Below are 57,671 nucleotides of genomic sequence, written 5' to 3' on the forward strand. Positions count from 1 at the left end.
ATCTCATCTTTGGCCTCGGCGCGGGTTATTGGGTGGTGCAGCAAATTCAAGCCAAGCGGAAACTGCAATTCAGCGGCGGTCCACCGACCGTCAGCGCCAGCAAGCGTGCGCTGGAGCATAAAGTCTCGCTGCAAAAGAAAAAGAACGCCGGTGGAGCACCTGCACAGGCGCGGCGCATCGCCGTGACCGGCCTCGCTGCCAGCATCACTCTGCCGGAGATGCCCAGCATGCCAAACAGCAGCACGCAGATCGTCGCCGGGCGCATGAGTGGCATGGGCGGCGCGGGATTCGGCACGGGACTGGGCTTTGGCAATGGTAGCGGCATGGGCGTCGGTGGCATGGGCAAGGGCGGACTCGGTTTGACCATGTTTGGTGCACGAGGAGGTGCTGGTTTAGTCGGCACCTTCTATGATCTGAAGCGCGACAAGGACGGCCAACCCACCGGCGTGAAGCAAAATCGCGATCTTTACACCAAAGTGCTAAAAGACTTCGCCTCCGGTGCCACCTGGAAGATGCCCGCAAGCGTGAAGTGCTACACCGGCAAATCACGCCTCGTCGCCAAAGCCTTCCTGTTTCCCGCCATTGCGGATACGGAGGCGGGCAAGGCGTTTGAAGAATCAGAAACGGGCCCCGGCATGTGGATCGCGCATTACACCGGCACGGTGAAGGTGCCGGTGAGTGGCAAATACCGCTTCGTCGGCTGGGGGGACAATCTCATGGCCGTGCGCTTCGGCTCCAAGATCGTGCTCGACGCCAGCGACATCGGCTACCTCGCCACCAAGGGCAACCGCAGCGCACGCGGCAGCGTCGCCTTCCCGCGCAAAGGCACCACTCCGCTCCTCAACGGTGACTGGATCGACATGAAGCTCGGCGATATGATCAAAATGGATGTGCTCCTCGGCGACGAAGGCGGCATCTACTGCGCCGGCCTGCTGCTCGAAAAAGAGGGCGATGCGGCCAAACCCGGCAAAGGTAACATCCCCGAGTTGCCACTCTTCCTCGTCGCCCCGCTCAGCGCTGCCGAAAATAAACTCTTTGACGATCACGTGCCCGACAGCTCACTCAAAGGCCCCATTTTCAACACCCTCGGCTCCAGCACCAGCCCGCTGGACATGCTGAAACGGTGACCGCAGTCTTAGAACATCCAATCGCGCATGAACCCGCCGACCGACATTCACACCTGGCTCGCAGAGCACGATTTGAGCGATCTCGTGCCGCATTTCGAGGCGAACGCCATCACGCCGGACCTGCTGCTCACGCTCAATGCGGAGGAATTGCGTGAAATGGGCATCACCGCGCTCGGACACCGGAAAAAGCTGCTCGCGGCGATTGAAGCGATGAAAGCGCCGGTGGTGACTGCCGCGCCAAAACCTGCCGTCGCAGCCAAAATACCCGTACCGAGCGCTGTAGCGCCCAAACCACCTCCCGCGCCGACCGCGCCATCGGATCTGTCGGATCTGTCGGATCAGACAGCTCCGACTGATTCACCCAAATCCAAGCGCAAAGCCTGGTCCGCTGGCTTTCTCGGCGTCTCCATTGCGCTGCATCTCGTCTTTGGCCTTGGCGCAGGTTATTGGGTGGTGCAGCAGATTCAGGCAAAGCGGAAACTCCAGTTCAGCGGCGGTCCGCCGACGGTCAGTGCCAGCAAGCGTGCGCTGGAACACAAAGTCTCGCTGCAAAAGAAAAAGAACGCGGGTGGCGCACCTGCACAGGCACGGCGCATCGCCGTCACCGGCCTCGCGGCCAGCATCACGCTGCCGGAGATGCCTAGCATGCCAAACAGCAGCACGCAGATCGTCGCCGGGCGCATGAGTGGCATGGGCGGCGCGGGATTCGGCACCGGCATGGGTTTTGGCAATGGCAGCGGCATGGGAGTGGGCGGCATGGGCAAAGGCGGACTCGGCTTGACCATGTTCGGTGCGCGCAATGGCGGCGGCCTGCGCGGCACCTTTTATGATTTGAAGCAGACGAGCAAGAAAGAGCCTTCCGGTGTCACGGCGCAAACTTACAACGGCATCGTGCGTTCCTGGGTGGCAGGCGGCTTGAAGGAGTCCTTCATCGACAAATACTTCCAAGCGCCGGAAAAACTCTATGCCACGCAGTTCATGCTGCCGCAAATGGATGCCACGGAGGCCCCGAAGGCCTATGGAGTGGAAAAAGATGTGAAGCCCGCGCAGTGGGTCGCCCACTACAACGGCAAGGTCTCTCCGCCCACGAGTGGCACCTATCAATTCGTCGGCACGGCGGATGACACGCTCGTGGTGAACTTCAACGGCAAGCTCGTGCTCGATGGCTCTTGGTTCCCCGTCTCCGCCTTGCAGCCGACTGGCATCGAGCCACGCGGAAATTACGGCGGTCATCCGCGCAAAGGCTACGTCAAAGGCACGCCCTTCAAAGCCACCGCCGGACAATGGTATGACATCGATGTCGTTATCGGCGAGCAACCTGGCGGCAAATTCTTCGCCTGCCTGTGCGTCATGGAAGCGGGCAAGACCGCGATGCCGCTCTTCCGCCTCTCCGCCGGCAAGCTCCCCAAGAGCAACGACCCGCCGCCCTTCGACGAAAATGGCCCCATTTGGAAAGCGATCAGCTCCAGCACGTCGATGAGTCCGCTGGACATGCTGAAGCGAAGCACGCCGTAGCCTTGACGGCGCAAGCTCTCTCTGCTTTCCTCTGCGTTGTCATGACCACGCCCCGCCAGGCCCTCCTTCTGCTTTCCCTGCGACTTACGCAAGGGTAGGCGGCCCGTGTTTCCTCGTCATGCAGTCCTTGCCGTCACGTCACGGCAGCTTTTCAATTCAGGAACGCCCTGATCAATCTCATCTTCGTCATCTCATGTTAAAAAATCCTTCTGCTAAATACCAGCGCTTCGATCCCGTTTCGTTGCCGAATCGTCGCTGGCCGTCCCAAACCATCTCCAAAGCCCCGATCTGGTGCAGTGTCGATCTGCGCGATGGCAATCAAGCGCTCGCCGTGCCGATGAACGTCTCGCAGAAGCTCGACATGTTCGATGCGCTGGTGAAATGCGGCTTTAAGGAGATCGAGGTCGGCTTTCCCTCCGCCTCGAACACCGAGTTCGCCTTCAATCGCCGTCTCATCGAAGAAAAGCGCATCCCTGACGATGTGACGATCCAGTGTCTGGTCCAAGCGCGTGAGGATTTGATCGAGAAGACCGTCGAATCGCTCATCGGCGCGAAGAAGGTCGTCATCCACATGTATAATTCGACTTCACCTGCGCAGCGGAAGTATGTGTTTGGCAAAACGATGGAGGAAATCATCGCCGTGGCTGTCAAAGGCGCGCAAATGATCAAAGACCGCCTGCACCGCCTCACCGAGGGCGGCACGCAGGTCACGTTGCAATACTCGCCCGAGAGCTTCAGCGCCACCGAGGTCGAGTTCGCCAAGGAGATCAGCGAGGCCGTCATGGACGTGTGGCAGCCCACGCCACAGCACAAAATGATCCTCAACCTGCCTGACACCGTCGAGGTGGCCATGCCCAACGTGTATGCGGATCAGATTGAGTGGATCTGCACCAACATCAAAAACCGTGACAGCCTCATCGTCAGCCTGCACACGCACAATGACCGCGGCACCGGCACCGCCGCCACGGAGCTGGGCTTGCTCGCGGGCGCAGATCGCGTGGAAGGCACCTTGTTTGGCAATGGCGAACGCACTGGCAATCTCGACATCGTGCAGGTTGCCATGAACTTGTACATGCACGGCATCGCGCCTGAACTGGACTTCAGCGACATGAACGGCCTCATCCGCATGTACGAGCGCACCACCGGCATGACCGTGGCTCCCCGTCATCCTTACAGCGGAGAACTCGTCTTCACCGCGTTCAGCGGCAGCCATCAGGATGCCATCAAGAAGGGCTTCGCCGGTTACGATCAGCACAAAACCATCTGGGATGTGCCATACCTGACGATCGACCCGAAGGACATTGGCCGCGAATACCACGAGGTCATCCGCGTGAACTCGCAGAGCGGCAAAGGCGGCGTCGCCTACCTGCTCGAAAGCGAGTTCGGTATCGAGTTGCCGAAGGACATGCAGCGCGAGTTCGGCCCCATCGCCAACGACATCGTTGATAAGCTCGGTCGCGAGGTCAGTGGCGCGGAATTGAAGGACATGTTCTGGCAGGAATACATCCAGCGCGAGACGCCCTACGCCCTGCATCACTTCCACGCCGACGGTGTGGACGGCGTCTTCACCTGCCGCTGCAGTTTGGTCATCAACGGCAAAGAACGCGGCATCACCGGCACTGGCAACGGCCCCATCGCCGCCTTCGCCGATGCGCTCATCAAAGACGCCGGTGCCCCGAGCTTCGAAGTCACCACCTACCGCGAGCAAAGCCTCAGCAGTGGCACTGAAGCCAGCGCCCTCGCCTTCATCCAGATCAAAACCAGCGATGGCAAGACGATCTGGGGAGCAGGCGTCGATACGAACATCGAACTAGCCTCGATCAAAGCCGTACTCAGTGCGGTGAACCGGGCTTCAAACTAACACGTCAACGATTCCTTCATGTCCCTCCAAATCCCCGACTACCCCTTCCAAGCCTACATCTTTGATTGCGACGGCACACTCGTTGATTCGATGCCGCTGCACTACATCGCCTGGGTGGAGGCGTTGAAGCGGTATGATGCGCCGTTCGTCTTCACCGAGGACGACTTCTACGGCAGCGCCGGCATGAAGGAGCAGGATGTGGTCAGGCAGCTCAATACGCGTCATGGCTCCAGCCTCGATCCCGTCGGCGTGGATGAGTTGAAGATGGAAATCTTCGCCAAACGCATTCCAGAGCTCCAGCTCGTAGGCCCGGTGGCTGAGTTTGCCAGATCCATCCATGGTCGCTTTCCGATGGCGGTGGCGTCCGGCAGCGCTGAACCCACCGTGCGTGCGAGTTTGCAGGCGACCGGACTCATCGACCTGTTCCCCATCATCATCACTCCGGAACGTGTGAAACATGGCAAGCCTGCGCCGGACATGTTCCTGCTCGCCGCCGAACTGATGGGAGTGCCTCCCGGCGAATGTCTCGTGCTGGAAGACGGCAACAGTGGCCTCGAAGCCGCCAAGGCCGCAGGCATGCAGGCGGTGTTTATTCCGCGCAGCTTGAGGTAAGTAGTCCCGAGCTTTAGCTCGTTCTGGATAAAGCGCCGCGGCCTCCCAAGCCCCAGAACGAGCTAAAGCTCTCGACTACTTTGCTTCGCGCTTCAGCGCGAATCTCGACAGCACTTCGTCGGCGGTGAGTCCCGATTCAGCCCCAACGCCGAGCACAAAGCCGTCGCGTAACCCAGCCTTCTCAGGGTTCAACGCGATGTAGCGCCGGAAGTGGTTCAACTGTGCTTCGCTGCGCAGGATGTGATCGAACGGCTCATGCTGCCAAAGCTGGCCGGAGCGCCCGCACGCAAGGTTGATCTCCCGGGCGCTGCCGCCCTTCCAGCGTTGGATAATTTCGCCAAGCAGGGTTCCCTCGATTGGCTCGACCAAGGCGTGGAAGTGATTGGGCATGATGACCCAGGCGTCGAGATAATAATCACTCCCGTGTCCTGCTGTAAGCTTGCTGACGAGCATTGCGGCAAGGTCTGCTTTCGCTAGAACGCATTCACCGTGACCTGCATCCAGCAGTTCATGAAAGCGTGCGGTAAATTCGCGATGATAGGCATGGCGCTGGTCCTCCGGGAGTTGATCAAGCTGTCGTGCGGATGAGATGCCATGGGCGGCAAGCCAGGAGTCTCGCAGCTCACGCCATTCATCCAGAACATGCGTGGGCAGAGAGTCGGCGAGACGTGCGGTGATGAAATAAGTCGTGCCCCATTGCCGCCAGTGCGGGAGTTTCAGTCGATGGTTATGAACCTCCTTGCCTGGATCAAATGGTATGAAGGGCATGACGAAAGTAGTTCCGAGCTTTCATCCTTCGCAGTCTTGCTACGGAGAACGGATCAGCTCGTTCTGGATGTGGCGGGACTGAACAGAGTCGAGCTGAAGCTCTGGACTACTTTCCAGCACGTCACGAAGCCCTTGGCGAAGTCCTGCGGCCTTGCCTCGACCCAGGCGGTGATGTCCTCCGGCTTGAACCAGTCGCCGGTGGCGATTTCCTCGGGCAGGCAGCGGATGGGGCCATCGTGTCTCGCTAGATGCAGTTCGACGAACTCGTGATCGGTGTTGTCGCCCGCAGGAATGGTGGCGGCGACTTCGGTGGTCCCGACCTCGATGCCGATTTCCTCGTGGGTTTCGCGGATGGCGGCACTGGCATAGCTTTCACCGGCATCGAGGTGACCAGCGGCGCTGCTGTCCCACTTCAAGGGCGACACGTCTTTGAGATGCGAGCGCTGTTGGAGGTAAATATGACCGCGTTTGTTGATGACGAAGATGTGAACCGCACGATGCAGCAGTTTGCGCTTGTGCACCTCGCCACGCGTGAGCTGGCCGGTGACTTCATTGCGTTCGTTGACCACGTCGAACATCTCGCTGGCCTTCTGCCCGGCGTCCGCTTCATGGCGCTGCTCATACCAGCGGGCGATGTGAATCCACTGTGTAAGCGAGAGCGCCTCCGCACGCACCGTCGGTGAGACGTTGAGCGCTTGAATCAACGCCTCCCAGCCGCCGGGAGCTTCGGGAAGCAAGTTTTTGAGTTGTTTGCGACGCTGCGAGAAACCCATGCGCACGAGGCGGTCGAATAGCACATGATCAAACACCGGCAGTGTTGCCGGATCGCGTGGCGTGAGACGGATGACGGCGGAATCGACTCTCGGCTTCGGCACAAACACCTCCGGCGGCACAATGCGCAGCAGTTCGACATTCCAGTCCTTCTGCACCAGCAGGCTGAGCGCTCCGTAGGCATCGTCTTCGCAGGTGGCAGCGAGACGATCACACACTTCCTTTTGCAGCATAAACACGGCACAGCCAACCGGCGACGGCGGAGTGAGCCAGTGCTTCAAGATCTCGCTGCCGACCGAGTACGGCAGATTGCCCACGATGCGCAGCGGGCCGTGCTTGAACCACGAGCGCAGATTGATGCGCGTGGCGTCGTTGTGGATGACTTCGACATCTTTGCGGCCTTCAAACTGGCCTTGCAGCTCGGGAGCAAGCTGGGAGTCCTTTTCGATGAGCACGAGATGCTTTGGCCGGCCGACGAGATGCTTGGTCAATGCCCCCATGCCTGGACCGATCTCGACCACAAAGTCAGCGCCATCCGGCTGCACCTGATCGGCGATCCAGCGGGCCACCTCCTCATCCTGGAGGAAGTTCTGCCCCATGCTCTTGCGCGGAGTGAAGTGCGGGCGTGGGGCAGGGGATTCGGAGCGTCGTTGATCGCGGTATCTCATTGCCGCATCATTCACGCATTCGGTGATCCATCAAACACTCATCCCGGTGAGGCACCACTTGACCCCCGGCATGATCGACGCACTCTGACGCGTGCTCCGAACCTCCCTCAAATCCAAGCTCCACCGCGCCGCCGTCACCGATGCCAACATCAACTACGAAGGCAGCATCACCATTCCCACCGACCTCATGGAACTGGCCGACCTCTGGGACGGCGAAAAAGTGCTGGTGACCTCGATCACCAACGGTGCGCGCCTCGAAACCTACGTCATCCCCGGCCCACGTGGTTCTGGCCAGATCGTCATCAACGGTGCTGCCGCCCATCTCATCAACACCGGCCACCGCGTCACCATCATGGCTTGGGGTGAGAGCGAGCATCCGATCATTCCGAAACGCCTGCTGCTCAACGAGCGTAACGAGGTGGTGAACGAGACGGTGCTGTGATTCTTGGACGGCCACGCCGTCACAAGAATACCACGATGGGAAACATTCGGCTGTTCATGGGGAGCCTGGATTCCGTATGATTCAGCCATGAAACACCTCGTTCTCGGCCTGCTTTCTTTGCCCTTCGCCCTTGGTTCTGCGCTGCTCGCGCAGGCAGATGGGATCAGAACGAAGACGACCTACGCCAAGGCCTACGGTGAGACAAAGAATGCCGTGACCGTGGATGCGGCGAAGGATCTGCCTCGCTATCCCGCCGTGGAGCCGAAGGATGCCATCGGCACTTGGCAGGTGAAGAAGGGCTTCAAGCTGCAACTCGCTGCGCATGAGCCGCAGGTGCGCGATCCCATCGCGATCTGCTTCGATGAGAGCGGACGCATGTTTGTGTGCGAAATGAACGACTACAGCGAGATGCGCGAGGTGACGCCGCACATGGGCCGGATTTCCATGCTTCAGGACAAGGACGGCGACGGCTACTTCGAGACGAGCCAGGTCTTCGCCGATGACCTGCCGTGGCCGACAGGACTGGTCTGGGCGAATGGCGGCCTGTATGTCGGTGCGACACCGGACATCTGGCGATTTGAGGACAAGGACGGCGATGGCAAGGCCGAGGTGCGGGAGAAGGTCTTCACCGGCTTCGGCACCGGTTTGAAAATGCTCAACGTGCAGGGCTTGATGAACAGTTTCATGTGGGGGCAGGACAATCGCATTCATGTTCTCGCCGGTGGTGGCAATCGTGGTGTGGTGCGTAGGGTGGGCGTCCCGCCTGCCACAAGTGCCTCAGGCATCCTGCCTGATGAATCAAAGGCGGGCAAAATGCCCGCAACACAGGGGGCAGGCAGAATGCCTGACCTACAGGATGGCATTGAGCTCGGCGGCAAAGATTTCTGGTTTGATCCGCTCACGCATGAGTTCGGCCTCGAAGGCGGCGGCGCGCAATACGGCATGAGCTTCGACAACTACGGCCGCAAATTCGGCTGCTCGAACTCTGACCACCTCCAATACTGGGTTTACGACGATAAATATGCCAACCGCAATCCCTACTACCAGATGCCGCCTGCGCGTCAGAGCATCGCGGCAGACGGCGGAGCAGCGGAGGTGTTTCGCATCAGCCCGGACGAGCCCTGGCGCATCATCCGCACGCGTTGGCGTATTGCGGGTGTTGTCAAAGGCGCCGTCGAGGGCGGCGGACGCGTCAGCGGCTACTTCACCGGTGCCACGGGCACCACGATCTATCGCGGCGATGCCTACGGTCCCGAGTTCGTGAACAACAGCTTCACCGGCGACGCCGGTGGCCAGCTCGTGCATCGCAAAATCATCAAACCGAGCGCCGACGGCATCAGCCTCGTCGGCGAACGCCCCGCGGACGAGCACGGCTTCGAATTCGCCGCCTCCAAAGACACCTGGGTGCGCGTGGTGAACTTCGCCAACGCCCCCGACGGCTGTCTGCACATCTGCGACATGTATCGCGAAGTCATCGAGCACCCGTGGAGCATCCCCGACGAGATCAAAAAACACATTGACCTCAACAGCGGCAATGATCGTGGCCGCATCTACCGCATTGTGCCGGACAAAGGAGCGGAGCGCATCGGCCAAAAGGTCAATCTCGCCAACGCGAGCACCGAAGAACTCGTGAAGCTCCTCGGCCATCCCAACGGCTGGCACCGCGACACCGCGCAGCGCTTGCTTTATGAGCGCCAGGACAAAGCGGCGGTGCCGCTGCTGGAAAAGGTAGTCACAAGCACAAGTGGATGGGATCCTCTGGCAAAGCTCCACGCACTTAGTGCACTGGCTGGTTTTGGTCCTGTGGGGGAAGCTCCCATGATTTCTGCACTCACAAGTTACGGCCTCATGGAGCGTGCATGGAGTCTTGTCGAGGCACATCTGGCACAGAAACCCAGTCATGCGTTAAGTGAAGCCCTCAGATCAGCATGCACGGTCGAATCTCCACGCGAGGCTTTTCATGTGATGCTTCATGCACCGCAGTTGTTTGCATGCATTCCTTCGGATTGGAGAGGATTTGATGATGCGACGAATGATTTGAACAACATTGGCCGCACTCTGATCGCGGCGTCACAAACTTGGAGTCACAATGCTTGGGTGACAAACGCTTGGTTTGCCAGTGATCCCGAACTCGCATGGCTAATGCTTGCCCCCCTGCTCGATGTCATTAGTCCAGAAAACCCAAACTTGGCTAGAATTCTCGAGTTGAGCCTCGCTTCGAGTACTAGCCGACCAAAGCTATGCCCTAGTGTGGCCCGTTTGTCTCAAGGAGAAATTATCGGTTGGGTGGCCGGGCATCCTAGAGCCGAACTGCTTGTAGCTGTCGCAAGGGGCCTTCGCAAAGCCGGCACCAGTATCGAGAAAGCTGATACCGATCACAAATTCGCCGTCGTCTTCACTAAGGCCGCCGAGACTGCCCTCGCTAACAAAGCCTCCGAGTCTGCCCGGCTCGAAGCCATCGAGCTTCTCGGCCTCGCGTCATCCGAGCAAGCGACCGAGACGCTGCACGCCTGTATCGCGAATGGTCAGCCGGATGCGATTCAGGCGGCTGCTCTAAAGCAGCTTGTCGGCTCGAAGGCACAGGGCACGACGAAGACTTTACTGGTGGCATGGCCGACACTCGGTCCAAAGGCAAGAGCCGCCGCGATGGATGCTTTGCTTTCGCGTGACGAGTCTGCCATCGCTTTGCTCGAAGCGAACGTGATGAAGCCTGCCGACTTTTCCGCAGCGCAGGTGCAGGCGCTGACCAAACACAAATCAGAAAAGGTGGCGGCGGCAGCGAAAACGGCGCTGGCTTCGGTCATTCCGCCCTCACGCGAGGAAATGACAGCGAAGTTCAAACCTGCCATCGCGGCGAAGGGGGATGCCAAAAAAGGACAGGTTCAATACATGACCCGCTGTGTGGCTTGTCACAAGGCTGGGACACTCGGAATGGCAGTGGGACCGGATTTGATCACAGTGAAGACGAAGGGCCGCGAGGCGTTGCTGACGGCGATTTTGGAGCCGCACAAGGAGGTGGCGTCGCAGTTCATCGCCTACACGGTGAACACGAAGGACGGGCAGACGCTGGCAGGCATCATCACGAATGACACGGCCTCCAGCATGACCATTCGGATGATGGGCGGCATCGAAAAGACGCTGCAACGTTCGGAGATCAAAGGCAGCAGTTCCACCGGGCAGAGTCTGATGCCGGAGGGCCTCGAAACCGGCATGACCGTGCAGGACATGGCAGATCTGATCAGCTATATCGAGAGCCTCTGAGCCTAGCTGGCAAACAACCTCTGTTTTCCTTTGCAGCACCCGCGCTTCGCGCTCCTTTGCACCACCATGAAAACCACCCCCGTCACTTTTGAAGACCTGCAGTCTTCGGTCATCGCTGTTCCGCCGCTCTGCCGGAACAAGGATCTGTCCCTGGCCAAGTCGCAGAACAGCCGGTTGATCAAACACATGTACAAGGGTGGCATCCGCACGCTGCTCTATGGCGGCAATGCGAACCTCTACAACGTGGCGCTGAGCGAGTATCACTCGCTGCTGAAGATGCTCGTGGATATCTCGCCCGAGGACATGTGGATCGTGCCTTCCGTCGGCCCGATGTATGGCACCGCCATGGATCAGGCGAAAATCCTCAGCGAATACGCCTTCCCGACCGCGATGCTGCTGCCCACGCTGTTCCCGTCGAAGCCTGCCGGTGTTGCCACGGCCATCCGCCACTTCGTGGAGAAGTCCGGCATGAAAGCCGTGCTCTACATCAAGGACGGTGCCTACATCACGCCCGAACTCGCCGCCGAACTCGTCAACGACGGTCTGATCTCCTGGATCAAATACGCCATCGTCGAGCCGGATCCGTTGAAGGACCCTTATCTCAAGAAACTCATCAAGCTGGTGGACCCCAAGCTCATCGTCAGCGGCATCGGTGAGCAGCCTTCCATCATCCATCTGCGTGACTTTGGGGTCACCGGCTTCACCGCCGGTTGCGTGTGTATTGCTCCTTCGCGCTCCACCGCATTGTTGAAGGCGATTCTGAAGAAAAACTGGGACGCCGCCGAAGCGATCCGCGAAGAATTCGTTGCACTCGAAGACCTGCGCAACGCGCACAGCCCGATCCTCGTGCTGCATCACGCTGTTGAACTCGCTGGTGTGGCTCAAACCGGCCCCGTGTTGCCGCTGTTGACCGAACTCCCGGCCAGTCTGCTGCCGAAGATCGAGAAAGCCGCCAAGGCACTGCTCGCCAAGAACGGCTGAGCCAGTCTTGACCTCTTGACGGTCCCTTGACCACCTCTTGACATCTCCCGTGAAACTCACGGCTTGAATCTCCGTATCCACCTCATGTCCTCCCGCCGCCACTTCCTCCAATCCCTCTCCAGTACCGCTCTTCTCGCCGCAACGGGCAGCATCAACGCTCAAGAAGCCGCCAAACCAGCACGCAAGCTGCGCAAGGCTATCATGGGCGGCACGCTTGGTATCAAGGGCACGCTGATTGAAAAATACACCGCCGCCAAAACGGCTGGCTATGAAGGTGTGGAGCCTGCGGGTGGCATGAACCAGCAGGAAGTGCTCGACGCCCTCGGTAAATCGGGTCTGCAAGCCGCCAGCGTGTGCTGCCACACGCATTGGAAGCAGACGCTCACGCACAACGACCCGGCGGTTCGCGAACAGGGCCTGCAAGGCGTGCTGCAAACCCTGCGCGATGCCAAAGCTTATGGTACCGACTCGATTCTCGTCGTGCCCGGCGTCTGCAATGAAGAGGTGCCGTATGACCTTGCCTGGGAGCGCTCGATTGCCGAAATCAAAAAGGCCGTGCCGCTGGCGAAGGAACTCGGCGTGAAGATTTCCATCGAGAACGTCTGGAACAATTTCATCCTCAGCCCGCTCGAAGCCGTGCGTTACCTCGATGAAGTTGGCGATCCCATCGTCGGCTGGCATTTCGACATCGGCAACGTGCTGCGCTACGGCTGGCCGGAGCAGTGGATCAAGGTGCTCGGCAAGCGCATCAACCGCATCCACGTCAAAGAATACAGCACCAAGAAAATGAAGGACGAAGGCGTCTGGAAGGGTTTCGACTGCGATCTCACCGAAGGCGACAACAACTGGCCCGCCATCATGCAGGCCCTCGACGCCGCCAGCTACACCGGCTGGGCCATCAGCGAACAGCGAGGCGGCATCAACCCCGGCGGTCTCAAGACCCTCACCGAGCGCATGGACAAAATCTTCGCGCTGTAATCAACGCATTCGACATTCGTCATTCGGATTTCGTCATTTCTAAGATGCCCTCCGCCCTCGCCCTCTTCGCTCATCCTGACGACATCGAGTTCGTCGCCGCCGGAACCATGCTGCTGCTCAAAGAGCGCGGCTGGGACATCCACTACATGAACATGTGTACGGGCAACGGCGGCTCCGTGCAGATGGACGGCCCGACGACGACGAAAAAACGCCTCGAAGAGGGCAGGGAAGCCGCCCGCATCCTCGGTGCCACGTTTTATCCGCCGATCAGTGACGATCTGGAGCTGACCTACGACGTGAAATACCTGCGCCAGGTCGCCGCTGTCGTGCGCATGGCGCAGCCGAGTATCGTGCTCACACATGCGCCGGCGGATTACATGGAGGATCACATGGCCGCCTCACGCCTCGCCGTCACCGCCGCTTTCGCGCACTGCATCCCGAACTTCCAGACTGATCCGCACCTGCCGTCCTACGCGCATGACGTGACTGTTTATCACGCCATGCCGCACGGTTTGTGCGATCCGCTGCGTCAGAAGCTCATGGCCGGGTCCTACGTGAACACGAGCAGCGTTCACACCCGCAAACGCGAGTCGCTCGCCGCGCATGAAAGCCAGAAGCACTGGCTCGATGTCAGCCAGGGCATGGATTCCTATCTCATCAGCATGGACGCGGCATCCCGTGCCATCGGCAAACTCTCCGGCCGCTTTGAATTCGCCGAAGGCTGGCGCCGGCATCTGCACCTCGGCTTTAGCGCGAAGGAGATCGACCCGCTCAAGGATGCGCTCGGGGAGCTGTGCCTGATCAACGAGGTGTATGAGGAAGCGAAGGCCACGCCTGTTTGAGTGGCATTGAGTGCTCAGTGCTCAGTGCTCAGTGCTCAGTGCTCAGTGCTCAGTTTTTGCAGATGCAGTCGCCACTTGCCAACTGAGCACTGAGCACTGAGCACTGAGCACTTAACCTCCCGCATGCCCGCCCCGCTCACTTATCTCCTCATCGACGGCCACAGCGTCATCCACGCGTGGCCGGAGCTGCTGCGAGAGCACCGGGTCGCCTCACGCCGCCATCTCGCCCGCATTGAGCTGTTGAAACGTCTGCGCAATCTCCAGGACATGAGCGGCATGCAGGTCGTTGTCGTCTTTGACGGCGCGAAGCAAGGAACGAACGAGGAGCGTGAAAAAGACGGCCTCCAGATCATCTACGCCGACCCCGGCACCACAGCGGACACGATTATCGAGCGCCTCGTCGCCAGATACGCCAAGGAGCGCCCCATGCGCGTTGTTTCAGCCGATGGCATGGTGCGTGAAACGATTCTGTCACTTGGAGCCGAGTGGATCAGCCCCGAAATCCTCCGCAGCCATTGCGACAGTGCCGAAACGAACATGCGCGCCCGCCTTGCCTGATGCCGAATCACGTTTAAACATCTACCCATGAGCCTGCTCAAATCCCTCCTGTTCCTGACACTCGGTCTTTCCTCCGCACTGGCGCAAGCCCCCGCCGCCGCCGACCGCTCCAAAATTTCCGATGAAGTGAAAAAGCTGCTCACCGAGGCACGCGATATGCGCATTCAGCACCGCTACACCGATGCGCTCGATAAACTCGACGCTGCCGAAAAACTCGCCCCCACCCTCGCCGACATCTACGCCTTGCGTGGTGACATCTACCTGGCTCCACGTCGTCGCGATTTCGATCTCGCCCTGCCGCAGTTTCAAAAGGCCGCCGAACTCGAGCCGCAAAGCCCGTTGCCCAAGTTCAACCTCGCCGAGTACTATTTCGTGAAGCACGAGTTCGACACCGCGCTGCAAGCCTTCACCAAGCTGACGACCGATTACCCGAAGCTGCCGATGGTCATTCGCCATCTGGTGCATTACAAACGGGCGCTGTGTGAACTCAAGCTCGGCCATCGGACTGCGGCGGAGCAGATCATCGCCGACAGCTTCACCTTCATGGACGACACGCCCGCCTACTACTTCAGTAAGTCGGCGCTGGCCTTTGAGTCAGGCAACACCGCCAAGGCCAATGAATGGGTGCAGCGCGGTGTGGCTGTCTTCAAAGGCCCGGCCTGCGAGCCGTATTACGATGCCTTCAAGGAACTGCGCTGGGTGCCCGACATGGATCTCAACGCGCCGAAAGACCAGCCGAAGCAGCCGTGAAATGGCGCATCGCAGCCGATACCGGCGGCACCTTTACGGATTGCCATGCCCTGGACCCGCAGGGCCGCGAGTCTCGCTGCAAAGTTCTCTCCACCGGCCATCTGCGGGCCAAATGCATCCTCCCTCTCCCCGCCGAGGACGTTGCATCGTTTGAAATTCACCTTCGGGGAGAGGGTCGGGGTGAGGGGCCAGCCTTCAGCCTCGTCGGCCTCCCACCGCTTCCCTCGGACTTCCTCATTGGCTTCCTCATCAAAGCCATCGGCGATTCCGAGCAGCGCTGCATCATCCACGCTGACCCGCTGACTCTCGACGGTCCCATGCCATCCAGTTGGCAAACCGGCACGCTGCTCGAACTCACCACCGGTGAAGAAGCTCCCGTCCTCGGTGCCCGCATCCTCACCAACACCCCGCCCGGCCACGACTTCCCGGCGCTGAGCCTGCGCCTCGCCACCACACGCGCCACCAACGCGTTGCTGGAACGTAAAGGCGGCCGCGTCGCGCTTTTCATCACGCGTGGCTTTGGCGATCTTCTTCAAATCGGTGACCAGCGCCGCAGTAATCTCTTTGCGTTGCGCCACGAGCCGCGCCCCATCTTCCACGAGTGCGTCTGCGAAGTCCCCGAGCGTCTCAGCGTCTGCGGTGAAATTATCGCAGCTCTCGATGAAGCCGCCGTGATGGCTGAAGCCAGGCGCTGCATCGCTCTTGGCTTCACCACCGCCGCCGTTTCGCTACTGCACGCCCACGCCCATCCGCAGCACGAGTTGCGCGTCGGCGAAATCCTGCGGCAATGCGGCTTCACACAGGTTGTACTCTCGCATCAAACCGCCGCGTTTGCCAAGTTGCTGCCGCGCACACAGAGCACCGTGGCTGATGCCTATCTGCACGGCCCGGTGCATGAGTTCCTGAGCGCCCTCCGCACCGTCGCTGACGACATGCAGATCATGACCAGTGCTGGCGGCCTCGAAACCGCCGATGCCATCCGCCCCAAGGACATGCTGCTCAGCGGGCCCGCCGCTGGAGCCATCGGCGCGGCGAACGCCGCCCGCCGCCTCGGCATCACCAAAATCATCACCCTCGACATGGGCGGCACCAGCACCGATGTGGCGCGCATCGACACACGGCCCGGTTATCGCTTCACGCAGGAAGTCGCCGGCATGAAGCTGCTCGCGCCGTGCATCGACATCGAAACTGTCGCCGCAGGCGGCGGCTCGATCTGTTGCTGGACGCATCACGGCCTCGCCGTTGGGCCGCAGAGCGCCGGGTCCAATCCCGGCCCTGCTTGCTATGGCAAAGGCGGCCCGCTCACCATCACGGACGTGAACCTGCTGCTCGGTCGCTTCGATCCTGCCCGTGCACCGATCCCGCTGAACATTGAAGCCGCACGCCAGCGTTTGCGCGAACTGCACGTGCAAACTGATGGTGGTATGAGCGAATCCGAACTCCTCCATGCGCTGCTCCGCCTCGCCGTCGAGCACATGACCGATGCGATCCGCCGCATTTCCATCGGCGAAGGCTATGATCCCGCCAACCACGCACTGCTCGCGTTTGGTGGTGCCGGACCGCAGCATGCCTGTGCTGTCGCGGCCCAACTCGGGATGAAGATCATCCTTGTTCCTGAACATGCTGGCATCCTCAGCGCCGTCGGTTTGCAGGAAGCCGTGCCAGAGCGGATCATCGAGAAAGAATACCGTGTTCCGTTGCATGCATTTTTGTCGGACACGTCTGACTTGTCTGACAAGTCAGGCCACACCACCCAGATCGCCGAACTCCGGCTTCAGGGGCAGGACACACCGCTTCAAATCGAGTTCAGCGCTCCAAACGACCTCCCACGGCTCTATCGCGAGTCCTACCAGCGCTTGTTCGGCTACACACCGCCAGCGAACCGCGAAATCGAACTCGTCAGCATACGCCGCATCCTCAAGGAGGAGGGGGGGCCAGCCTCCTCATCGCCCCAACGGGGCGAAAGAAAGTGCCTCAATCCACCACCAGCCCTCATCCAGGACGCTTTCAGCACCATCGTCGTCGAACCCGGCTGGCTCGTCGATCACATCGAAGGCTTCGGCCACATGCTGAGTCATCCAACGCCGCAATCTGGTCCCGCCACGCTCGAGCGCGATCTCCTTCGTCATCGCTTTCATTCCATCGTCAGCGACATGGGCGCGCTGCTCTGCCGCACGGCCATCTCCACCAACATTCGTGAGCGACTCGACTTTTCATGCGCGCTGCTCGATCCGCACGGCCGTCTGCTTTCCAGCGCACCGCACATCCCGGTGCATCTCGGCGCGCTCGGCGTCTGCGTGCGTGAAGTCGCCAAGGCCATCCCGATGCAGCCGGGGGACACCATCATCACCAATCATCCGGCCTTCGGTGGCTCGCATCTGCCCGATGTCACGCTCATCACGCCCGTGCATGATCAAACTGGCCAGCTCCTCGGTTACATCGCCAATCGCGCCCACCATGCCGAGATCGGCGGCATCACGCCCGGTTCGATGCCCGCCAATGCCACGCGCCTCATCGAAGAAGGCGTCGTCATCGCCCCGCAGCACCTGATTCGCGCCGAGAAATCCTGCTTTGACGAAATCAGCGCACTGCTCACCGGTGCGCAGCATCCCACACGCAATCTCGCTGACAATCTCGCCGACCTGCACGCCCAGCTCGCCGCCAACCTGCACGGCGTTGAGCGCCTGCGTGCGCTCGCGACTGATGCGTTGCCAGACGTGATGCAAAGCATCCTGGATCACTCGGCGCAGGTCATGCGCGCCCACATCGACCGCCTGCCTGCTGCCGTCGCCGCACGCGAAGAACTCGACGATGGCAGTGTGATCGCCGTGGAGATACGCAAACAAGCCGACAAGCTGATCCTCGACTTCACCGGCACCGCCGCCGTGCATCCGCGCAATCTCAACGCCACCCCTGCCATCGTGCGCAGCGCCGTGTTGTATGTGATGCGGCTGCTGTTGCAGGAAGATCTGCCGCTCAACGAGGGGCTGCTCGATCCCGTCGAGGTCATCCTTCCCATCTCTCTCCTCAATCCCATCTTCACGGGCGATCCATCCAATGATCCCGCTGTCGTCGGGGGCAATGTCGAAGTCAGCCAGCGCCTCGTCGATACGCTCATCAAAGCGCTCGGCCTTCAAGCCTGCAGCCAGGGTACGATGAACAACTTCCTCTTCGGTGGTGGTCGATTTGGCTATTACGAAACAATTGCGGGCGGGTCGGGCGCTGGAGACGGCTACGCTGGCGCACATGCGCTGCACACGCACATGACCAACACCGCCATCACCGATCCTGAAATCATCGAACAACGTTATCCCGTGCGGCTGCATCGTTTCGCGATACGCCATGGCTCCGGCGGGGCCGGAGAATGGCAGGGCGGCGATGGCGTGATCCGAGAGTTTGAATTTCTGGAGCCGCTGACGGTGAGTTTGCTCACGCAGCATCGTGTGCAGGCTCCATTCGGCATGAACGGCGGCTCCGCCGGTCAAACAGGGCGTCAAACTCTCGTGCGTGAGGGGCAAAGCACGAAGCTCGCTGGCTGCACAACGTTCGAAGCGCAGGCCGGAGATCGTGTGATCCTCGAAACACCCGGCGGCGGCGGTTGGGGAATGGCTACGGCTTCTTCGCGGGCACTGTGAGCCACGGCTGCGTGTCGGACATGATCAGCAAATCGCCGCGTGGTTCGACAAATGGGACTGCATAACTTGCCACCACGGTTTGCACGGCATCCGGTGCGCTGGTCACGATTTCGACCGCGAACGGGGCCTGGCTGACGGCGGCATCCGCCGCCGCTTTGAGCGTGAGCTTCACGTCGCCGCCTTTCGCTGGCACCTCGACAGCAGCCGCCGTGATTCCAGCAGGCAGTTTCACCGCCGTGGCTTGGATCTTGCCGGTGAATTTGCCATCGGTCTTCACATTGAGCTTCACTTCGACCGATTTGCCTGCCTCCACGCGATATGCGTGGGTATCGAGCGTGGCGGTGATCTTGGGCGTGAAGGGCTTCACCGTGAGTTCATACCAGTGATCTGCGCTGCCATGCTGGAAGCGATCGGCGACCACCAGCTTGAACTCACCGTCCTTCGGTGCCTTCCAGCGCAGTGCGGGGTCAACATGGTCCTTCGCGCCGTCATCCGCCTGCTGCAGTGATTTCCCATCCGCGTCCTCAATGCGCAGCGTTGCATCGAGCGGGCTGTCCAACGCGCTGGCTTTCACATCGATCTGCCAGTCGTCGCCTTTCTTCGCAGTGAAGCCGTAGCGATCCTCCTCGCCCGCTTTGCTGATGCTGCCGGAGATCGTGGCAGGCAGTGTGAGCGTCTTCGGTTCGTTCACGGGGGCGGTTTTTTTTGCTTCGTCCGTTACCATGAGCCGGTACCCATGGTTTGCGCTGCCCTTGAGCGCCACATCGGCGGCTGGAGGATGCGCAAATGCAAAAACCTGCACGAACAGCGTGCCATCAGCGGCGGGCGTGTAGTCGATGCGCGGGTCCAGATTGTGCGTGTCATGTCCGGCGGCGAGTTCGACGCCGCGTTCGTTCAGCAGCCGCAGCGCCGGGTCCATGGGAGATCCAAGTGCATAGCCGTGCAGGTCGAGCGTGATGTGTTTGCCCTGCTGCACGCGGAGCGCATGCGTATCGACATCGCCCGCCTTTTCCAGCACGCCGTTGATGGTCACATTCATCTTCGGCTCGGCAGTCTTGGCATCAGCCAGGGCGTCGTTCGGCTCTGTTTCGACGCTCTCCTCGAACTTGCCGACCTCGATGATGCGCGGCGGCGTGGCACCGTCGTCGGTGTAAAGCCGTACGAGGTACGGCCCCGGCAGAGCGTCCTTGGCGATGCTGAGGAAGTACTTCTTCGGCTGATCACCGGCGAGCACCACGATCTTGGGGTCACTCGACCAGGCTTGTGGCGAATTCTTCTCCAGTCCGGCACCGGCCACCTTCACTTCGACACGGCTGCCCACGCTGCCACCGGCAGGGAAAATGCTCTCAAAGCCGGGCGGGGCCGCATGCGCAGCAAGCCCGAACATGAGCACGAGCCAACTCACACGCGCATGCATCACGCAAACAGCTCACGGATTGGCCGACCGCCGTTGATGAGCTGCACGGGCCGTCCGGTGTTGGTGTGCAGGACTTGATGCGGATCAATGCCCAGCTTCGTGTACAGCGTGTTGGCGAAGTCTTCCGGCGAGTAGATGTTGTCGCTGGCGTAGTAGCCCTTGGGATCGGTGGCACCGATGATGCCGCCGCGTGGCACTCCCGCACCAGCGAAGAGGATGTTCATCGCGCCCGGCCAGTGATCACGACCCGAGTCCTTGTTGATCTTCGGCGTGCGGCCAAATTCTCCGAGCGCAATGACCAGCGTGCTCTCCAGCAGGCCACGGCGGTCGAGATCGGTGATCAGCCCGGCCATGCCCTGGTCGAACTTCTGCATGAACTCGCCTTTGCAGGTCTTGAACAGCTCGCGGTGATGATCCCAGCCGCCGTAGTTCACGGTAACAAACGGGACGCCCACTTCGACGAGACGCCGCGCCAGCAGCATGCGCTGGCCCACATCGTTGCGGCCATAAAGGTCACGCGTCTTGTCATCCTCGCGTGAGATGTCGAACGCCTCCTGCGCCGGCTTCGAGGCGATCAAATCGACTGCCTGGCCGTAGAAAGTGTCGAAACTCACCGCCGGATCTTCCGCCACGGCATCATTCAGCCGCTTCATGCGATCCAGCGAGTGGCGCAACTCACGACGGGCCAGACCACGGGCATCGGAAATGTCCGTTGGCAGCACCACATCGCGTACTTTGAAGCCTTTGGAGTTCGGATCGCCACCGGCGACGAACGGCGCATGCTCCGCGCCGAGGAAATTCGGCCCACCGCTGCGGGTGATGCTCGGCAGCGTCATGTAGGCGGGCAGACCATTCTGCACGCCGCGTTTGTAGCTCACCACGCTGCCAAACGATGGATGGAAGGTCACGAACGCGCCGCAGCCCACCGGCACCGGCGTCGGCGCACCGGTCATCATGTAATGATTGCCGCCGCCGTGGTTCGGATCCTTGTGGGTCACGCTGCGCAGCACGGTGAACTTGTCCGCCGCCTTGGCCAGATGCGGCACGCACTCGCTGAATCGCACGCCCGGCACGCTGGTCGGGATCGTGCCGAACTCACCGCGAATCTCGCTCGGCGCATCCGGCTTCGGGTCAAACATCTCGTAGTGTGACGGCCCGCCATCCAGCCATACCAGGATGCAGTTCACCGGCCGTGCCAGCGAAGGCTGTGGAGCCGTCGCGGCCATCGCTCGTGCTCGCAGCAGATCGGTGAAGCCCAGCCCACCGCCTGCAGCCGTGAGACCGAGCTTCAAAAAATCGCGGCGCAGGTGGCCGGCACAGTTGTGAGTGAGACGAGACATTCGTTGGGGGGAAAGACCTGCAAATTACGAGCGTGGGAGAGGGTTCTTGCGTGGGGCGCGAGATTGGAAGGCATCTTGCCAAATTCCCAGCCTGCCTTTACTCTCCGCATGCCCGCCAATGTCCCCGCACCCCGCCATAGCGAAACCCGTGAAACCTCTGCTCACCCAGGAGCAGATGGATCGCATCTTATCCTCGCGGCGCTCGGTCACCTCCGAAGAAGCCTACCGGCAGATGGCGGAGCATACGGGTCGCCCTCTCTCTCCCGGCAGAAAGAAGGCCTGCGTGAATGGGCGCGAGATCTGGGTCTCCTGCTGACCGCGACCGATTTGCCGTCTAAAGTTGTTCGCGGCGGTCAGGAGCATGATCTTTATCACGATCAAGCAACCGATCGTTACTTCAAAGTCACTCGCGACGGCATCTTCGGCCTCTCGCCCGGCATTGATCTGGCATTGGTCTCGTCAGACATGGATGCGCGTCGGTTTCATCTGTGGGAAGCCTCGCCGCTGGAGTATCTCGAACGTCTGCAGCTCCAGAATGAAATGGTTCCCGGCCTGAACGCACTCGAAGGTGTCATCGACCAAGGCGACGATCTTGCCATCGTCACATCACAGCCACGATTCGACATTGTGAACGTCACGCTGGCCGAAATCGATGTTTGGTTTGCCGCACAGGGCTTCGAGAAGATCACCGCGTGCGGCTACTATCGCGCGGAAGACAATCTCGGTGTCTTCGATGTCCATGCGAAGAATGTTGTCCGTTCTGGCGATCAGTTGATTCCTTTTGATGCCATCCCGTGTCATCCCGAAGGAGGGTTCCTGCAGTTTATTCAAGACACCACCGCCAGGGGGCACAGCGTCAGTGTGGTGCGCACCGTCAGCACGTCGCCACGCCTCAATGATTGAACACGAACTCCGCCGAGTTCAGCAGGCTCCACAGCACATCTTCGATGGCCGCCTGCCGGTTGGCGATGCCGACATCGAGCGCTTTACCGGCAATGGCCGCTTCCTCAGCCGTGGGCAGGCGTGAGTAGCAGGCGAGATACAATTCTTCCATGATGTGCTCGGGCGTCAGCTCGCTCTTCGCCAGCCTCGTGGCGCGGCCTTTGCTGCTGATGAGCATCTCTTGCAGCTTGGTCGAATTCATCAGATGCAGCGCCTGCACCACGCTGGGCTTCGCATCGCGCTCACAGGGGCACTCGGAGCTGGCGTTGGGACGACCAAAGGCGTCCATGAACTGGCTTTCGAGCTTGTGGTTCCACGTCTGCTTCGCCAGTGCCTCGGGCGGCATGCCGGAGAAGGTTTCTTTGACCTCAGTGACGGCGCAGACAGCATCGAGCAACGTTTCGGCGGGCAGCCGGCGGCGGTAGCTGCGGCTGTAGTTCTTGAGATCGGCAATGTTCGTCTCATTCGGCAGGCTGCTGAGTCGATAGACCTGCGACAGCATGATGGTGCGCATCAGGTGCTTCAAATCGTAGCCGTGTTTCACGAAATCCTGCGCCAGCCAGTCGAGCAGCGGGCCGTTCGTTGGCGGATTGGAGGCGCGGAAGTCGTCCACTGGATCGACGATGCCTCGGCCCATAAAGCTCGACCACACTCGGTTCACCATGGCATGGGCGAAGTGCGGATTCTTCGGGTTCGTCATCCAATCAGCCAGCACGACACGCGGATCTTGCGTTTCGGCGATGGGAATCTCCTGTTCAGCCGGTGGACGTGGTTTGAGTGTGGCTTTCGTGACCGGATGTTCGATGCCCGCGCTGCCAGGACCGAACCACCAGGACTCCGGCTCACCGCTGATCGGGGCGGAGATGCCCTGGCCCTTGCGTTTCATCTGCGTGAAGAATGCCGCGAGCTGGTAGTAGTCCGTCTGATCCCACTTTTCGGTCGGGTGATGGTGGCACTTCGCGCATTCGAGGCGGACTCCGAGGAAGATTTGACCGACGAAGGTGGCGGCGTCGATGGGTTCACGTTTGTCACGCCAGATGGCCACCGGGCCGTCCTTGTGCGTGTTGCCCTGGGCCGTGAGCAACTCGCGCACGAAGCGATCCCACGGCTTGTTCTCGCGAAAACTCTGCCGAATCCATTGATCGAGCAAATACACCGGCTTCACACCAACACGCGAGGGATTGGGCCGCAGCAGATCGCCCCACTTGATGGCCCAATGATCCGCCCACTCGGGGCGTTGCAGCAGCGCATCGATCCAGCGCTCGTATTTGGCTGCATCCTTGTCTGCCGCAAAGGCACGCGCCTCTGCCACCGTCGGCAGCATGCCGATGGCATCCAGCGTGCTGCGGCGCAGGAATTCCGCATCGCTGCACGTCTCGCTCGGCAGATGGCCGAGTCTTTGCAGACGTGCATAGACGAGCTTGTCGATGTCGTTGCGCACGGTGAGCTGCGCATAGGCCGCCGCTGGCAGCAGCTTGTCCGCCGGCACTGCCACGCGTGAGATCGCCACCTGACCCATGTAGCGCGCCACGATCACCGTTTCGCCGCTCTCGGTGCTCGTTTTGACTTTTCCGGCCTCATCTACGGCGGCGATGGCTTTCTCGGATGAAATGTAATCCGTCAACGCCGTCACATCGCGTGTGGAGCCGTCGCTGTACTTCGCCACGACCTTCAAGACCTGCTCCTCGTTCTTGCGATAGGTCTTTTCGCTCGGTGTGACCTCGATGCCAGCCAGTGCCGGCTGATTCGGCGTTTCATACGGCATGCCCTGGCGAATCCACGCCGCGATGGTCTTCGCCGATTCAGAGTCCGGTTCAAAGCGCTGCCCGCCTTCATGCTGGACGCGCACGGTGGCCTTTTGCAGCAGCAGACTGTCTTCCGGCAGCGCCGGAAACACCCGGCGGCCACGCGCATCGGTCACCAGCTCGGCGTAATCGTTCTTTGGATCGTAAGCGAAGATGGAAAGCTTGAAGCCCGCCTGACCGGAGGACTTCGCATGACAGGAACCGAGATTGCAGCCGGCCTTGCTGAGGACGGGGAGGATGTCCTTGGTGAAGGAGAGGGCTTTGGCAGAAGTGCTCAGTGCGGAGTGCGCAGTGCTCAGTTTCTGACTCTGAGCACTGAGCACTGAGGACTGAGCACTTGGCAGCTTCTGCACATTCTGCTTCTCATCCACCCGATAGACGTCGCCAGCATGCACGGCGGCGAAGATGTTCTTTCCATCGGCGGCCAGCACGGCGGCATGCGGCACGCCGTCGAGAGTGGCGAGCTTCTTCTCTTTGCCCGAGTTGAAGGCGAGCCGCACGCCGTCGTGGGTCTTCAACTCGGTGACGCCTTGCACGTTACCATTGTCGCAGAGGTAGGTGAGGCTGGTGGAGTCGGGGGACCACATCAATGCCGTGACCGGCGTCGCTTTGTCGCCCAGCAGCATCAGCATTTCCTTGCTGGCGATGTCCCAGACCTTCAGATCCTTGTCCGCTGATCCGGTGGCGAGCCATTTGCCGTCGTGGTTGAAGCCGAGCGCCACCACATGGCCGACATGGCCTTCGATCTTGGCGATCTCCTTGAACGTCGCCGCCTCCCACACCTTCGCGAGGTTGTCCGCGCCTCCCGTCGCGAGTTGTTTGCCATCGCGGCTCAGCGCGAGGCTCAAGATGTTGTCCGCATGTGCTTCCACGGTCTGCGCGGGTTTCGCCTCACCGAGTTTCCAGCGATGCAGCATGCCCTTCAGGCTCGTGGCACCCTCAGCAAGCACGAGCGTGATGTTGTCCGGCAGGAAAACGAGTCCCGTCACACGGCCTTCGAGCGGAGCAGTCATCGTGTGTGCTACTTTCCAATCCGCGGCATGCCACACCAGCACCGTGCGATACCCACCCGCTGCGAGCAGTGAACCATCCGCATTCCACGCCAGCGACTGCACCACATCCTGGTGGCCTTCGAGCGTCGCGACCACCGGCGTATCCTTGGCGGCCACATCACGAATCAAGACGCGATGCCCAAAGCCCATAGCGAGTTTTTTGCCATCTGGACTCAGCGCCAGCGTCGTGGAAGGCGTATGACCGGCCGGCAGGGCCACGAGCTTGTCCGCCGGCGTCAGTTCGCCGAATTTCTTCAGCGCTACTTCATCCCAGGCCGCGCCGGAGTTGATCCAGGCCTTGAGCAGATTGATCTGCTTCTCCGGCAACTGCTGCTTCGGCGGCATGTGCGCATCGCCCGGATCATTCAGCGCCTTGATCAACGCACTGTGCCCCGCATCGCCCGCTTTGAGTGCGGCACCATTCTCGCCGCCCTTGAGCGCCAGATCGCGCGTCTCCAGCGACAGACCACCTTTCTTCTTCTCCGCATTGTGACAGCCCAGGCACTGCGTCTTCAAAATCCCCATCGCCTGTACCGGACGCACCTTCGCCTCCTCCGCAGCGAGTGAGGAAGTGAGCAAGACGAGCAACAGGGCATTTCGGCGGGCAATCATGAGCGTCGCAGACTACGGGCGCTCTGGCGTATCTCTTGCCACACTCACGACCCAACAAAAACGCCTGACCGTTCTCGGCCGTAGCCGTGCAGAATGTGAACCACAGAGGCACCGGGTACGCAGAGGAATTAAGAAACGCCTGGAAGTCACCTCATGGTGAAGTCGATCAACAAGACTCTTCCCTCTGTGTCCCCTGTGTCTCTGTGGTTCCATGGCATGGACACGGCTCAGGATCAGGCGTTCGTTGAATGAATCAGTCCGCAGAACTCAGTTCGCGCGGCCGAGGTAGGTGCCGTCTTCGGTCTTGACGCTGATCTTGTCGCCATTGCCGACGAACAACGGCACCTGCACGCGCATGCCGGATTCGATGATGGCTTCCTTGCACACGTTGTTGGCGGAGTCGCCCTCTCACGGCTTGCGGCGGTAGTCACCACGGCTGAAATGTTTTTCCAGCCAGATGTAAACCATGATAAAGAAGTAGCGGCTGCCCATTTCCTTGAGTTGGAACTTCGCGGCGCCGGTGCGCCGGTTTTTCCAGGTGATGGGCATGGTGGTCCAGGAGTAACCGCGCACGACGGCCTTCAATGGCAGCTCGATGGTGAGGTTGAAGTGGGGGGAGAGCAGCGGACGGCAGCCCGCGATCACTTCGCGGCGGTAGGCCTTGAAGGCGTTGGTGGTGTCGTTGAAGCGCAGGTTGAAAATCAGGGCGATGAGCTTGTTGGCGGCGCGGTTGAGGAGGAGCTTCAAACGTGGGTAGTCAACAACACTGCCGCCCGTGATGAAGCGGCTGCCGAAGACACACTCCCAGCCTGCGTTCAGCAGTGACCAGTAGCGCACCACATCCTGCGGATCGTCGGATTCATCCGCCATCATGATCACGGCGGCATCCCCGTGCATGGCGTCGAGACCGGCGCTGACCGCGCGGCCAAAGCCGTGCGGTCCGGCATGATCCAGCGGCCGCAGCACGGTGATTTCCCGCACCGTGTTTTGCAGCAACTGCCAGGAGCCGTCACGGCTGCCGTCATTGACCACGAGGATCTCATGCGGGACGCCGGCGTCACTCAGCACACGGTGGAGATGGCGCACGGTGCCGATGATGCAGCCCGCCTCATCACGCGCGGGGATGATGACGGAGAGCAGTGTGAGGGCGGGCAGGGAGGCGGATGACATCTCAGGTGTGCCCAGAAAGCCTTTGCGGGAGTAAAAGGCAACCTCTAGCATCGCGCCCCATTTGATATGAGCATTGCCATTGTCACCGGATCAGCTGGTCTGATCGGCTCCGAAACCTGTCGTGCGCTGCATGCCGACGGCATGGACGTGACCGGTGTGGACAATGACATGCGCGCTACATTTTTCGGGCCGGAGGCTTCGACCGCAGGTGTCTGTGGCAGGCTGCAACGCGAACTGCCGCGCTACCGGCATGAAAATACGGACATTCGTGATTTTGCGGCAGTGGAGGCCATTTTCGCACGGCATGGCCAAGAGATCGGTGTGGTGGTGCATACGGCAGCGCAACCCTCGCATGACTGGGCGGTACGCGAGCCGCTGACTGACTTCGCGGTGAACGCCACGGGCACGCTGCATGTGCTGGAGGCGGCGCGGCGGCACTGCCCGGACGCGGTGTTTCTTTTCACCAGCACGAGCAAGGTCTATGGCGACACGCCGAACCGCCTGCCGCTGGTGGAGCGGGAAACGCGCTGGGAGGTGGCCTCCGATCATCCGTTTCATGAACGAGGCATTGATGAGTCCATGAGCATCGACGCCAGCCTGCACAGCATTTTCGGCGCGGGCAAGGTGGCTGCAGATGTGATGGTGCAGGAGTATGGCCGCTACTTCGGCATGAAGACGGCGGTGTTTCGCCCTGGCTGTCTCACTGGCCCGGCGCATGCGGGCACGGAGCTGCATGGGTTCCTCTCGCATCTGATGAAATGCACAGCGCTGGGCCGCCCTTACACCGTGTTCGGCCACCAGGGTAAACAGGTGCGCGACAACATCCACAGCGCCGATTTGGTGGCGGCATTCCGACAGGTCATCGCCGCGCCGCGCTGTGGCGAGGTTTACAACATCGGCGCTTCACGCCAGTCCGACTGCTCGATGCTGGAGGCCATCTCGTTGTGTGAAGAGATCAGCGGCCGGAAGCTGGAGTGGGCCTACCGCGAAACAGCACGCATCGGCGATCACGTCTGGTGGATCAGTGACATCACGAAGTTTCAGCGGCACTACCCGCAGTGGCGCTGCCGGTATGACCTGCGGGGCATGCTGTCAGAAATGCATGACGCGTGTCTGCGCGACGAAACCAGCGGCGCTTTGGCCCCATGAACATCCTGGCAAAAATGCGCCGGGAATGGGGCTTGGCACTGACGCTGCTGCTGGCCGTGCTCGTTGCCTACCAGCCGGCACTGAACGGCGGATTCGTTTGGGATGACGACGCCTGGACGACGAACATCACGCATCTCACGGGTGATCTGCATGGTTTGTGGGAGATGTGGAGCAGGCCCACGGCCTTGCAGCAGTATTATCCGCTGACGGGAACCACCTTCTGGCTGGATCATCAACTCTGGGGCGCGTGGACGCTGCCGTATCATTTGGAAAACGTCGCACTGCATGGCATCGCGGTGCTGTTGTTCTGGCGGTTGCTGCAACAACTCCAGGTGCCGGGCGCGTGGCTGGCGGCGGCGATTTTGGCGCTGCATCCGATGATGATCGAATCGGTGGCCTGGATCGCCGAACGCAAAAACGTGCTGTCCATGGTGCTGTTTCTGGCGGCGCTGCTGGCGTACGGGAGCGCGGTGTCGTTTTGGTCCGATGATGGTGCGGTGCCATGGCGGCAGAAAGGTTACAAGCTCGCGCTGGCGCTGTTTCTGGCGGCGCTGCTGGCGAAGATCAGCACTTTCGCGCTGCCACCGGTGATTCTGCTGCTGGCATGGTGGAAGCGCGGCAGACTGCGCTGGCGGGACGAGGTGCTGCCAGTGCTGCCATTCTTCCTGCTGGCGATGATTCTGGGAGCCGGGGTGATGTGGCTGGAGCAGCATCATGTGGGAGCCGAAGGCGTGGCATGGCAGATGTCGTTCATGGAACGCACGGTCAATGCCTGCCGGGCCTGGTGGTTCTATGTGGGGAAGCTGCTGTGGCCCGTGCCATTGCCGCCCATTCATCCACCGTGGGACGCTACGCAGGCGTTTGTACCGTCATGGTGCTGGCCGCTGGCGGTGCTGCTGTTCGCAGCGGTGGTCTGGTGGCAGCGATCATGGCTGGGCAGGGGCACGGTGGTGGCGCTGCTGTTTTTCACTGGCACACTGCTGCCCGTACTGGGCTTCTTGGATGTCTATGGGATGCTTTACGCACCGGTGGCCGACCGCTGGGTGCATTTGCCGTGCCTGGGCCTGATCGCGCTCTTTGCCGCCGCTGTGAGTGTCCTGTCCGGACGTTTCCATTGTCCATGGTTCATCCCTGCGCTGGCCTGCGTCCTGCTGCCGGCGCTCGGCTGGCTCACTTGGCGGCAGGCGCGTCTTTATCAGGACAATGAAACACTCATGCGTGCCGCTTTGCGCATGAATCCCCGCTGCTGGGTGGCGGCCTATAACTTGGGCAACATCCTGAAGCAGCACAACCGGGCGGACGAGGCCATTGCTCTTTATGAGGTAACACTCCGGCTCAATCCGCTGCATGTCAAAGCGCACAACAATCTTGCCACGAGCCTGATGGAAGCCGGGCGTTTCGAGGCGGCGCTTGTTGAGCTGCGGACCACCATCGCACTCATGCCGGGGCTTGCGGGGGCACACCAAAATCTGGGCAACTGTCTTCTGCGCATGGGCAAGGTGGAGGCGGCTGCGGGCTGTTATCAAAAGGCGGTTGAACTCGCTCCCGATCTTGCTGATGCGCACAACAATCTGGCAGGCATCCTCTACCAGCAGGGCAACCATGCCGGGGCGCTGGCGCATTACCAGCGTGTCGTCGCGCTCCGCCCCGGCAGTGCTGACGCGCATGGGAATCTCGGCGTGGTGCTTGCGCATGGCGGGCGGCCGAGTGAGGGCGCTGCCGAATACGCGGCCGCACTTCAATTGCAGCCCAAGCACCCGGTCATCCTCGCCAATCTGGCCTGGCTGCTGGCCACCTGCCCCGATGATGCCGTGCGTGACGGCCCACGTGCGCTGGCCTGCGCGCAAGAGGCCGACACGCTCACCGCTGGCAGGAATCCTGAGGTGCTGCGCTCTCTGGCGGCGGCACTGGCGGAAAACCACAGGAAGGACGAGGCGGATGCCATCGCCGTTCGTGCGGCACGGCTGGCACAGCAGCAAGGCAACACGGTTCTCGCAGCGGCCATGTTCCTGGAAGTCGATCTGTACCGCGCCGGACTCACTAAGCGTGACCCAGATCTGGCGCCAGCAGCGCCATAAGCTGGCGCACACCCCAACAAAAACGCCTGACCGTTCTCACGATCAGGCGTTCGTTGAATGAATCAGTCCGCAGAACTCAGTTCGCGCGGCCGAGGTAGGTGCCGTCTTCGGTCTTGACGCTGATCTTGTCGCCATTGCCGACGAACAGCGGCACCTGCACGCGCATGCCAGACTCGGTGATGGCTTCCTTGTACACGTTGTTGGCGGAGTCGCCCTTCACGCCCGCAGGGCTGTCGGTGATGGTCATGATGATGTTGGCGGGCAGTTCGATGCCGGCGACGACGTCGTCAGCGAAGACGACGAGGTACTTCTGGCCTTCGATGAGGTAGCCGCGGGTCTTGGCGTCGAGCTTGTCCTCGCCGATGAGCACGTCTTCAAAGGTGTCCGGGTGGATGAAGTGGTAGCCGTCGCCGTCCTTGTAGCTGTACTCGTGGTTGTCGCGCACGAGGTTCACGGATTCGAGCGACTCGTTGGAGGTCATGCGCAGGTTGTACATCTTGCCGATGGTGATGCTGCGGATGGACATCTGCACGAACGACGCCATGCGCGGCGGCGTCTTGAGTTCAGTGTCGGTGACGACGCAGACGTCATTGTTGTGACGGACGGCGTGGCCTTTGCGGAGATTGATGACGGGGGTGGCTGGCATAAGAGCGTGCTTTCATGGCGAGTTTACGGTGCTTTGCAAGCGCCGGTTCGGGGTGCGCGGGCAGGGGGCGGCGTAGCCGGTGGCATCGTACTCCTCCTCGAACTCGTCCTCGATCATGGCGCAAGATCGCCATGTGATCGTCCGAGCATCCGCGCTGGCCCGCTGCATTGGCTTGGTCGCGCTGGGAGTTAGCGAACCGCACTGATCGAGGACGAGGACGAGTTCGAGTAGGAGGACGAAAATGACCGTAGCTACCGTACCATCACAGTCGCCGTGGGACTCGGCGTGGCTTCGCCGTTTTTGTTCGCGGCGATGACGCGCACCTCGGTGAACTCGTCCAGCGGCAGGTCTTGGAGCCATGCTTCGGGTTCCGCCACCGTGGTGGCGGTGGTAAACTCCGCCGTGCCCATGCTGCGCATCTGCACGCGGTAGCGCGTGGCATGCGGGGCAGGGGGCCATTGCACGAAGACCTTGCCCTGGCCCGTGGCTTCGAGCGTCACTCGCTCCACCGGCTCCGGCATGGGCAGCCGTGCAGGCAGCTTTAGGCCAAAGCGCAGCCAGCGCGCGTCATCCGCCGGCAGCAGAATCCACAACTCGCGGATCAGGCTGCGCATGCGCTTGCGCAGCTTCTTGAGCGCTGCGTTTTTTGCCAGCACGGCGGTGCGCAGCGCGGACTTGTTGAAGTTCACCGCCGACCGCGCCGCCGACAGAGCTTCAAAGGTGGCTTCGCAGATCATTGCCGTGGCGCCCATGTCCATGCTTTCGTGCTCCGGCTTCAGCTCAAAATACCGCGCCAGACTCGACAGCAGGCTCAGCCGTTTCGCGAAGACCTCTGGCACCATCGTGGACCGGTCGGTAAAGCCCGCCGCACCCCACTGCGTGTTGAACCCGGTGCCAAAGACCGCCGTCAGCCGCAACCGGCAGCGGCCGATCACCACCTCGCCTTCACGGTCCCGGTCCCGCAGGTTCTTGCGCCGCTGCGCACGCTCCGTTTTCACCCGTCCCACCTCCGTCTGGGCGGCACGCGCTGCATCCCAGGCCGCCTGCATCGCCGCCGCCGTGTTCTGCTTGAGGCCGATCTCCACCTCCAGCGCCTCGCAGCCCTTGATCAAGTCATGGCAACGGGCCAGCAGCACCATGTCGTTGGTTGGAGTCGGGTTCGCAGCCATGGCAGCATCAGGTAGGTTGAAACGACACACCTTACAGCCCACCGGCATCTGCCCGACGGGCCCCGCCTTCGCCGTCCGGCCCAGTGCCAGCGCTGCGAAGACAAACCCATTCTCCTCCCAGTCAGGAACAGCCTCAAGCACTATTTGCCGACTGTCGGTGAGTGATGCTTGAGACTCCTGATCCTCAGTTGGCCATCCCGCCGCAGGTTCCCGAAGCTCCCCCACCTCCAAACGGCTTCCGTCCCTGCCTTAGTGAGCTTCATCACCCATTCACCGACTCTCGGTGAGTGGGACACGAGACTCCGTTGCCTCAAGCCAGCTTCCCGGCCAAGTTGAGCGAGTTTCAATGCTTATCCACCGACACGCGTTGAGTAGTCATTGAGACACCTACGCATCAAACGAGAACCCTGCTCAAGCCTGCAGAGTCTCAAGCGGTGCTCACCGACACTCGGCGAGCAATCCATGAATCTACCCCAGGTCACGCCCATTCTCCTTTTACCACCTCGGAGCCTCCCCCAGATGCCCCAGCCAAGGAAGTTCTGCCTCCCGAGCCGCCGCTGGGTGAAATCATTCGTCCGCTGAGCTCCTCCGAGCCTCCGGTGGGTCTCGCTGAGATGTCAATGGAGTGTCCCGAGTCTCGGGCGGATGGAATCAGGAACGGTCTTGGCTCCTCTGAGCTTCCGGCGGCCCAATCAGATGATCGAATCGTCGTTCCCGAATTTGGCATGGGATCTTGGAGCCGTCGTTTTGCCGTTCAACAGCCCGGAGTAGGCCGCGCGACTTGACGATGAGTGTCATCCCCGCCTTCTTGATCCTGATAGCAGCAAAGTTTGTAACCTTATGCCCGACACCACCCCGCATCCGCCTCGTCATGTGCCGCAGGTCATGGTGTCCAGCACCTTCACGGATTTGAAGGATCATCGAGAGGCGCTCATCAAGGCCATCAGCAAACACGACATGCATCCAATCGGCATGGAGTTCAGTGATGCGAAACTCACCGGCGACGTGGTGGATGCATCGCTCGGCATGGTGGCGAAGAGTGCCGCTTACATCCTGATCATCGGGCGCAAGTATGGTCAGACGCCGGAGTGTCTCACGCGCAATCCCGAGAAACTGTCGATCACCGAGCTGGAATACCGCGAGGCCGTCCGATTGATGCGGCCCGTGCTGCTGTTCCTCATGGGAGATAAGCACCCGCGCATCGAGTCGGAGATCGAGCTTGAACCTGACAAGCGCACCAAGCTCGCCGCCTTCCGTGAACTGGCGAAGAAGTCGGCTCCCGGCTCAGCGGTTAACCGCGTTTACGGCACCTTCGAAAGCCTGGAGCAGTTGAAGGAAATCATCGGCGCTCCACTTGCCGAGATGCAGCGTCACTTGGAACCGAAAGCGCCCGCCGGTCCTCCACCGTCCACTGACGCACCGCCTTCTGACGCACTGCCCACCCTCCCCAAGCCACCCGCTTTCTACGCCGAGCCCGACTACATAGGCTCCCACCAGTTCGTCGGGCGCCAGGCCGAACTCGACGCCCTTAGCGATTGGGCGAACGGTGCCGATCCCACCAATCTTCTCCTGTTTGAAGCCATCGGTGGAAACGGCAAGAGCATGCTCACCTGGGAGTGGACCACGAAGCACGCTAGCGCGGTCCGCCCCGACTGGGCCGGGCGCTTCTGGTATTCGTTCTACGAACGCGGGGCCGTCATGCAGGACTTCTGTCAGCGCGCTCTCGCCTACATGACTGGTCAGCCGTTGAAGGAATTCGAGAAGCGGAAGACCGCCGAGATGAAAGACGAACTCATCTCCCAGCTTCATGCCCGGCCTTGGCTGCTCATCCTCGACGGCCTGGAGCGCGTGCTCGTCGCCTACCACCGCATCGATGCCGCCGAAGTCCCTGACGAAGAAGCCAACGCTCCCACCGACAAAATCCTCAATCGAAACCCCTGCGATGCTATCCGTGACGAGGACAGCGATCTCCTCCGCGCCCTCGCCGCCTGTGCCCCGTCGAAGATCCTCGCCAGCTCCCGGCTCACCCCGCGCATCTTGCTCAATCACGCCGGACAACCCATCCCCGGAGCCAAGCGCATCACCCTCCACGGTCTGCGCCCGCCCGATGCTGAGGCGCTCATGCGCCAATGCGGCATCAGCGGTGACAGCACCGCCATTCAGGACTACCTCCAACAAAACTGCGACAATCACCCTCTCGTGATCGGCATCCTTGCCGGCCTCATCGTCAACTACCTGCCCAACCGCAGCAACTTCGACGCATGGAGCGTTGATCCGAGCGGTGGAGCCGCACTCGACCTGGGCAAACTCGACATCATTCAGCGGCGCAACCACATCCTCCACGCAGCTATCGACGCTCTACCCGACGCCAGCCGCCAACTTCTATCCACACTCGCCCTCCTGTCCGAGTCTGTGAACTATGATACGCTAAAAGCAGTAAACCCACACCTTCCACCAATGCCACGCAAGGTGGACGAGCCAAAAACTCCGGAAAACGATCCCGACTGGGAACAGTTGTCCGGGCGCGGCAAAGCGAAGAGCCGGAAACAATATGAAGCTGCATTCACCCATTGGAAACAATACACGAGTATCCTGAAAGATTGGCTCGAGTCTCCAGCAGTCCTCGCCGCCGAGATTTTTTTGTCTGAAGCAGTTGGCGATTTGGAACAACGCGGACTTCTACAGTATGATCGACAACAAAGGAGACATGATCTTCATCCAGTAGTCAGAGGTGTCGCTGCTGGCGGAATGAACCCAAAGGAACGAGAACACTACGGTTCACAATTGATCGACCATTTCGTTTCGCAGCCTCATAAGCCATATCGCGAAGCGGAAACTCTGGAGGATTTGCGCCCGGCGCTCAACGTTGTCCATACACTGTTAAAGCTCGGGCGTCTCAAAGAGGCTGCGACGTCCTTTCGTAGCATTCTTGCTGAACCTCTCTTGTTCAATGTTGAGGCGTATGCCGAGACAACATCTATACTTCGATCATTCTTTACTGAGGGTTGGGGTAAAATTCCGTCAATTTTAGATGAAAAAGCTGCCTGCTCCCTGACGGCTTGGGCGGCGACTACGCTTGATCGTTGCGGTGAATTGGTTGCAGGTTTTGAAGCGCAGAACGCTCTGATGAAAGCCAAAATTGATCGCAAAGATATAGTGGGCACCGTCATTGATTTGGGACGGATGTCCCGAAATCTACGCTTACAGATGAAGTTAGAACAAGCTTCACGCATAGATGAATTGGCTGTTAAAATGGCATCTGCCACTCGCAACAAAAACGACTTGTTCATGAGTGCCTTGTTTCGTTTTGACGGATTAGCTGCTGTCGGGAGCTGGGAGCTAGCGGAAAACACTTGGCTGTTTCTTGACTCGCTTGGGCGTGACTTCCCTCGCAGTTACTACCGATCTGGAGACGCAGAGCTCTATCAAGCTCGGTTTAGGTTATGGAAAGGTTCGCTACTGGAACTAGACTTTGAGCTCGTTGAGGAATTGGCTATTGCCGGAAGGAATCGGACTGCAATTCGCATACTATATTCTCTCCGAGGCTCTTGGCACTTAGAGCAGCACGACCACACCCAAGCTTTAGCCAGCTTCCATGAAGCCGTCCGCATGGCCCGCGAACGACGCCTCGTGCATGCCGAGTCCGAGACCGGACTCGCGCTAACCAAATTCCACCTCGGTCAACTCACGGACGACGATGCCCGCAGCGAAGCGGAGCGCCTCGCCGGACTGCGCCAGCCTGCGCATCGCACCCTCGCCATGCTCTGGCTTGCCCTCGGCGACACCGAGCATGCGAAGCACCACGCCCTGGCCGCCTACACCTGGGCTTGGGCCGATGGCGAGCCGTATGTGCATCGCTACGAACTCACCCAGACGACCGAACTGCTCCAGCAGATGAAGGTCCCCGTGCCCGTGCTGCCGCCGTATGACCCGGCGAAGGACGAGCCTTTCCCGTGGGAAGCAGATGTGCGCGCGGCGATTGAGAAGCTGAAGGCGGAGAAGGCAACCAAGGAGGCCAATAAGAAGCCATGAAGACCGGAAAAGAAGCCAAGCCTGCCGGGATGATCCATCGCCAGCAGTTGTTTTACTGGATGGGGCGGAGCATTGACGACCGCAACGGGAAGCGGAAGCTGCTGCGGGATGCGCTGGTGCAGGAGGTGCTGGCGCAGTTGCACGGGAGTTTGGAGCAGGGACTGTGGGTGAAGCCGCCACGCTTCCCGGAGATCTTTGAGCAGCGGGGGCAGGTGTTTGCGCTGGATCTGCCGATCACCTGCTTCACGGAGTGGTCGCTGGGGGAGAGCCTGCCGCACACGGCGGAGTATGGCCGCATCGGCCTGGGGTTTCCGAAGCGCTGGGTGATCGAGCGCGGCGGTCAGTCGGTGACGTATTTTCGCCACAGCACGAAGGGCAGTTTCCTGCCGGCGATGTTCAAGGTGCTGGCTGCGCTGGGAACGGGCAGCGCGAGCGGCGCATGGACGCCGCGTGCCGGGATGGCGACGGCGTTTGCGGAACTGCGGTATCTCCTGCACTTCGCGAAGATGATCCGGCTGAAGACGCCGAAGCAGCCACGCCCTGCGGTCAAGGCGGCGCTGAAGAAGCCCCCGACGGCGAAGCGTGCGCCCGCAGCGGCGGCGGTGGAGGCGCAGATGTTCAAACGCAAGTTCGGCCTGCCGCTGCAGTTTGTGGAGGAACGGGAGTGGCGGATCGTGCATCACGCGTCGAATCAGGCCTTCGTGAAAGGGCTGGGCGTGCCGGACTATTATCTGCCCTACCTGCCGGGGGAGGAATTGTTCACGCTGGTGCTGCCGGACGCGAAGGTGGTGAGCGAGGTGCTGCAAGCGGACTGGTTTACCGAGCGTCTGTTCACGCCGTGGCAGCACTACCCCGAGCTGAAGGGCCGCCGCGTGCCGCCCGTCACGGTGCTGTCGCACGCGGACCTCGGGACGTTTTGAAGCGGAGCTAACTCATCGCCACGCGACAAGAACTCGACGCCGCCCGCAAGGCGGCTCGATTATGGCCGTTGATCACAGCCTTATTCTCCAACCCTCCATGAACCGCCTCTCTCTCGCTGCTTTCCTTTTCGCCAGCGCCTTGCTCACCGCCGATTCTTTTGCTGCCGATGACTTGAAGAAGGTCGCCGCCGCCATCGACGGCTACCGCTTCGAGTTCCCCTGCAAAGACCCCATGCCGGAGAACCCGAAGCCCGGTGCGGACGGCATCTCGGCGCGGATGACGGACGATCCGAAGACCAACGACAAGTTCACCGACGTGAAGACCTTCGGCGGGGAAGCCGGCAAGCGCTACAAGGTCACGCTGCGCGTGCGCGGCGTGGTGGAGCCGATGATGTATAAGGACGGCCAGCAGGTCGGCGAGCGTTTCTACATCGGCGGCGTGCCGAACAACAAGACCTACAACATCTACCAGCTCACGGTCTCCTCACCCGCGCAGCATTTCTTCTTCAACCGCGATGACAAGGTCGGCCACCGCATCTTCACCATCGACTACACCACAACCATCGAGATCGAGGGCGGTGCCACGCTCACCCTACACGGCAACGGCCAGAACGGCCATATGATCACCAACTTCGCGAAGCTCGTGGTGCCTGATGTCGCCCCAGCGCCGAAGCCGTTCAATGGCCAGTTCATCCAACTCGACGTGACTGATGTGTTGGAAGTGAAGTAGTCCGGCCCGCCTTGACCGACGAAGTCTTGACCTGTTGACCACGTCTTGACTTCCTTTCATTCCCAGTTGCCTGCCGTTGCCGACCCGCTAGCCTCGCGCCCATGGAACGTCTCATCTGCCGGCTTTGTCTTGGAGTCTCATTGCTGCTCACGCTCACCGGATGCGATGCGCACTGGGGCATGCCGGTGCGGGGTTATGGCTATCCAGGCGGACTGGCCGCTTTTGCCCCGCGGACTGGCGGCGCTGTCAACTTCACCTACTACCCGCGCTTCGAGGCCTACTACCACCACTCCTCGCAGCAGTTCTATTTTCCCAACGGCAAGAAGTGGGAAACGCAGCCGGCTTTGCCCGGTGCCACGCCGCAGGAGATCCGCCGCTCGCCGGGCGTGCCGTTTCAGTTTGCCGATCACCCGTCGATCTATCACCCGCAGGTCAAGCAGGCCTTCCCTCCCAACTGGACACCGTCCTCCCGCCGCGCTGAAGAAGGGTATGAGTGGGGCCGCAGTGGCTGGGATCTGGATCGTCGGTAAATCTATCTCACCCACTTCTGCGCATGGAACGTCTCATCTGCCTTCTCGGTCTCGTGGTGTTCGTGGCGCTGGCGTGGGCCATGTCGTCGAACCGGCGGTTGTTTCCGTGGCGCACGGTGGTGAGCGGACTGGCGCTGCAGGTGACGCTGGCGTGGCTGATTCTCGGCACGCAGGCGGGGAAGGCGGCATTTGTGTATGTGGATCGCGGGTTCAACCGGTTGCTGGGTTTCGCCAATGAGGGCGCAGCGATGGTCTTCGGCCCGCTGGCGAATGAGAAGCTCATGACGGAGAAGCTGGGGGAGGGGAACGCCTTCATCTTTGTCATCACGGTGACGGGCACGATCGTGCTGGTGTCGGCGCTGTCTTCGCTGTTGTATCACTACGGCATCCTGCAGTTTGTGGTCAAAGGCATGGCGTGGGTGATGCGCCGTGTCATGGGCACCAGCGGTAGCGAGACGCTGGCCGCCGCCGCGAACATCTTCATGGGCCAGACCGAAGCGCCGCTGGTGGTGAAGCCCTATCTCGCGCGCATGACCCGCAGCGAGCTGATGGCGCTGATGGTGCCCGGCATGGCGAGCATCGCCGGCGGAGTGCTGGCGGCCTATGTGGGCCTGGGCATCCCGGCGACGCACTTGCTGACGGCCTCCATCATGAGCGCACCCGCAGCGCTGATGATGGCGAAGATCATCCTGCCCGAGACGGAGAAGAGCGAAACGATGAGCGGCGCGAATGCGGAGATCGAGCGCGAGTCTGTCAACGGCATCGACGCGATGTGTACGGGCGCCAGCGACGGCGTGAAGCTGGCAATCAACGTGATGGGCATGCTCATTGCCTTTGTCGCGATGGTGGCGCTGATCAATTACACGCTCTCCTTCGGCCTGCGCTTCGTCGGTGTGAACGAGCCGCACCCGCTGCAAACCGTGCTCGGCTGGGTCAATGCGCCCTTTGCCTGGCTGATGGGTGTGCCGTGGCAGGACTGCCTCACCGTGGGCGGCATTCTGGGCGAGCGCATCGTGTTGAATGAGTTCATCGGCTACCTCTCGCTCAAGGAGGCGCGGGCCGCGCTGGACCCACGCAGTTACGCGCTGGCGACGTATGCGCTGTGCGGCTTCGCCAACTTCGCCAGCATCGCGATTCAAATCGGCGGCATCGGTGCGCTGGTACCGGAGCGCCGGGAAGAACTGGCGCAGATCGGCCTCAAGGCGATGATCGGCGGCCTGCTGGCCTGCTATTGCACCGCTTGTGTCGCGGGATTGCTGCTGTGAATCTGGAAGCGGGGGTTGATGGTTGAGAGTTGATGGTTGATAGCCAGAAAGTCGAGCCAAACGCCCGCCAACGGTTGCTGTTCCGACCATCAACCATCAACTATTCACCATCAACTCATCGTGCCCGACCCCAGCGGCCTCAACGTCACCGATCTGCACTTCGCCTATTCAGGCGACGGGTTTCGTGTGCAGGTGCCGCGGCTCGAACTCGCCGCTGGCAAGGCATTGGCACTGGCTGGGCCGAGCGGGGCAGGGAAGTCCACCCTGCTGCGTCTGCTCACCGGCCTGCTGACGCCGACGGCAGGACAAGTCCGCTTGGGTGCGACGCAGATGGATTCGCTCAGCCACGAACAACGCCGTGCCTTCCGCCTTCAGCATATCGGCCTCGTGTTTCAGGACTTCGCGTTGCTCGATTACCTCACCGTCACCGAAAACATTCTTCTGCCGCATCAGTTTCGCGGTGATGTGGGCACTCCTGCCCGAGCGAAGATGCACGACCTCACCGAGCGTCTGCACATCGGCCAATACCTCAACAAACGTGTCTCCCAGCTCTCCCAAGGCGAGCGCCAACGTGTCGCCGTCGCCCGTGCGCTGGTGCATGAGCCGAAGTTTGTCTTCGCCGATGAACCCACCGCTTCGCTCGATCCGGCACGCGGACGCATCGTGGTTGATATGCTGCTCGAAGATGCGCGCAAACGCGGCACGTGCCTGGTGATGGTCACGCACGATCCGAATCTGCTGCCGATGTTTGATCAAACCGTGCGCATGGAGGACTTCGCCACCGCATGAGCGCCGCTTTCCATCTCGCGGCGCGTTATGTGCTGCGGCATCGCATTCAAAGTGCCCTGCTCGCCGGAGCGCTCGGTCTCGTCTTTGCACTGCCGCTGTGTTTGCGCGTCTTGATCGAGCATGCGCAGCAGGAACTCCGTGCGCGTGCCGCCGCCACGCCGCAGATCGTCGGCACGCGCGGCAGCGCGCTGGATCTGATGATGACCGCGCTCTATTTCAAACGCGAAAACCTCACGCCGCTGCCATTCGATGCCTTGGCGGAACTCCGGCGCACAAAATCAGCCCCCGCCATCCCGCTGCACCTCCGCTATCAAGCGCAGGGAGCACCCATCGTCGGCACCGAGCTCGAATACTTCACGTTTCGCGGCCTCAAACTCGCAGCCGGCAAACAACTCAGCCGCTTGGGCGATTGCATCGTCGGTGCCAACTTCGCCAAGCAGCGTGGACTGCATCCCGGTGGCCATGTGTTCTCCTCACCCGAGCAAGCCTTCGACATGGCGGGCGTCTATCCTTTGAAGATGCGCATCGCAGGCGTTCTCGCCCCGAATGGCACGCCGGATGACGAGGCCATCTTTGTTGATTTAAAGACCACCTGGCTCATCGAAGGACGTTCGCATGGCCATGACGACCTGAAGCAGGATGCGGCCGTCGTGTTGCAGCAGGAGGAGGGCAACATCGTCGGCAACGCCGCCGTGCGCATGTTCAACGAGGTCACCGATGCCAACCTCGCTTCGTTCCACTTCCACGGCGACATCGCCACCTATCCCATCAGCGCCATGATCGTGCTGCCCAACGATGCCAAAGCAGAGGCGCTGCTCGCTGGACAGTTTGCCCGCTCCAAAGACAAACAGCTCATCCGGCCACGCGATGAAATGGAGTCGCTGCTCGCCCAGCTCGTGCGGCTCGAAGGCTTCGCCGCCAGTGCGCTGCTCCTCACCGCCACGGCGGCCTTGTTCGTCACCGCGCTCGTCTTTGCGCTCTCCTTCCGCTTGCGCCAGCGCGAATTCGCCACGCTCGAAGACGTGGGCGTCTCGCGTCTCTCGCTCATCACGGTCAAAGTGCTCGAAATCGCCTTCGTCGGCGTCGCCGCGAGCGTGATCGGGCTGCTGCTGCTGCTGCTCGCCTCTGAAGTGGCTCCGCATCTCCTGCGCTGGGCGCTCTAACTCCATTTTTTCATGTCCGACACTCTCGACGCCCTCATTTACGCCCTTGATGTTAACCCCGACATCAGCACCGAAGGTCGTGTGCTCTTCCTGCGCGCGCAGGAGCATCCCGCCCTCGAACACTTCGCCGGACGCCTCGTGTGTCAGCAGACATGGAAACCACGCGCCAAGGAACTCGAAGCCGCCGGTCATCGTGTCGAACGCGAAGCCCATGGATTGTTTGATCTCGTGCTCGTGCTGCCCGATCCGCAGCGCGATCTCATGGTGGGCGATCTCGCCCGTGCGCACGATCATCTGGCACCCGGCGGTCTCCTGATGGCCGCACAGCACAACGATGCTGGCAGCAAGCGCTGCGAGCAGCACCTGCGCGAAGTGGCTGGCGGCGCGGAATCGCTCTCCAAACATCACAGCCGCGTGTTCTGGGCCACCAAAGACGAAACCAAGCCCTGGAAGGCCGATTTGCTCGAACGCTGGCGTCAGGGTGCCGCCATGCGCCGCATTCTCGACGGTCGTTTCTGGTCACGGCCCGGCTTGTTCAGTTGGGATCGCATCGACGGCGGCTCCGCGTTGCTGGTGCAGCATCTGCCGCTGACTTTGGCCGGCGACGTGGCCGATCTCGGCTGCGGCTGGGGCTTTTTGAGCGATCACCTGCTGCGCAACTGCCATGACATCGACTCGCTCGACATCTACGACGCCGACGGCGACTGCTTCGAGTGCGCACGGCGCAATCTTGGCCTCATTCCCACTCGGGTGAAGGCGAAACCACGCTGGCATGATGTCACCACCGGCCTGGAGCGGGTGCAATACGACGCCATCGTGATGAACCCGCCCTTTCACGAAGGCAAGGATGCTGATCCGCTCATCGGCATGAAGTTCATCGCCGCCGCCGCCCAAGCCCTGCGCCCCGACGGCCAGCTCTGGCTCGTTGCCAACCGGCAACTGCCGTACGAGAACCTGCTGACCGAAACTTTTGCGAACGTGGAGAAAATCGTCGAGACCGGCGGCTACAAGGTTTTGCAGGCAACCCAGCCCAAGGTGAAGCCCGTGTTTCAGCGTCGCGGCAAGCGCCGCCGGTGAATCCAAAAGAGAATGCGAAACGCCGGAACAAAGCGTTTGCAAACGCATCGCCCAACACCATAATCGCGGCCCTTCCGCAAGGAAGGAATGGGTAGGTGCCCGAGCGGTTAAAGGGGGCAGACTGTAAATCTGCTGGCTTACGCCTACGCTGGTTCGAACCCAGCCCTACCCACCATTCTCACTCTGAGTGAGTTACGAAGAAAAGCCTCGCTGAACAAGCGGGGCTTCTTTTTTCGCTCATGGCCGAAGTTAGTGGCTCAGAGCGGGGTGAGGTTGAGGAAGCCGAGGAAGAAGAGGATGCGTGAGCGGTAGTCGGCGAAGTTGCCGAACCCGCGTGCGGCGGCTTTGAGTTGCTGGATGTGGCTGTTGAAGCCTTCACTCAAGGCATGGGTGATGCGGTGGATGAAATAGTTGAGCAGGAGCGCACGAGTATCCGCATGGGCGATGACGGTCGCGTGCCCATCGCCGGGCAGCGTTACAAAGTCAGCGCAGCTTCTCGGACACGGCTCGTGCATTGCCTGCACACCAACGGCTCGACCAGCATCCTGGCAAACAAGCCCGACAAAAAGCAGCGTCCACAACTGTTGTTTCACCTCGGTCCGAAGCTCGTCTGAAAAAAACGTCCCGCTTTGAGTGCTACACGACAATGGCTTTCATCCATCAATGACACGCACAGGTGCCGCAGCCTTTGCTTTTCAGACCTGCGAGTTTCCGCTCGATCTCCAGTGAGGTCGGAGTGATCGCCAAACCGCCGAGGGAGGTGCAGCGGTGCTCGCGCGGCATGGATGCAGAGACGTGCTTCGCGGCGTCGATGACTTCATCGAGCGGGATGAGCGGATCGAAGTTTGCTAAGGCCATGTTGGCACAAGAAAGTGCGTTGCTGGCGGCCATGACGTTCTTGCCGAGGCAAGGTGCTTCGACACGATTGGCGATGGGATCGCAAATGAGGCCGAGCATGCTCTGAAAGGCCATGGAGGCGGCGGCGATGGCCTGATCTCGCGTTCCGCCAGCAAGTGTGATGAGTGCCGCCGCCGCCATGCTGGCCGCAGAACCGCCCTCGGCCTGACAACCGCCAACTTCTGCCGCAAACGTCCAGCGCGTGGCGATGAAGACACCGATCAATCCGGCAGCGAGCATCGCCTTGGCCATTTCGTCTTCGTTTTGATTCATCGCCTCCGCCATGCCGATCACCGCACCGGGCAGCGCCGCACAGGCTCCAGCCGTCGGTGCGGCGACGATGACGCCCATGCTGCTCTTCACTTCCATCAGCGCGGTGACGTAAAGCACGATGCGGTTCAAGGCACCGCCATCGAGGAGACGACCTGCGTTCATGAGTTCGGCAAAACGTCCGCTTTGATGATGTAGCACGCGGTCTTCGTAACTCGTGCCTGCGATGCCACTGGCGATGGATTTGCGCAGGATGCGGATGATGGCGATCATCTTGTCGATGACTTCGAGCTCGGTGAAATTGCCGCGAGCACGCTCATACTCGATGGCGAGCTGCCAGAGCGGGGTGTTTTGGCTGCCGTCGTGTTTCAGCATCTCCGTGCAGCTCGTGAAGGGCACACGCATGTCTTTGCGTGATGGCACCGGAAGCACCGGAGAGAGCCGTTTGACTGAAATAGGGCTGGATAGGTCGGATGGGACGAATGTGTTGGCTTTGATCTGCCAGAGCACGGTGTCGCCCAAATCGTGTTGGATGACTTCATCGGCCGCAAAGGCCGCTGCGGTGCCTTTGGGGAGCCAAATCAGCGTCTCGTGATAACCGCCGTCCATGTGCAGCGCCACGCCGTCGATACTGAGCACCTCCATCATGCCGCCACCGGTGGAGATGGCGATGAGCGAGTGTTCCTCCCGGTTATTCTTCAATTTCAGCCGATACGTGTTCGGATGCGGGTCTCCCACATCCACAGTTTCAATCCGCAGGCGCACACCCGCATCTGCCAGCGCCTTCGCCGAGTCCGGCAGCCGTTCATCATCCGCTTCCCAGCCCAGCAAGCCGCCAAACAGGCCCATATCACTGCCCTGGCTCTCATGCGTGGTCGGTAGCGAGCCTGCGCGATCAAACTCGACGAGCACATCCGTGATCTCGCCGTCCATCAAGTCACGTGCCAGCCTGCCGATGCGTAATGCCGCCGCGCAGTGCGAACTCGATGGCCCGCGCATCACGGGGCCGATGACGTCGTTGAAAATGGAGACGGTGTTCATGGTTTCGTTTGGTGGATAGGGGCGATGTTCGTGGGCTTAAGCAAACGCATTTCAGCGAGTTTGGCGGCATGCTCGGGCTTCGTGGCGAGGTTGGTCCATTCGTGCGGATCGGTTTAGGCCTGGATGCCCTTCCTCCACTGCTCGTGCTTCTGAATGTGCGCGAAGTAGCGATTCCCCGCGAGTCGCTGGCCTGCGGGTGGCAAATCATCGACATCATCCGACTTGTAGCCGGGAGGAAGCTGGATGCTTTCGAGCGGAAACGGCTCGAAATACTGCTTCGGCACAAACCACGGCTCATGCGGCCGGTAAATGCCGCAGGCGAGGAAGAAGGGCTTGTCGTGCTGGCGCTGGAGTTGCTCGCCAATCCACTTCGTCACCGCCCAATCGCCGCCAAACTGTTCATCGGTGACATCCAGCGCGGCCCAGTCGGCCTCGACGTATTGCCAGTCACCGGCACGCGGCAGGTTCACGGGCCTTTTCGCGGGATAAAACGTGTGCGGGAAGGGATTGTCCTTCGCTTTGGCCGGGAAGTAATCATCCCACGACGGCGGATCGATGATGTAGTGCAGCATCTTGCCCGAGCCCGCGCTCCAGTAGCCATGATTGGAAAAGTAGCGCGGCAGCAGCTCCGCCTCCGGCATCACCTCGCGCATCTTTTGCAGGTTATGATAAAGCCCGGAGCGATGCGGCGGCTGACCGCTGAAGATCGCCGTCCGCGAAGGATTGCACGAAGCCGCCGCCGTGTAGGCATTCCGAAACAACACGCCACTCGCCGCCAACCGGTCGAGATTCGGCGTCTTCGTCTGCGGATGCCCGCCAAGGCAGCCGATCCAGTCATTGAGATCATCCAGCGCGATGAAAAGCACGTTGGGCTTCGACGCATGGAGCAGGGAGCACGGCGCAAGGAGCCAGAAAAGGGCGATGACGAGTTTCACAAACCTGATTCTGCCGCAAACAGCACGCCGCGTCTTGACAAGATTGTCGGCGCAGAGCGGTGAATCAGGCACAGCGCAGCGCATGGATCAGCTCACCCACCTTGTTGATGAGGTCCTGCATCTGCCGATGAGCAGCAATGGCAGGCATTCAGATTATCCCAGTATCTCTCGCACAACATTTCCGTAGAGGTCAGTCAGCCGCATGTTCCGGCCCCCGAAGCGGTAGGTGAGCTTTCGTGATCGAAGCCGAGGAGGTGCAGCACGGTGGCGTGCCAGTCGTGGATGTGGACTTTGCCGGTGACGGCTTCGTAGCCGTGCTCGTCGGTCTCACCGTGGGAGTGGCCGGCCTTCACCCCGCCTCCGGCCATCCAGAGCGTGTAGCCTTTGTGGTTGTGGTCGCGGCCATTGCCATCGGGTGAATACGAAGTTCGGCCGAACTCACCGCCCCAGATGACGAGCGTGTCTTTGAGCATGTCGCGTTGTTTGAGATCGGCCAGCAGGCCCGCGATGGGTTTGTCGGTTTGGGAGCAGTTTTGGCCGAGCGCGGTCTGGATGTTGGCGTGCTGATCCCAGGAACCGTGACCGAGCTCGATGAAGCGCACGCCTGCCTCGGCAAAGCGCCGTGCGAGCAGGCACTGGCGGCCAAATCCATCGGTGGGGTCTTCATTGATGCCGTAGAGCGCGAGTGTCTGCGGAGACTCCTTGCTGAGGTCCATCACGCCGGGCACCGCATCCTGCATGCGAAAGGCGAGCTCGTAGCTCTCGATGGCTCCTTCGATGAGCGGCGCATGCGTGTCTTGCGCGAGCTTTTCGCGGTTCAGTGCATTGATGAAGTCAATCTGGCGACGCTGCTGCGCGTCGGTGAGGTGTTCATTGCGGAGGTGGGCAAGGCCGTCGGTGTTCACCTCGCCACGGCGTTTGATGTCGATCATGCGGTTGCGCTGGCTGCTGTCGCTGATTTGAAACTTCGTGCCCTGATAGGCGGCGGGCAAAAAGGCGCTGCCGTAGTTTTGCGAGCCGCCATTCGCGCTTGGCGGATTGATCGTGATGTAACCGGGCAGGTTCATATTTTCCGTGCCAAGACCATAAAGCGTCCAGGCACCGAGGGATGGCCGCACAAACTGCGACTCGCCCGTGTGCATCTGCACGAAGGCCTGGGCGTGGCTGGGCTGGTCGCAGGTCATGCCGCGCAACAGGCAGAGGTCGTCCGCGTGCTGCGCCACATTTGGAAACGCCTCGGAAATCCACAGCCCGCTCTGTCCGCGCTGCTTGAACTCCCAAAGTGACGGCATGAGCTGCGATCCAGCATAGCGTGAGGGTTTGCCCGCATCGGCGATAAGTCGCGGTTTGTAGTCGAAGGTGTCGAGATGCGATGGCCCGCCTCTCATGCAGAGAAAAATGACCCGCTTGGCCTTCGGGGCGAAATGCGGCTGCTTGCTGGCGAGGGGCGATGTAGCCGCCGCAGCGAGGCTTTGGAACGCGAGATAGCCAAAACCCGCCGAAAGCGAACGCAGCGCCTCCCGGCGAGTGACGGCAGCGGAGCGATTGAGGCAGAATGAGTTGGGTTTCATGAGAAGAAGGGTGCTGGAATCAATCCACGACGACAAACTCCGCCGCGCAGAGAAGGGATTGGGCGAGTGTGATGAGTGCCTCGCGCTGGGATTGCGTTCTGGGGCCTTCGAGGCTCGCTTCGATCTCGAATGAGAACGCGTTGGCGAGTTCACGCTCCTTGGCGATCGGTGGACGACCGAAGGTAGAGAGCCAGGCGTGATCGAGCTGCTCAAACACGGTGAGTTTGCCGAGGCGGTCGGCAAAGGCTTCCGCCTGCTGCCGGACGAAGGCGGAGTTCAGCGCGTGCAGTGCCTGGAGCGGCACGGTGGTCGTTTCGCGTGCGCCCATGACGTTGCTGGCGTCCGGTGCGTCATAGAGTTCCATCATCTCGGGCAGCACGCTGCGCACACGCGGCAGATACACACTGCGCACGGGCGCTTCGATCTTGCGAATCTCCGGCTCGAACACAGCCTGGCCCACCGTTCCTTCGCCTGCGGCGGCGATGAGCGGCTTTGCGGGCCGGGCGAGGTCGAGCTTGCCGCTCACGGCGAGCATGGCATCGCGCACCGCCTCGGCTTCGAGACGGCGCGGACTCATGCGCCAGAGAAGCAGGTTGTCGGGGTCGTGGTCGAATTTGTCTGCATCAAAGGAGGATGCCTGCTGCCAAGTGCGCGTGAGCACGAGTTCGCGGATGAGCGATTTCAGCGACCCTTTGTGCTCAATGAGGCGCAGGGCGAGAAAATCGAGCAACTCGGGATGCGTGGGCTTGTCACCCGTGAATCCAAAGTCGTCCACGGTGCGGACCAAGCCTTGTCCAAAAAGCCAGTGCCATGCGCGGTTGGCGATGACGCGGGCTGTCAGTGGATTGCGTGGGCTGGCGAGCCAGTCGGCGAGTTGCAGGCGTCCGCTGCCTTCACGCAGACGCAGCACGGGAGGTGAGGATTGCGGATGCAGCGCATGCAGAAAGCCGGGCGTGACGGGAGCGCCGGGCTTGTCCAGCTCGCCACGTTCGAGGATGCGTGTCTCCAGCGGTGCATCGCGGTCCTGCACGCCCATGACAAAAGTGAGCGGGTTGCCCTGGGCATCGTAGGATTGCATCAGAGCCTCGCTTTCATCCCGCTGTGTGCGTGAACGCCGCAGCATCGCACGCGTGACACCATCGCCACCGCGAATCGTGCGCATGATGTCATCCATCTTCTGCGCGGCGGCCTCGCGCTCGGCTTTCATGTCCGCGAGCTGCTGCGCGGTCAGAGCATCGCGTCCCACAGGCAAACCCATGCCGGTGACATCGAGCAGCGTGGAATACTGCCGCGACTGCGCCTTGATGAGGCCGTAGTGCGTCTCCGTGTTCCGAAAAATGGCAGCGAGCGCATAGTAGTCCGCCTGCGGGATGGGATCGGTCTTATGATCATGGCACCGCGCACATGAAACGGTGAGGCCGAGGAAAGCGCGAGTGGTCGCATCAATCTGCTCATCCACCAGATCGGCAAAAAACTTCCGGTCTTCGACCTCGCCGACGAGTTTTTGACCCACGGCGAGGAAACCCGTGGCGACGAGGTTTTGCGCCCACTCCTTGTCCGACGAGATCGGCAACAAATCACCCGCGATCTGCTCTCGGATGAAGCGGTCGAAAGGCTTGTCCGCATTCAGGTTATCAATGACATAGTCTCGATAGCGCCAGGCATGGAGATGGATGCCATTGGCGTCACCGCCGGTGGATTCGGCAAAACGGGCGACATCGAGCCAGTGCTGGCCCCAATGCTCGCCGAAGCGTGGTGACTTGAGCAGCGAGTCCACGAGCGCTGCGATGGCGGTTTGATTCAGCTCAGGTCCGATTTCGCGATTCCAGTGCTCCATTACGTCCGCAGCAGGCGGCAGCCCGCAGAGCGCGAAGAACAAGCGGCGCACGAGTACGCGTGGTTCCGCTGCTTTCGACTGTGACAGGCCTTTTTTCTCCTGCGCTGCCAAAATGAAGCGATCCACCGTGCCGAGTGGCCATTCGGTGTTTTTCACCACCGGCGACGAAACCGTCGCTGGCGGACGAAAAGACCAAAACACCTCCTTTTTCGCACTCTGCTGGGCGAGACAGGTCGGTGCGGCGAGCAGGGTCAGCAGAAGCAATCGTTTCATGGTGTGAGCGTGGTAGATTTCGAGGGCGGACGCTTGGGTTTCACGGCAATGGGCGCATCGCTTTCCTCCTGGGCCGTGATGAGATTCAGCTCCGTGATCTGCCCTTCCTTCACGACGAGATGCGCCCTCGCACCACCCTGCCGCACCGCATCAAAAGCCGGATTCGACAACCCGCCGCTCAACTCGATGCCCACCAGCAAATCCTGCGTGCGCCGTGCCAGTGTGGCGGAGGTGATGAGCGCCTTGTCTGCGAGTTTTTGCGTCGTTTCACTGCCTCCGTCGCGCATCGCGCCGCCCTTGCCCTTTCCTTTGCCCATGCCGCCACGCATCATGCCCCCGCCAGCATCATCACGGGTGTAAGTGACTGAGTTGCCGCGCACCGCCGTGAGGGTGGCGAAGAAGCCGCCGCCCTCCGTGGCAGCCACTGGCGCGGTATTGCTCGCTACCGGAGTGGCGTTCGTGCCGAAGGGCGCACCCATTTCGATCCACTTTTTGAAATCCGCCAGCACCGACGCGGAGAGCCGTTCACGCGGCGGCATTTGCAAGTCGTCATCCGCATAGGTCATCGAGAGATAGAGCAGGCTCTTCGAGGCATCACCGGGCACGAGCGAGGGGCCGCTGTCACCACCCGCAATCAGTGCCGCGTGGGAGTCCACCGCGAGCCCGCCCTTCATTTTGCGCCCGGTCTGATGGCAGTTGAAGCACTTCTGCTGAAGCACAGGCAGGATTTTCTGATTGAAGAAGTCCGCGCTGGCAGCCTGGCCTCCCTTGGCACCAGTTGGCGTCTGACCCGTCGGCGTGTTCGGAGGCACTGCTGGAGCCGGTGCAGGCGTCGGAGGCCCGGGAGGCATGAAGCGGCCTTTGCCCTTGCCCTTTCCCTTTCCTTTGCCAAAACCTCCTCGCATGACCGGTGGGGGAGTTTCACCCGGCTTTTCTGGAGTCGGCTCCTGACCAAGCACCTGCATAGTGGTGAAGGTCAGAAGCAGAATGGTGGTCGTCGTTTGCGTCATGAAGCCATCTTGCAGACGGAAAATGACGTGAACATGATGCGCCGGGAGAAAACAAACGATCACACCTCCGCCCCCGCCATCATGTTCGCGTCATCTTTCTTCGCCATGATGCACAGTGCCTGATTCCCGCTTTTGCAGCGGCGGCGAGCGGGCTAGGCTTCCCCATGCGCATCCTTGTCGTCGAAGATTCCAACCGCCTCCGCGAGTCCATCGTGCTCGCGCTGCGGCGCAGTGGTTACGCCGTGGATACCACGGGCGATGGACGCGAGGGCCTGGAGATGGCGGAGGATCACCCTTACGATGCCGCCATTCTGGACATCATGCTGCCTTCGCTGGATGGCGTCAGCATCCTCAAGACGCTGCGTGGAGCGGGCAATCGCACGCCCGTCATGTTCCTCACTGCGAAGGATGCTGTTTCCGATCGTGTGACCGGTTTGCGCAGTGGAGCCGATGACTACCTCGTCAAACCCTTCGCCCTGGAGGAACTGCTGGCCCGGGTGGAGGCGCTGTGCCGCCGTGGTTATCAAAAAGCCGCCAGCGAGACCACTCTGGCCGATCTTACCCTCGATTCGACGGCGAAAACGGCCACACGAGCAGGTGTGGCGCTCGACCTCACCGCTCGTGAGTTTGCGCTGCTGGAGTATCTCATGCTGCGTGCCGGCCAGATCGTCACGCGCACTCAAATCGAGGAGCACATCTATGACGATCTCGTTTCGCCCATGAGCAACGTCGTGGACTCTGCTGTGTGTGCGCTGCGCAAAAAAAATCGCCGTGAGTGAAGATTCGCTGCCGCTGATTCATACCCGGCGCGGACAGGGCTATGTGATGGAGGCGCGTCCCGCATGAGGTCCATTAAACAACGCCTCATGCTCTGGCTGCTCGCCGGATTGGCCGTGCTGTGGTGCGCTACCGGCGCGGGCATCTATTTCAGTGTCAGGCACAGTTTGTATCAATCCATCGACACCGCACTTGCCTTGGATGCACGACTTGCCCGCTTCACCACGCTCGGCGATTCCGACTCCGAGGATGGCACGGCGCGAGGTCGAGGTCAGCGATTGCAAGATCGTCTGGCGGACTACCACGACCCTCAAGGCCGCTCATTCTACCAGGTCTGGAACAGTCAAGGCGAGGTCAGCGAGCGCTCCGAGAGCCTCGGTGATGTCACGCTGCCCAAACTGGACATCTCCGGCAATGATCCTGTGTTTTCATCCACAGTGCTCGCCGATGGCCGCGCGGTTCGACTCATGAGCTTTCGCACGGCGGCAGCAGGCGGCGGTGGACCGAAAGGCAAGGGCAAGGGGCGTCACGGTGCAGGCTCCAGCCTCATCGCTTTAGCCAAGGAAACCTCGGAGATGGAGGGAACGCTTGCTTCATTGCTCGGTGGCATCGGCATCGCGGGCCTGCTCGCGGCAGCGGGCACGTTCTTCCTCGTCACCATGGCTCTGCGTCATAGTCTGCGCCCCTTGAAGACCCTAAGCGAGCAGACACGAAACATCGACGCGCCATCGCTGAACGCACGCTTCGATGCCGCGCCTGCTCCCGCCGAATTGCAGCCGATTTATGCGGCCCTCAATGAGCTGCTGCACCGTCTTGAGCAGGGATTTGAGCGTGAGAGACGCTTCAGCGCCGATCTCGCCCACGAAATGCGCACGCCCGTGGCGGAACTCAAGATGCTCGGTGAGGTCGCATTGAAATGGCCTGATCAGACTGATCCCGAGCTTCCGGCTCACACGCTCGCCATTGCCTCGCAACTCGAAAACCTGATCGAAGCCCTGCTCACGCTCGCCCGGCTCGAATCCGGTGAGACGGCCCTCCAACTCTCCACTGTCGATCTTAGCGCCCTGTGTCACGAATGCCTGCAACCCTGCGCTGAAAAGGTGGAAGCAAAGCAGCTCGAACTTCACCTTCGCTCGGAGCCCGGACTCACGATGGAAACCGATGCGCGGCTGCTACGCATCATCCTTTCCAATTTGCTCACCAACGCCGTGGAATACGCACCCGCATCCACCCGCATCGAGATCCAACTCGATCCCGGCAGCATCACCATCGCCAATGCCGCGCCCGAGCTGACTCAAGAAGACCTGCCGCATTTGTTCGACCGCTTTTGGCGTGCTGAGAAGTCACGCAGCAACAGCGCCCATAGCGGCCTCGGCCTCTCGCTCGCACGGCAGTCAGCCAGCGCCATCGGTTTTCGGCTCGACGCATCGCTGTCTGGCGGCGTGTTGAGTTTCACGCTGAAAAAATGCTGAGACATCACCTTCGCGTCATTTTCGCGAGTCATCATGGGCCTGTGACTGAAACAACCCGGTCACACCAACGCACCATGAAGAAAACACTCATCACACTCATCGCCGCCGCGCTCGCAGTTTCCATCCCCGCCGCCTTCGCCCACGGTGGAGCCCGCATGAATGCCGCAGCCGGTCAGGACAACCCTCCAGAAGCCGGTCCCGGAGCCATGCACGGCAAAGGAAAAGGTAAGGGGAAGGGAAAAGGCGGCCCCGGTCGCGGCGGCAAAGGCATCAAGGGCGGCATGCCGGAGCAGGATTGATGCTCGCTGCATCTTCGCCCACAAAGACCCATGGCAAGCCGCGTCAGACCTGACGCGGCTTACCTACCTATTCGCTGGTCAGCCACCGCCACATTTTTGCCGAGGAAAGTTTCGCTATTGAGCTGCCGCGCGCTCACGCGCGTCTCATGGACGACTGCGACCGGTGGTTTTCGATTGTTCGAGCAACGCCTGAAGCTCCTTCACGATCTCCGGCTTCTTGGAGTAAAGATTCGTCGTCTCGCCGGGATCGGTGGCGAGATCGTAGAGTTGGGCGGGAGCTTCTGGATCGGCCTCGGGCAGGGCAAAGGGCTTCAGATCGCCTTTGTCGTAGTTGTTTCCGCCGGAGCCGCGGTGGGCGATGTATTTCCACTGACCGCGACGAATCGAAAGCGTGCGCTGTCCGCCAAAGGCCTGGGTGAGCAGATAAGGCCGGATCGGAGCGGTGGCGGTGCCTTCGAGAGCAGGGAGCATGTTGAAACTGTCTTCCGCAACATCGCGCGGCAATTCGGCGCCGGTGATCGCCGCCACGGTGGCCAGGATGTCCGTGAGGCAGAGGGTTTGATCGCTGGTGGTGCCCGCTTTGACCTTTCCAGGCCAGCGCACAATGAAGGGCACGCGATGGCCTCCTTCCCAGGCGTCGCGCTTCATGCCGCGCCAGGGTTTGGCGGCATCGTGACCGTGGTCGGAGCGCATGTGGAGGACGCTGGTGGTTTCAGGTCCGTTGTCGCTGGAGAGAAGGACGAGCGTGTTGTCGGCGATGCCGAGCTTTTCGAGGTGTTTTGTTAACTCGCCGACGATGTGATCGAGTTCGTGAATGAAATCGCCATGCGGCCCGGCGCTGGTTTTGCCTTGGAATGCCTTGCCTGGAAAGGACGGCAGATGCACGGCCTGCGTGGCGTGGTAGAGGAAGAAGGGCTTCTCTGGTGAGGTGCGATGGTGTTCGGCGATGAACTCGCGACTCTTGTTCAGGAAGATCATGTCCACCTCCTCCATCGGGAAATCCGGCGCGAGCATGCCTGCGCGACAATCGTTCGCGTAAGGGTGCTTGGGCAGCGTCGATTTGTCGAGACGACCCGTCGGCGGCACGGGAATGCGGTCACCATCAATGAAGGCATAAAGCCAATCCGTCGTGGGACAACAGGCGGTGCCGAAGAAGCGATCGAAGCCATGATCCAACGGGCCACCTTCAATGCGGCGTGAGAAATCAATGCGCTGAGCGTCCTCGAATTTACCACTGTGAATCGGTGCACCCGCCTTGTCGCGAAACGTGAAGCCCACATGCCATTTGCCGACTGCCGCGGTGGTGTAGCCTTGCTTCTTCAGCATCGCCGGAAGCGTGAGGCGACCCGGTGCGATTAGCGATGGTCCGCCAGCGCCCTGGAACACCGTTCCTCCATTCGGCACGCGAAACGCCATCTGTCCCGTCATGAGGCTGTAGCGCGACGGTGTGCAAACCGTGGCCGGGCTGTGCGCATCGGTGAAACGGAGGCCTTCGCTGGCGAGATGGTCGATGTTCGGCGTCGGAACTTTCGACTCGGCATTGTAGCAACGCACATCGCCGTAGCCGAGATCATCCGCGAGGATGAGGAGGATGTTGGGGGGCACTGCCATCAGCCCTGAGCAGGTCGCGAAGATAAGGAGGCCGCTGAGGGTAGGTTTCATGCGTCGGATTGGATGGCAAAAATAAGTGCGGCAAAAAATGGGGGAGGCTTTTGTGTTTATATTTTGCCACCCATATTCGTTGCCATCAATTCAGTGCTCCATTTTATGTCACTCCACTCACTCATCGCCGCTTATCTCGTTTTAATGTCGTGCGCGGCCGTGGCTCAGAGCCCGATACCTCGTGGTGAGGAGGTCTATTCGGTGGAGCGCTGGGGTGCCAAAGGCTTCCCGGCGGATGACACGGCAGCGATTCAGGCTGCGCTGGATTTCGCACGCGTGACGCCGTGCGTGCTGTTCTTTCCGGCGCAGCGCTACCTCGTGCATCAAACACTCACGATCACCAACCCTGGCCGCACTCGCGCCTCGGCACCCACGCTTCGCGGACGTGGATCGGAGTCCACGAGCATCGAGTTTCGCGGTGGCTCGGGGCCGCTGTTCGATGTGACGGGCCTGAGGGCTGCGGGGCAGTTTCTGCATGATTTGTCATTCGAAAAGCTCCGGTTAGTGGGCCGCAGTCGCGATACGGATGAGCACGCGATTCAAATGATGGGCTGTTACGCGCCGAGCATCAAAAATGTTTCCATCACCGGCTTTGGCGGCGATGGCATTCGGGTGATTGGCGATCTGAAGATCGATGCGAATCCAGACTTCACGGCAACCATCTTTCTCGCCATCGAAGGCTGCACCATCAGCCGCATCGGCGGCCTCGGTTTCCGCGATCATCATCCCATCGGCTGCCCGAGTGTGTCCATTGAGCGCAGTGTCTTCAACATGTGCGGCGCGGGAGGTGCGCTGATCCGCAGCGCGGGTTTCGTGGTGGATCGGTCGGCGTTCGCCGGTTGCGGCTGGAGCGGCGAGACCACGCTGGTGAACGCCGCCGGCATCGGGCTGCAAATTCATGCTCCAGGAGGCAGCGTGTCACGCGGGCTGCTGCGTGCGTGCGAGTTCGACACGAATCGCGCCGAGCATCTGCGGATGGATAACTTCGCAATGGCCCGCCTGGAGAACAATCGCTTCATCTACCATGATCGCTACGCCATGGGCTTCCTTTGTCCGCCCATCGGGGCCAACATGGCTCCCCTCGGCCCGAACTCCGTGCTCACCGAGATCGTCATTGATGGGCTGTTTCATCGCATCGACCAGCCAGGCACCGCCGTGGGAATCAAGTGGTCCAACTCCGCCAACGTCGATGAAACCTCGATCGAAGTCGTGCGAACCCGCACCACGAATGCGCCCAAGGCCAACTTCACGGCTGTGGAGGGAAAGCCATGATGCAGGCACTCGTTACTTGTAAGCCGACACCGGCTTTGGCATGACGCCGAGTGCCTTGTAGTTGAAGCCGCTTTCGAGCGGTTGGTAGCTGCCGACGATGTCCACGCTGCTGGCGGGAGTGATGGCGGCCTCCATGCCCATGCTCCAGTAGGCCGCGTTGATGATCAATCGACGCAGGCCCGCGTTTTCGAGGTCGCGGCCGCTGCCCATGGTGGAGTGAAATACGCGGGCGCTTTTGCCGCTGCTGGTCTGCCAATTTTTAAACCACGCGACAGGCAGTGGCTCCAGCTTGGGGTTTGGCGGATCGTCGTGCTTGCGGCCCATGAGCGGCTGCCCCCAGACGAGGGCGGTGCAGTCGGCAGGCAGGCTGGTACCTTCTTTGTAAGTGCGATAGACATCCGAGTTGCCCCAGATGTCGCTCACGCCGGTGAGGATGGGGTGAGCCTTTTGCTCTTCGACAATGATGCCGCGTGTGGAGTCGGCCTGCCAGCGGCCATGATGACCCATGAACGCGCCACCGAGCACGTCGCTGCCCCAGTTGACTTGTTTGCCATTGATCTTGTAAGGCAGCGGGCCGTGGAAGCCGTGGTTTCCTGTCCGTAGTGAGATGATGGGTTTGCCGGAGTCGATGTACTTCACGATGAGTTCGCGTTCGCTCATCGGCAGCGTGAGCAGTCGCGGAAAAAAGATCACGAGATCCGCCGAGGCGAGATGTTCGAGTCCGGGAATGTGATGCTGCTTGAACTCGCTCTCCTTTCCCTTCTCGGGATAGACCGGCATCGTTGGATCGACCTCGCCCTTGTCGTTCAAACCAAAAAGCACGGTGCAATCGAAGCCATGATGTCTGCTGAGCACCTTTGCCATCATCGGCATCGACTGCTCGCTGCGGTATTCCTGATCCGCAGCGATGAGCACGATGTGCTTGCCTTTGCCAGGGCCATCTCCGCCAGGATAAGTGAGCCACTGCTCACTTTCCGGGACAGGATGCGCCAGAGCTGGCAGGGCGATAGCGAAGCTGATGATGAGCAGTTGTTTGAGCATAGCAGATCAGTTCAAAGGGATTTCATTCACGGTGTAGTAGGCCTTGGTGTGCAGTAACGGTTCGCCAGTCTTGGATTTCATCTTGGCTAGATCGAAATCGTGAATGTGGCCTTCCTCTAACTTTTCGAGACTCACCATCACGGAGAGGCTGTCAGCCGCTGGCATTGCCTTGGTCACATGCGCCGTCGTTTGATCCACCTCGGGGCTGCCATAGGCGCCGTGGTAGATGTGCGTGTAAGTCGTGATCGCATAGCTGTCCGCCTTGGCGGCGATTTGGATGTCCACAGGTTTCGTGAAGGTGATGAGGAAGCCGTCCTTCTTGATATTGATCTCCTTGATCTCAAAAGGCGTCACGCCATTCCAGTCGATGCGCTGGAGCGCAAAGGGTTCCGCGCCGCGCACGGGCCACTGCAAGTTGGTCGTGAAGCCACCGGCGATGAGCTGACCCTTGGGCGAAAACTCCACATTCATGATGCCTGACGCGAGTCCTTCACGAAACGGATAACACGCGCCCTGCCACACGCCGTTGATCTCCTCCGTCGTGGCCCGCATGAGGATGCTGAGCGTGTAGTCGCCGAGGAAAATCTGATTCTCGAACGGGCCAAACTTGCCGCCGGTTTGATTGAGTCGAAAGCCGGAAATGGAGCGCCCCATTTTGA

General features: G+C 60.9%; 42 protein-coding genes, 1 tRNA gene and 4 pseudogenes (1 of these 47 running past the window's edge). 29 read left to right on the top strand and 18 right to left on the bottom strand.

Features of this window, described 5'->3' with window-relative positions:
• The 4 genes and pseudogenes from ACKVY0_RS00290 to ACKVY0_RS00305 all read left to right on the top strand — a co-directional run.
• Positions 1-1,127, top strand: a pseudogene (locus tag ACKVY0_RS00290) (hypothetical protein); the annotation flags it as partial.
• 27 nt (positions 1,128-1,154) lie between these two features.
• On the top strand, positions 1,155-2,642 hold the full coding sequence (locus ACKVY0_RS00295; RefSeq protein ID WP_409212780.1) for a PA14 domain-containing protein: 1,488 nt from the start codon (positions 1,155-1,157) through the stop codon (positions 2,640-2,642).
• Between the two features lie 193 nt (positions 2,643-2,835).
• Positions 2,836-4,503, top strand: a complete 1,668-nt coding sequence (leuA, locus tag ACKVY0_RS00300; protein WP_409212781.1) for a 2-isopropylmalate synthase — start codon at positions 2,836-2,838, stop codon at positions 4,501-4,503.
• 18 nt (positions 4,504-4,521) lie between these two features.
• Positions 4,522-5,115, top strand: coding sequence for an HAD family hydrolase (locus tag ACKVY0_RS00305; protein ID WP_409212782.1), 594 nt, complete (start codon positions 4,522-4,524; stop codon positions 5,113-5,115).
• 75 nt (positions 5,116-5,190) lie between these two features.
• Here the strand turns inward: ACKVY0_RS00305 and ACKVY0_RS00310 are convergent, their stop codons facing one another.
• Both ACKVY0_RS00310 and rsmA read right to left on the bottom strand, forming a co-directional pair.
• On the bottom strand, positions 5,191-5,883 hold the full coding sequence (locus ACKVY0_RS00310; RefSeq protein ID WP_409212783.1) for a transposase: 693 nt from the start codon (positions 5,881-5,883) through the stop codon (positions 5,191-5,193).
• Positions 5,884-5,936: 53 nt separating this feature from the next.
• Positions 5,937-7,322: a 16S rRNA (adenine(1518)-N(6)/adenine(1519)-N(6))-dimethyltransferase RsmA gene (gene rsmA / locus ACKVY0_RS00315; protein WP_409212784.1), complete on the bottom strand. Its 1,386-nt coding sequence runs from the start codon at positions 7,320-7,322 to the stop codon at positions 5,937-5,939.
• 91 nt (positions 7,323-7,413) lie between these two features.
• Here rsmA and panD point away from each other — a divergent pair, with 91 nt between their 5' ends.
• From panD to ACKVY0_RS00355, 8 genes are all read left to right on the top strand, one after another.
• A complete protein-coding gene (gene panD, locus ACKVY0_RS00320; protein WP_409212785.1) occupies positions 7,414-7,764 on the top strand; it encodes an aspartate 1-decarboxylase in 351 nt (116 codons plus the stop codon).
• Positions 7,765-7,851: 87 nt separating this feature from the next.
• A complete protein-coding gene (locus ACKVY0_RS00325) occupies positions 7,852-11,025 on the top strand; it encodes a PVC-type heme-binding CxxCH protein (RefSeq protein WP_409212786.1) in 3,174 nt (1,057 codons plus the stop codon).
• Positions 11,026-11,091: 66 nt separating this feature from the next.
• The gene (locus ACKVY0_RS00330) at positions 11,092-12,006 is read left to right on the top strand and encodes a dihydrodipicolinate synthase family protein (protein WP_409212787.1); all 915 of its coding nucleotides are present in this window, start codon (positions 11,092-11,094) and stop codon (positions 12,004-12,006) included.
• 84 nt (positions 12,007-12,090) lie between these two features.
• On the top strand, positions 12,091-12,984 hold the full coding sequence (locus ACKVY0_RS00335; protein ID WP_409212788.1) for a sugar phosphate isomerase/epimerase family protein: 894 nt from the start codon (positions 12,091-12,093) through the stop codon (positions 12,982-12,984).
• Between the two features lie 44 nt (positions 12,985-13,028).
• Entirely contained in the window at positions 13,029-13,826 is a 798-nt protein-coding gene (locus ACKVY0_RS00340) for a PIG-L deacetylase family protein (RefSeq protein ID WP_409212789.1), read from the top strand.
• 123 nt (positions 13,827-13,949) lie between these two features.
• The gene (locus ACKVY0_RS00345) at positions 13,950-14,384 is read left to right on the top strand and encodes an NYN domain-containing protein (protein WP_409212790.1); all 435 of its coding nucleotides are present in this window, start codon (positions 13,950-13,952) and stop codon (positions 14,382-14,384) included.
• A 27-nt stretch (positions 14,385-14,411) separates the two neighbouring features.
• Positions 14,412-15,134: a tetratricopeptide repeat protein gene (locus tag ACKVY0_RS00350; RefSeq protein WP_409212791.1), complete on the top strand. Its 723-nt coding sequence runs from the start codon at positions 14,412-14,414 to the stop codon at positions 15,132-15,134.
• The gene (locus ACKVY0_RS00355) at positions 15,131-18,769 is read left to right on the top strand and encodes a hydantoinase B/oxoprolinase family protein (protein WP_409212792.1); all 3,639 of its coding nucleotides are present in this window, start codon (positions 15,131-15,133) and stop codon (positions 18,767-18,769) included. The genes ACKVY0_RS00350 and ACKVY0_RS00355 overlap by 4 nt, the downstream gene beginning before the upstream one ends.
• Here ACKVY0_RS00355 and ACKVY0_RS00360 read toward each other — a convergent pair.
• Both ACKVY0_RS00360 and ACKVY0_RS00365 read right to left on the bottom strand, forming a co-directional pair.
• Positions 18,744-20,156, bottom strand: a complete 1,413-nt coding sequence (locus ACKVY0_RS00360) for a hypothetical protein (RefSeq protein WP_409212793.1) — start codon at positions 20,154-20,156, stop codon at positions 18,744-18,746. The two genes, ACKVY0_RS00355 and ACKVY0_RS00360, sit on opposite strands and share 26 nt — an antisense overlap.
• A 29-nt stretch (positions 20,157-20,185) precedes the next feature.
• Positions 20,186-21,526, bottom strand: a complete 1,341-nt coding sequence (locus tag ACKVY0_RS00365; RefSeq protein ID WP_409212794.1) for a DUF1501 domain-containing protein — start codon at positions 21,524-21,526, stop codon at positions 20,186-20,188.
• Positions 21,527-21,589: 63 nt separating this feature from the next.
• Between ACKVY0_RS00365 and ACKVY0_RS00370 the strand changes: the two genes are divergently transcribed.
• Entirely contained in the window at positions 21,590-22,429 is an 840-nt protein-coding gene (locus ACKVY0_RS00370) for a hypothetical protein (protein WP_409212795.1), read from the top strand.
• On the opposite strand, the gene ACKVY0_RS00375 is transcribed toward ACKVY0_RS00370, so the two are convergent.
• The 3 genes and pseudogenes from ACKVY0_RS00375 to ACKVY0_RS00385 form a co-directional block, all read right to left on the bottom strand.
• Positions 22,419-25,937, bottom strand: coding sequence for a DUF1553 domain-containing protein (locus ACKVY0_RS00375; RefSeq protein ID WP_409212796.1), 3,519 nt, complete (start codon positions 25,935-25,937; stop codon positions 22,419-22,421). The two genes, ACKVY0_RS00370 and ACKVY0_RS00375, sit on opposite strands and share 11 nt — an antisense overlap.
• Before the next feature lie 267 nt (positions 25,938-26,204).
• Positions 26,205-26,330, bottom strand: a pseudogene (locus tag ACKVY0_RS00380) (elongation factor P); the annotation flags it as partial.
• Positions 26,331-26,345: 15 nt separating this feature from the next.
• The gene (locus ACKVY0_RS00385) at positions 26,346-27,107 is read right to left on the bottom strand and encodes a glycosyltransferase family 2 protein (protein ID WP_409212797.1); all 762 of its coding nucleotides are present in this window, start codon (positions 27,105-27,107) and stop codon (positions 26,346-26,348) included.
• Positions 27,108-27,173: 66 nt separating this feature from the next.
• Here ACKVY0_RS00385 and ACKVY0_RS00390 point away from each other — a divergent pair, with 66 nt between their 5' ends.
• Positions 27,174-28,256, top strand: coding sequence for an NAD-dependent epimerase/dehydratase family protein (locus ACKVY0_RS00390; protein ID WP_409212798.1), 1,083 nt, complete (start codon positions 27,174-27,176; stop codon positions 28,254-28,256).
• Positions 28,253-30,334, top strand: a complete 2,082-nt coding sequence (locus tag ACKVY0_RS00395) for a tetratricopeptide repeat protein (protein WP_409212799.1) — start codon at positions 28,253-28,255, stop codon at positions 30,332-30,334. Before ACKVY0_RS00390 ends, ACKVY0_RS00395 begins: the two co-directional genes overlap by 4 nt.
• A 76-nt stretch (positions 30,335-30,410) precedes the next feature.
• On the opposite strand, the gene ACKVY0_RS00400 is transcribed toward ACKVY0_RS00395, so the two are convergent.
• Positions 30,411-30,980 carry an elongation factor P gene (locus ACKVY0_RS00400; RefSeq protein ID WP_409212800.1) on the bottom strand — a complete coding sequence of 190 codons (570 nt, stop codon included), beginning with the start codon at positions 30,978-30,980 and terminating at the stop codon, positions 30,411-30,413.
• 251 nt (positions 30,981-31,231) lie between these two features.
• Positions 31,232-32,149, bottom strand: a complete 918-nt coding sequence (locus ACKVY0_RS00405; RefSeq protein WP_409212801.1) for a fibronectin type III domain-containing protein — start codon at positions 32,147-32,149, stop codon at positions 31,232-31,234.
• An 840-nt stretch (positions 32,150-32,989) separates the two neighbouring features.
• On the opposite strand from ACKVY0_RS00405, the gene ACKVY0_RS00410 reads away from it, so the two are divergent.
• The 9 genes from ACKVY0_RS00410 to ACKVY0_RS00450 all read left to right on the top strand — a co-directional run bounded on the left by ACKVY0_RS00410 (position 32,990) and on the right by ACKVY0_RS00450 (position 42,830).
• Entirely contained in the window at positions 32,990-36,181 is a 3,192-nt protein-coding gene (locus tag ACKVY0_RS00410) for a DUF4062 domain-containing protein (protein WP_409212802.1), read from the top strand.
• Positions 36,178-37,101, top strand: a complete 924-nt coding sequence (locus tag ACKVY0_RS00415) for a hypothetical protein (RefSeq protein ID WP_409212803.1) — start codon at positions 36,178-36,180, stop codon at positions 37,099-37,101. Before ACKVY0_RS00410 ends, ACKVY0_RS00415 begins: the two co-directional genes overlap by 4 nt.
• A gap of 97 nt (positions 37,102-37,198) precedes the next feature.
• Positions 37,199-37,831, top strand: coding sequence for a hypothetical protein (locus ACKVY0_RS00420; RefSeq protein ID WP_409212804.1), 633 nt, complete (start codon positions 37,199-37,201; stop codon positions 37,829-37,831).
• Between the two features lie 101 nt (positions 37,832-37,932).
• Positions 37,933-38,361: a hypothetical protein gene (locus ACKVY0_RS00425; protein ID WP_409212805.1), complete on the top strand. Its 429-nt coding sequence runs from the start codon at positions 37,933-37,935 to the stop codon at positions 38,359-38,361.
• Between the two features lie 23 nt (positions 38,362-38,384).
• The gene (locus tag ACKVY0_RS00430) at positions 38,385-39,626 is read left to right on the top strand and encodes a NupC/NupG family nucleoside CNT transporter (RefSeq protein WP_409212806.1); all 1,242 of its coding nucleotides are present in this window, start codon (positions 38,385-38,387) and stop codon (positions 39,624-39,626) included.
• Positions 39,627-39,746: 120 nt separating this feature from the next.
• Positions 39,747-40,415 (top strand): ATP-binding cassette domain-containing protein, encoded by a 669-nt coding sequence (locus ACKVY0_RS00435; protein WP_409212807.1) that lies wholly within the window; start codon positions 39,747-39,749, stop codon positions 40,413-40,415.
• Positions 40,412-41,578 (top strand): FtsX-like permease family protein, encoded by a 1,167-nt coding sequence (locus ACKVY0_RS00440; RefSeq protein ID WP_409212808.1) that lies wholly within the window; start codon positions 40,412-40,414, stop codon positions 41,576-41,578. The genes ACKVY0_RS00435 and ACKVY0_RS00440 overlap by 4 nt, the downstream gene beginning before the upstream one ends.
• 12 nt (positions 41,579-41,590) lie before the next feature.
• Complete coding sequence (locus ACKVY0_RS00445; protein ID WP_409212809.1) at positions 41,591-42,655, top strand: class I SAM-dependent methyltransferase; 1,065 nt, start codon at positions 41,591-41,593, stop codon at positions 42,653-42,655.
• A gap of 89 nt (positions 42,656-42,744) precedes the next feature.
• Positions 42,745-42,830, top strand: a tRNA-Tyr gene (locus tag ACKVY0_RS00450).
• A gap of 82 nt (positions 42,831-42,912) precedes the next feature.
• On the opposite strand, the gene ACKVY0_RS00455 is transcribed toward ACKVY0_RS00450, so the two are convergent.
• Positions 42,913-43,038: a transposase gene (locus ACKVY0_RS00455; RefSeq protein ID WP_409212810.1), complete on the bottom strand. Its 126-nt coding sequence runs from the start codon at positions 43,036-43,038 to the stop codon at positions 42,913-42,915.
• 3 nt (positions 43,039-43,041) lie between these two features.
• Between ACKVY0_RS00455 and ACKVY0_RS00460 the strand changes: the two genes are divergently transcribed.
• The gene (locus tag ACKVY0_RS00460) at positions 43,042-43,269 is read left to right on the top strand and encodes a hypothetical protein (protein WP_409212811.1); all 228 of its coding nucleotides are present in this window, start codon (positions 43,042-43,044) and stop codon (positions 43,267-43,269) included.
• A gap of 46 nt (positions 43,270-43,315) precedes the next feature.
• Here ACKVY0_RS00460 and ACKVY0_RS00465 read toward each other — a convergent pair whose 3' ends face one another.
• From ACKVY0_RS00465 to ACKVY0_RS00485, 5 genes and pseudogenes are all read right to left on the bottom strand, one after another.
• Positions 43,316-44,863 carry an L-serine ammonia-lyase, iron-sulfur-dependent, subunit alpha gene (locus tag ACKVY0_RS00465; RefSeq protein ID WP_409212812.1) on the bottom strand — a complete coding sequence of 516 codons (1,548 nt, stop codon included), beginning with the start codon at positions 44,861-44,863 and terminating at the stop codon, positions 43,316-43,318.
• 119 nt (positions 44,864-44,982) lie between these two features.
• A pseudogene (locus tag ACKVY0_RS00470) lies at positions 44,983-45,753 on the bottom strand (sulfatase-like hydrolase/transferase); the annotation flags it as partial.
• 198 nt (positions 45,754-45,951) lie between these two features.
• Positions 45,952-47,369: pseudogene (locus ACKVY0_RS00475) on the bottom strand (DUF1501 domain-containing protein).
• Between the two features lie 19 nt (positions 47,370-47,388).
• Positions 47,389-49,479: a DUF1549 and DUF1553 domain-containing protein gene (locus ACKVY0_RS00480; protein WP_409212813.1), complete on the bottom strand. Its 2,091-nt coding sequence runs from the start codon at positions 49,477-49,479 to the stop codon at positions 47,389-47,391.
• Entirely contained in the window at positions 49,476-50,489 is a 1,014-nt protein-coding gene (locus tag ACKVY0_RS00485; RefSeq protein WP_409212814.1) for a c-type cytochrome domain-containing protein, read from the bottom strand. Before ACKVY0_RS00485 ends, ACKVY0_RS00480 begins: the two co-directional genes overlap by 4 nt.
• 164 nt (positions 50,490-50,653) lie before the next feature.
• Between ACKVY0_RS00485 and ACKVY0_RS00490 the strand changes: the two genes are divergently transcribed.
• The 3 genes from ACKVY0_RS00490 to ACKVY0_RS00500 all read left to right on the top strand — a co-directional run bounded on the left by ACKVY0_RS00490 (position 50,654) and on the right by ACKVY0_RS00500 (position 53,037).
• The gene (locus ACKVY0_RS00490; RefSeq protein WP_409212815.1) at positions 50,654-51,268 is read left to right on the top strand and encodes a response regulator transcription factor; all 615 of its coding nucleotides are present in this window, start codon (positions 50,654-50,656) and stop codon (positions 51,266-51,268) included.
• A gap of 87 nt (positions 51,269-51,355) precedes the next feature.
• On the top strand, positions 51,356-52,738 hold the full coding sequence (locus tag ACKVY0_RS00495) for an ATP-binding protein (protein ID WP_409212816.1): 1,383 nt from the start codon (positions 51,356-51,358) through the stop codon (positions 52,736-52,738).
• A gap of 74 nt (positions 52,739-52,812) precedes the next feature.
• On the top strand, positions 52,813-53,037 hold the full coding sequence (locus ACKVY0_RS00500) for a hypothetical protein (RefSeq protein ID WP_409212817.1): 225 nt from the start codon (positions 52,813-52,815) through the stop codon (positions 53,035-53,037).
• A gap of 144 nt (positions 53,038-53,181) precedes the next feature.
• Here the strand turns inward: ACKVY0_RS00500 and ACKVY0_RS00505 are convergent, their stop codons facing one another.
• Positions 53,182-54,699 (bottom strand): sulfatase-like hydrolase/transferase, encoded by a 1,518-nt coding sequence (locus ACKVY0_RS00505; RefSeq protein WP_409212818.1) that lies wholly within the window; start codon positions 54,697-54,699, stop codon positions 53,182-53,184.
• A gap of 105 nt (positions 54,700-54,804) precedes the next feature.
• Between ACKVY0_RS00505 and ACKVY0_RS00510 the strand changes: the two genes are divergently transcribed.
• Positions 54,805-55,971 carry a right-handed parallel beta-helix repeat-containing protein gene (locus ACKVY0_RS00510; protein WP_409212819.1) on the top strand — a complete coding sequence of 389 codons (1,167 nt, stop codon included), beginning with the start codon at positions 54,805-54,807 and terminating at the stop codon, positions 55,969-55,971.
• A gap of 12 nt (positions 55,972-55,983) precedes the next feature.
• Here the strand turns inward: ACKVY0_RS00510 and ACKVY0_RS00515 are convergent, their stop codons facing one another.
• Both ACKVY0_RS00515 and ACKVY0_RS00520 read right to left on the bottom strand, forming a co-directional pair.
• Positions 55,984-57,012: a hypothetical protein gene (locus ACKVY0_RS00515; RefSeq protein WP_409212820.1), complete on the bottom strand. Its 1,029-nt coding sequence runs from the start codon at positions 57,010-57,012 to the stop codon at positions 55,984-55,986.
• Between the two features lie 6 nt (positions 57,013-57,018).
• Positions 57,019-57,671, bottom strand: the 3' portion of a protein-coding gene (locus ACKVY0_RS00520) for a hypothetical protein (RefSeq protein WP_409212821.1). 829 nt of this gene lie beyond the right edge of the window; only the last 653 of its 1,482 coding nucleotides appear in the window; its start codon lies beyond the right edge, outside the window — the gene reads right to left on this strand; its stop codon occupies positions 57,019-57,021.

This window comes from Prosthecobacter sp. (genome assembly GCF_046154365.1).
In the GTDB taxonomy this organism is placed as follows: domain Bacteria; phylum Verrucomicrobiota; class Verrucomicrobiia; order Verrucomicrobiales; family Verrucomicrobiaceae; genus Prosthecobacter.

What these genes read in the sequence shown, in the direction of transcription:
- ACKVY0_RS00295 (WP_409212780.1), top strand. Translation starts at nt 1,155, where the DNA reads ATGAACCCGCCGACCGACATTCACACCTGGCTCGCAGAGCACGATTTG.
- leuA (WP_409212781.1), top strand. Translation starts at nt 2,836, where the DNA reads ATGTTAAAAAATCCTTCTGCTAAATACCAGCGCTTCGATCCCGTTTCG.
- ACKVY0_RS00305 (WP_409212782.1), top strand. Translation starts at nt 4,522, where the DNA reads ATGTCCCTCCAAATCCCCGACTACCCCTTCCAAGCCTACATCTTTGAT.
- ACKVY0_RS00310 (WP_409212783.1), bottom strand. Translation starts at nt 5,883, where the DNA reads ATGCCCTTCATACCATTTGATCCAGGCAAGGAGGTTCATAACCATCGA.
- rsmA (WP_409212784.1), bottom strand. Translation starts at nt 7,322, where the DNA reads ATGAGATACCGCGATCAACGACGCTCCGAATCCCCTGCCCCACGCCCG.
- ACKVY0_RS00325 (WP_409212786.1), top strand. Translation starts at nt 7,852, where the DNA reads ATGAAACACCTCGTTCTCGGCCTGCTTTCTTTGCCCTTCGCCCTTGGT.
- ACKVY0_RS00330 (WP_409212787.1), top strand. Translation starts at nt 11,092, where the DNA reads ATGAAAACCACCCCCGTCACTTTTGAAGACCTGCAGTCTTCGGTCATC.
- ACKVY0_RS00335 (WP_409212788.1), top strand. Translation starts at nt 12,091, where the DNA reads ATGTCCTCCCGCCGCCACTTCCTCCAATCCCTCTCCAGTACCGCTCTT.
- ACKVY0_RS00340 (WP_409212789.1), top strand. Translation starts at nt 13,029, where the DNA reads ATGCCCTCCGCCCTCGCCCTCTTCGCTCATCCTGACGACATCGAGTTC.
- ACKVY0_RS00345 (WP_409212790.1), top strand. Translation starts at nt 13,950, where the DNA reads ATGCCCGCCCCGCTCACTTATCTCCTCATCGACGGCCACAGCGTCATC.
- ACKVY0_RS00350 (WP_409212791.1), top strand. Translation starts at nt 14,412, where the DNA reads ATGAGCCTGCTCAAATCCCTCCTGTTCCTGACACTCGGTCTTTCCTCC.
- ACKVY0_RS00360 (WP_409212793.1), bottom strand. Translation starts at nt 20,156, where the DNA reads ATGTTCGGGCTTGCTGCGCATGCGGCCCCGCCCGGCTTTGAGAGCATT.
- ACKVY0_RS00365 (WP_409212794.1), bottom strand. Translation starts at nt 21,526, where the DNA reads ATGTCTCGTCTCACTCACAACTGTGCCGGCCACCTGCGCCGCGATTTT.
- ACKVY0_RS00375 (WP_409212796.1), bottom strand. Translation starts at nt 25,937, where the DNA reads ATGATTGCCCGCCGAAATGCCCTGTTGCTCGTCTTGCTCACTTCCTCA.
- ACKVY0_RS00385 (WP_409212797.1), bottom strand. Translation starts at nt 27,107, where the DNA reads ATGTCATCCGCCTCCCTGCCCGCCCTCACACTGCTCTCCGTCATCATC.
- ACKVY0_RS00390 (WP_409212798.1), top strand. Translation starts at nt 27,174, where the DNA reads ATGAGCATTGCCATTGTCACCGGATCAGCTGGTCTGATCGGCTCCGAA.
- ACKVY0_RS00395 (WP_409212799.1), top strand. Translation starts at nt 28,253, where the DNA reads ATGAACATCCTGGCAAAAATGCGCCGGGAATGGGGCTTGGCACTGACG.
- ACKVY0_RS00400 (WP_409212800.1), bottom strand. Translation starts at nt 30,980, where the DNA reads ATGCCAGCCACCCCCGTCATCAATCTCCGCAAAGGCCACGCCGTCCGT.
- ACKVY0_RS00405 (WP_409212801.1), bottom strand. Translation starts at nt 32,149, where the DNA reads ATGGCTGCGAACCCGACTCCAACCAACGACATGGTGCTGCTGGCCCGT.
- ACKVY0_RS00410 (WP_409212802.1), top strand. Translation starts at nt 32,990, where the DNA reads ATGCCCGACACCACCCCGCATCCGCCTCGTCATGTGCCGCAGGTCATG.
- ACKVY0_RS00415 (WP_409212803.1), top strand. Translation starts at nt 36,178, where the DNA reads ATGAAGACCGGAAAAGAAGCCAAGCCTGCCGGGATGATCCATCGCCAG.
- ACKVY0_RS00420 (WP_409212804.1), top strand. Translation starts at nt 37,199, where the DNA reads ATGAACCGCCTCTCTCTCGCTGCTTTCCTTTTCGCCAGCGCCTTGCTC.
- ACKVY0_RS00425 (WP_409212805.1), top strand. Translation starts at nt 37,933, where the DNA reads ATGGAACGTCTCATCTGCCGGCTTTGTCTTGGAGTCTCATTGCTGCTC.
- ACKVY0_RS00430 (WP_409212806.1), top strand. Translation starts at nt 38,385, where the DNA reads ATGGAACGTCTCATCTGCCTTCTCGGTCTCGTGGTGTTCGTGGCGCTG.
- ACKVY0_RS00440 (WP_409212808.1), top strand. Translation starts at nt 40,412, where the DNA reads ATGAGCGCCGCTTTCCATCTCGCGGCGCGTTATGTGCTGCGGCATCGC.
- ACKVY0_RS00445 (WP_409212809.1), top strand. Translation starts at nt 41,591, where the DNA reads ATGTCCGACACTCTCGACGCCCTCATTTACGCCCTTGATGTTAACCCC.
- ACKVY0_RS00460 (WP_409212811.1), top strand. Translation starts at nt 43,042, where the DNA reads ATGGGTGATGCGGTGGATGAAATAGTTGAGCAGGAGCGCACGAGTATC.
- ACKVY0_RS00465 (WP_409212812.1), bottom strand. Translation starts at nt 44,863, where the DNA reads ATGAACACCGTCTCCATTTTCAACGACGTCATCGGCCCCGTGATGCGC.
- ACKVY0_RS00480 (WP_409212813.1), bottom strand. Translation starts at nt 49,479, where the DNA reads ATGAAACGATTGCTTCTGCTGACCCTGCTCGCCGCACCGACCTGTCTC.
- ACKVY0_RS00485 (WP_409212814.1), bottom strand. Translation starts at nt 50,489, where the DNA reads ATGACGCAAACGACGACCACCATTCTGCTTCTGACCTTCACCACTATG.
- ACKVY0_RS00490 (WP_409212815.1), top strand. Translation starts at nt 50,654, where the DNA reads ATGCGCATCCTTGTCGTCGAAGATTCCAACCGCCTCCGCGAGTCCATC.
- ACKVY0_RS00495 (WP_409212816.1), top strand. Translation starts at nt 51,356, where the DNA reads ATGCTCTGGCTGCTCGCCGGATTGGCCGTGCTGTGGTGCGCTACCGGC.
- ACKVY0_RS00500 (WP_409212817.1), top strand. Translation starts at nt 52,813, where the DNA reads ATGAAGAAAACACTCATCACACTCATCGCCGCCGCGCTCGCAGTTTCC.
- ACKVY0_RS00505 (WP_409212818.1), bottom strand. Translation starts at nt 54,699, where the DNA reads ATGAAACCTACCCTCAGCGGCCTCCTTATCTTCGCGACCTGCTCAGGG.
- ACKVY0_RS00510 (WP_409212819.1), top strand. Translation starts at nt 54,805, where the DNA reads ATGTCACTCCACTCACTCATCGCCGCTTATCTCGTTTTAATGTCGTGC.
- ACKVY0_RS00515 (WP_409212820.1), bottom strand. Translation starts at nt 57,012, where the DNA reads ATGCTCAAACAACTGCTCATCATCAGCTTCGCTATCGCCCTGCCAGCT.